Raw genomic sequence first — 45,962 nt, forward strand, 5'->3', positions numbered from 1 at the left:
CCGGAGCGGGCGACGTTGGCGCGCCCGTCCGTCAGCACGATGATGACCGGCGTGCCGCCCGCCCGCCGCACGGCGAGCCCAAGACTCGCGGCGGCGTCGAGACCGGCGGCGAGCGGCGTGCCGCCGCCGCCGGGCAGGCCGGCGAGGGCGCGCTTGGCCCGCACCAGCGAGCGGGTCGGCGGCAGCACCACGTCGGCGGTCGCGCCGCGGAAGGCGATCAGCGCCACCCGATCGCGCCGGACATAGGCCTCGGCCAGGAGCAGCTCGACCGCGCCCTTGGCCTCCGCCAGGCGCTCCAGGGCCGAGGAGCCGGAGGCGTCGACGCAGACGATCGCCGTGGTTTCGCTGCGCTGCCGGAAGCGGCGGATGCGGATGTCCGTGGCCGTGACCACGATCCCGCGAGTCTCGTCCGGCCCGCGGCGCAGGCGCTGCCACGGGGCGGCGGCGCGCAGGGTCGCGACCAGGTCGAGCCGTCCCCGGCGCGGGTCGCCGGGCCGGTTGCCGACAGGCCGGCCCTTGCGCGCGGCGGCCGCCGACGCTCCCTTCCGCCCCGCCTGGGCGGCCCGCAGGGACGGGCCGCCGGCGAGGAGTCGGGCCAAAAGATCCTTTGGAATGGCGGCCTGGGCCGCCTCGAGCACCACCTCGTCGAGGCTCTGCTGCGGGTCGGGCGCGGGGCGGTCCCTCTCGTTCTCGGGCGCCTCGCTCCGGTCCGTCTCCGGCTCGGGACGCTCCGCCGGCTCCGGCTCCGGTTCCGGCGCGGCGTCGTCGGCCTGCGGCTCGGCGGTGGGCAGGCGCGTCGCCCGCGGCGCCAGGACGAGGCGGGCGGCCTCTTTCAGGGCATCGTCGTCGGGCTCGAGTCCATCGGCCGCGTGGCGGGCCGCCCGCAGGGCCAAAAGCGGGGCGCGGAGGGAGGCGATGCCGAGGGCCGCGGCGGTGCCGCAGAGGAGAGCGACGGGATCAGCCCCCGGGGTCGACAGGGCCCTCCCCCGCGTCCCGGCCGCGGCGCGTCCATCGCCCCCCTTGCCATCGCCCCCCTTGCCATCGCGCGCCGTGCGAGCGACCGCCTCCAAAACCTCGCCCGAAGCCCGGCTCGGGAACGCCTCGCCGACGCTCACCTCGGTCAGGTCGACCCGGAACGCCAGACGATCGGCCAAGGCCTCGGCCACGGTCTCGTCCTCGGCGCCCTCGTCCAGCAGCACGAGGCCGAAGCGGGCCGGAAGGCGGGCGGCCAGACCCTCGCGTTCGAGGGTGAGCGTCCCGGTGTCGAGGGCGCCCGCGAGGCGGGCGACGGTGCCGGGCTCCAGCCGCTCGGCCATGGGCACGATCAGGACACCCCCATCGACCTCCGCGAGCACGCCCCGCTGCGCCACCGGTCGGCCGGCGCGCAGGGTCGCGGGCAGATCGAGGCCGCCGATCAGGCGGTCGTCGCCGATGCCCGGGGGCAGGCGCCGCACCGGGCCGGCGAGCCGCGCCCGGAGGAGGTCGAGCCAGACATCGCGCACCGGGCCGGCGCCAGACCGCACCACGATCCCGCCGAGCCCGTGCGGATCGGCGGCGAAGAGCGTGAGGACGCGCAGGGCCTCGTCCCAGGCCGTCGTCGGAGCGGGTGCCGGGGACGGCTGGTTCAAAGCGGCCTCAGCGCCGGAACATCGGGTGTTCGACCCGATCGCCGGCCCGCATCCCGAGCTTGGCCGCCGTGCCGGCATTCAGCTCCAGCACCGCCAGAACCGGCTCGCCGGAGGACACGATCCGCGTCGAGAGCGGCTCGGTGTCCGGGGCGATACGGGCGATGGAACCGTCGGAGCGGATGAACACCATGTCGAGGGGGATGTAGGTGTTCTTCATCCACATGTTGACCGGAAGCGGACGCTCGAAGTCGAACAGCATCCCGTGGTCGGGCGCCATGGAGCGGCGGTACATCAGGCCGCGCGCGCGCCCGGCATCGTCGCGCATGACCTCGACGTTGAAGGCGTGGCGTCCGCCCTTGCCGACGACGGCGAGCGGCTCGGTCGCGGATTGCGCCGCCGGGGCCGGCTCCTGGGCGTGCAGAACGCCCGGCGCGGCGAGCGCGAGGGCGGCGAGGCAGGCCGGGACGCGGAACGGGGCGAGCAGGGACTTCGGAAGGATCGTCGACAGAACGCGCACGGGAAGCACCGTCAGTGGGAAGCCGGAAGCGCCCCGTCGATGAGGCGGACTTCCGCCGCCATAGCACCCTTCGAGCCGTCGCCGTAGCGCACCAGCACCTGCTCCCCGGGCTTCAGCTCGGCGATGCCGTAGCGGCGCAGGGTCTCCATGTGCACGAAGATATCGGGCGTACCGTCGCCGCGGCTCAGGAAGCCGAAGCCGCGCAGGCGGTTGAACCATTTCACCACCGCCGTCTCCAGGCCGCTCGTTGGCGTCACGCTGACATGGGTGCGCGGCATCGGCAGTTCGGAGGGATGGGTCGCCGAGGCTTGATCGAGGGACAGGACCCGGAATGCCTGCCAGCCCCGGGCCCGCTGCACCGCCTCCACGACGATGCGCGCGCCCTCGCTTGCGGCCTGATGGCCGTCGCGACGCAGGCAGGTGATGTGGAGCAGCACGTCGGCGGAGCCGTCATCGGGCACGATGAAGCCGAAGCCCTTCGAGACGTCGAACCACTTGATGCGACCGGCGACCTCCAGGAGTTCCAGCGGCCGCTCGGTCTCCGCGTCGTGGTCCAGATCCCGGCCCTCGACGGCGCGGAGGCTCACCGGACTGATCCCGTGTTCATTCGACATGTAAGCAACCCGTGCCGAATCGCGCCGTGCAATTCCGGAGCTACGTTAACAAAGTCCCGATGCCCGGAAAGCCCGTTTGCCCGGCATTGAGACATCGTGAGCGAGCAATTTTCCGCGCCATGGCGCCGTTGCCGCACCCACCCCGCCGCCGGAGCGGGCAGAGCGCATCGAGGGCGGGCAGTCACGGCGAAACGGTGCCGTCTCGCCGCGGCCGGGCCGGGATGCTAGGGCCGCCGCCATGGCCGTCCCATCCCCCTCCGCTTCCCGGCCCACGACGGGCCGCCTCGACGCCCTCGACCTCGCCCGCGGGGCGGCCCTCGCCGCGATGGCCGCCTATCATTCCCTGTGGGATCTCGGCTTCCTGCAGCTGACACCGGAGAACTACGCCCTGACGCCGCCGGGCCGGCTCGCCGCGCACGGCATCGCCGGGTCGTTCCTGCTCCTCGTCGGGATCGGCCTCGTCCTCGCCCATCGCGGCGGCCTGCGCCCGCGCGCCGTCCTCGGGCGGTTCGCGCGGATCGGCGGCGCGGCGGCGCTCATCACCGTGGCCACCGCCTACGCCTTCCCGCAGAGCTACATCTTCTTCGGCATCCTGCACTGCATCGCCGTCGGGAGCCTGCTCGGACTGCCCTTCGTGTTCGCGCCCGTCGCGGTCACGGCACTGGCTGCCGTCGCAGTGCTGCTGGCGCCGAGCCTCGTCGCGCACCCCGTCCTCGACTTGCCGGCGCTGCTCTTCCTCGGCCTCGGCCGCACGGTGCCCGACACCAACGACTGGGTCCCGCTCTGTCCCTGGTTCGGCGTGATTCTGGCCGGGATCGCGCTGGCCCGACTCGGCCTGCCGGGGAGGATCGGCGAGCGGCTCGGCCGCTGGCGGGCGCAGGGCCGATTCCTGCGGGGGGCTTTGTTCGCCGGCCGCCACAGCCTCGCGATCTACCTGCTGCACCAGCCAATTCTGCTGGCGCTGTTCTCCGGCCTCGTGACGCTTTCCGGCCCGCATCCGGACGCGGGCGCCGCGCAGTTCCGGGCGAGCTATGCGGTGGATTGCACTCGCGCCGGCGGCGGGGCGGAATCCTGCCGCACAGCCGCCCGATGCACGCAGCATGCCCTGCGCCGCGAGGGGCTGTGGGGGCTCGGCGCGCCCTACAGCGCGGAGCAGCGGGCGCGGGCCCAGGGCCTGTCGCAGGCCTGCTACCAAGCCGCCGAGGGCACGGAGCCGCCCTCGGAACCGCCGTCGGAGCCTGCCCTCGGACGTTAGTCCTTGGCGCGCTCCACATAGGAGCCGTCCGACGTCATGATGACGACGCGGGTGCCCGTGGAGATGTGGGGCGGCACGCTCGTCTTCACGCCGTTCGACAGGATCGCCGGCTTGTAGGAGGACGAGGCGGTCTGGCCCTTGGTCACCGGCTCGGTCTCGACGATCTCGAGGGTCACGCGCTGGGGCAGCTCGACGGTGAGCGGAACGGCGTTGTAGATCGAGAGCATCACCGCCATGCCCTCCTGCAGGTAGGGGGCGGCGTCGCCGATCACGTCCTGCGGGACGGCGATCTGCTCATAGTTCTCGGGGTTCATGAAGTGATACCCCTCGCCGTCCTGATACAGGAAGGTGTGCTCGCGATCCTCGACGAAGGCGCGCTCCACCTGCTCGGTGGTGCGGTAGCGCTCGGAGATCTTCACGCCGTCGGTGATGCGGCGCATGTCGAGCTGCGTCACCGGGGTGCCCTTGCCGGGGTGGATGTTCTCCGCAGTCAGGATGACGTAGAGCTTGCCCTCCTTTTCGACGACGTTGCCCTTGCGAAGGGTACTGGCGATCACTTTCACGAGCGTGGACCTTGGCTTGACGAGAACGGCGGCTCCCCCCTGGCGTGACGGCCGGGCGAGCGGAATCATCCGCGAGGCCCTATCCTATCCGCGGCCCCGTTGCCAGCCGGAGGCTTTTCCCGCGTGAGCCCCGAGGCGTCGCCCTGGTGGCATCCGGCGGTCCATGCGGATCGCCGGCCCCTTCTCCAAACGCGCAACCGCATCACGGCGGAGCTGCGCGCGTGGTTTGCCGCGCGCGATTTCGTCGAGGTCGAGGCCGCCGCCCTCCAGGTGTCTCCGGGCAACGAGGCGCATCTCTCCGCCTTCGCCACGGAAGCCCTGCTCCCCGACGGTCGCCGCGAGCCGCTCTACCTCCACACCTCGCCGGAATTCGCCTGCAAGAAGCTGCTGGCGGCGGGCGAGCCGCGCCTGTTCAGCCTCGCCCGCGTCTTCCGCAACCGCGAGCGGGGCGCCCTGCACCATCCCGAGTTCACGATGCTCGAATGGTATCGGGCGGGGGAGACCTACGATGCCCTGATGGCCGATTGCGCCGCCCTGCTGGCCCTGGCCGCCGAGGCCGCGGGGGCCAAGCGGCTGACCTGGCGCGGGCGCGAGGCGGACCCCTTCGCCCCGTTCGAGCGGCTGACCCTGGCCGAGGCCTTCCGGCGCCATGCCGGGATCGACCTTCTCGCCTCGATCTCGGCGTCGGGCCAGACCGACCGGGACGCCCTCGCCCATGCCGTGACGACCAAGGGCCTGCGCGTGGCCGAGGACGACACCTGGGCCGACCTGTTCAGCCGGGTCCTCGTCGGGCTGATCGAGCCGCATCTGGGGAAGGATCGTCCGACCCTCTTGTGCGAATATCCGGTGAGCGAGGCCGCGCTCGCCCGCCCGGTCCCCGGCGATCCGCGCGTGGCCGAGCGCTTCGAGCTCTATGCCTGCGGCGTCGAGCTCGCCAACGCCTTCGGCGAGCTGACCGATCCGGTCGAGCAGCGCCGCCGGTTCGAGGCCGAGATGGCGGAGAAGCTCCGCGTCTACGGCGAGCGCTATCCCCTCGACGAGGATTTCCTCGATGCGCTGGCGATCATGCCCGAGGCGAGCGGCATCGCGCTGGGCTTCGACCGTCTGGTGATGCTGGCGACCGGCGCGCCCCGCATCGACGACGTGATCTGGACGCCCGTCGCCCGTGGGGCGCGGCGGTGAGCGAGGACCGGATGGCGGACCGCGCCGACGGGCGCGCCTGGGAGGCCGAGCCCCGCGAGGAGGCCCCGTCCCCCGTCGCGGAGGCGGAGGCGCGCGCCGCGTCCGGTCCGCCGCGGGCCCCGAGCGGCGCCCTCCCCCTCAAATCACCCGCCGCCCTCGTCCGGGCCGGCCTGCTCGCGGCCGCCGATCTGCCCGCGCTGGAGCGCGTCGCCGCCCGCTACGCCGTCTCGGTCACCGCCGACATCGCCGAGCTGATCGACCCGACCGATCCCGGCGACCCGATCGCCCGCCAGTTCCTCCCGCGTGCCGAGGAGATCGAGACCGATCGGATCGAGCGCGCCGATCCGATCGGCGACGACGCCCACGCTCCCGTGCCGGGGCTCGTCCACCGCTATCCGGACCGGGTGCTGCTGAAGCCGCTCCATGTCTGCCCGGTCTATTGCCGGTTCTGCTTCCGGCGCGAGCGGGTCGGGCCCGATGGGCACGGGACCCTGAGCGAATCCGAACTCGCCGCCGCCTTCGCCTATATCGCGGACCATCCGGAGATCTGGGAGGTGGTGGTGACCGGGGGCGATCCCTTCGCCCTGTCGCCCCGCCGGCTCGGCCGCCTCGCCCGGGCGCTCGGCGCGATCCCGCACGTCAAGGTGCTGCGCTTCCACACCCGCGTGCCGGTGGTGGACCCCGCCGCCGTCGACGACAGCCTCGTCGCCGCGCTCAAAACCTTCACCGGGGCGGTGTTCGTGGCGCTCCACGCCAACCATCCGCGCGAGTTCACCCCGGCCGCGCAGGCGGCGATCGCACGGCTGGTCGATGCCGGGATTCCGATGGTGAGCCAGAGCGTTCTGCTGCGCGGCGTCAACGACGACGCCGCGATCCTCGAGGCCCTGATGCGCCGCTTCGTCGAGAATCGGATCAAACCCTACTACCTGCATCACGGCGACCTCGCCCCCGGCACCGGCCACCTGCGCACGGCGCTCCCCGACGGTCAGGCGCTGATGCGGGGGCTTCGGGGGCGGCTCTCGGGCCTCGCCCAGCCGCTCTACGTGCTCGACATTCCCGGTGGTCACGGCAAGGTACCGGTGGGGCCCGGCTACCTTGCCGAATCGGACGGTTCGTGGCGCGTCACCGATCCGCAGGGCCATGTTCACGCCTATCCGCCGGAGACCGAGGAATGACGCGCAGAGTGTGGGGCCGGACCAGTTCGGGCAACGTCCAGAAGGTGATCTGGGCGCTGGGGGAACTGGCGCTGCCCTACGAGCACATCGAGGCGGGCGGCGCCCATGGCATCGTCGGCGAAGCGCGCTACCGTGCCCTGAACCCGAACGGGCTTGTGCCGACCCTCGAGGAGGACGGCTTCGTCCTGTGGGAGTCGAACGCGATCCTGCGCTACCTCGCCCAGGCCCATTCCCAGGCCCATGGCGGCGCGCTCGCGCTCCCCGACGACGCCCGGGCCCGGGCCCGGATCGACCAATGGCTCGACTGGCAGGCCACCGCCTTCACGCCGGCGATGCGCGACGCCTTTCTTCAGCTGGTGCGCCTCCCGGCCGAGAAGCGCGACGCCCGGGTGATCGAGGCCTCGCGGGCGGCGGGCGAGCGCTGTGCCGCCCTGCTCGACCAGCACCTCGCCGGGTCGCCCTTCGTGGCGGGCGAGCAGTTCAGCATCGCCGACATCGCGGTGGGCTGCGCGGGCCAGCGCTGGCGAGTGCTTCCCATGGAGACCGAGGAGCGCCCCCACATGTCCCGCTGGCTCGACCGGCTGGCGCAACGACCGGCGGGTTCGCCCGTTCTGGCTCTGCCCCTGACCTGAGCGGCGCGGACGATCGCGAAGGCCTGGCGTGCCGCAACAGGCCGAGATCGAAGCAACGCCCGAGGGCGGAGGTCGAACCGTGACGGACGCCGCGCCACAACCTGGAAAGACGATGTTCTTCCCGCTCTCCAAGCTGCTCTTCTTCGTGATCACGCCGTCGAACTTCCTGATCCTCCTGGGGCTGTTCGGCTGCCTGCTGCTCTTCACGGAGGTGGGACGCGGGGTCGGGCGTCTCCTGGTGGTCGTCGGCTTCCTGGGCCTCTTGGTGGCGGGGCTCTCGCCGCTCTCGTCCTGGGTGCTGATGCCGCTCGAGAACCGCTTCCCGGCCTTCCCCGACGACGGGACCCGGGTCGACGGCGTCATCGTCCTCGGCGGGGCGGTCGAGGCCGATACCTCCATCGGGCGCGGCCAGATCAGCGTCAACGATGCCGGCGAGCGGGAGATCGCCCTGGCCGATCTCGCGCGGCGCTTTCCTGAGGCGCGGCTCGTCTTTTCCGGGGGCACCGGCAGCTTCCGCGAGCATGCGGTCTCGGAGGCCGAGATCATCAGCCGCTTCGCGGACACCCTCGGCGTGCCGCGCAACCGCCTGATCCTGGAGCAGCAATCCCGCAACACCTACGAGAACGCGGCCTTCTCCGCGCGCATGGTCCAGCCGAAGCCAGACGAACGCTGGCTTCTCGTCACCTCGGCCTGGCACATGCCGCGGGCGATGGGATGCTTCCGGAAGGCCGGCTTTCCCGTCGTCGCCTATCCGGTCGATTACCGAACCAGCGGACCGCGCGATGCCGTCCGCTTCACCACCTTCGCCTCGGATGGTCTGTCGGAGTTCGACATCGGCGTGAAGGAATGGATCGGGATGGTCGCCTATCGCTACGCCGGTTACACCGACGCGGTGCTGCCGGCGCCCTGACGGCTCACGCGACCGGGCCGAGCCGGTAGATCCCCCGGAAATCGTCCGGGTCGGCGACGGGCTTGCCCTTGCGCAGGATCTGCAGCTGCCCGGCCTTCGTCAGGCGCACGGCGACGCGCCGCACCGGCTGCATCAACGGCCCCCAAAGGTCGGGATGCGAGCCGCCGAGGGCGCGAGCGACCTCGGATGGGCAGCAGGTCTTGCCCGGCCCCCGCTCGGTGACGAGACGCAGCATCGTCTCCTCGATCTCGGCCTCACTGGCCATCATGATCCTCCTCGGCGAGCAGAGCGGCGCGAATGTCGGAGAAGAACTGACGCCGCCACATCACGCAGACCGCGGCGGCGGTGGCGGCCATCATCACCGGCGCGCTCACGAACCAGCCCAGATAGGCCAGAGCGAACAGGAAGGCGCGCTGGCCCTTGGCGAAGTGCTTGCCGGCCGCGACGTTCATCGAGGCCACCCGCTCGGACGCGCGCCGCATGGCCTCGGGCGAGGCGCCGGAGCCCTTGGGCGGCACCGCACCGATCAGGATGGCGCCGTAGTTGAACAGCCGGTAGGCCCAGGCGAACTTGAAGAAAGCATAGACGAACACCACCGCGAGCCCCGCCACCTTGATCTCCCAGGTCGCCCGGGTGGTGGTCGAGCCGAACGGCAATTCCGAGAACAGGTTCAGCACGTCGTCGCCCGAGCGCGACAGGGTCAGCACCGAGCCGAGGGCGATCAGCGAGGTCGAGGCGAAGAAGGCGGTACCGTTCTGGAGCGAGGCGTTGATCGTCGTGTCGACGACCCGGTTGTCGCGGCCGATCATCTCGGTCGCCCATTTGCGGCGCTGCCGGTTCATGATCTGGCTGAGGCTCAGGCGCTGGCCCTGCCGGTTCACGGCGAAGCTGTAGATCGCCCAGGCCGCCACGAAGAAGGTGAGCGCGGCGAGATCGACCGGCGAGAAGGCGCGCAGATCCCACATCATTCAAGCCGCCGCGCCGATGCCGTTCCGTGACATGACCGGCGGCTACAGGCACGGGGCCCTCTGGGCAAGCCCTCGCGGGGCGGGCCGCCCCCTCGCCGAAGAAGGGGCAGGCTCGGCAAGGCCGACGGGCCCTGGCGCCGCTCTACGTCCGGATCTCGAAGCCCGCCCCGGCGAAGGGCTCGGCGGGCTCGACCGCGACCGCGTCCACCCGCGCCGCGAAGGGGCCGCGGTGGCACTCGGCCAGCAGGGCATCGACGGCGGCGACGGGGCCGGCGAACAGGGCCTCGACGGTCCGGTCGGGCCGGTTCCGGACCCAGCCGGACACGCCATGCGCCCGCGCGCGCTTGCGCGTCCAGGCGCGGTAGGCCACGCCCTGCACGCGTCCCGACATCACGGCCCGGACCGTCTTCACGTCAGCGCTCAACGATCGACCTCCCGCCCTCGCCGTTTCCCCGAGCCGGGACCGTTAGCACGGCCCCCCGTCCCGGTCAGGCCGGGGCGCGGCGCTGCCAGCCGCGGATCTCCTGGAGATAGAGGCCGGGCAGCTGCGCGGCCTGTCCGGCGGCGATCACGGCCTCGAGATAGCCCGGCCGCGGCATGCCGGGGGGTGGACTGCGACCGAGATAGATCAGCGCGCGCTTCACCCCGGCCTCGGTGACCACCGGCTGGTGCGCCTTCACGTAGAGCCCGCCGGCCACGCCCTCGTAGCGGTCAAGGGCCGGCACGTCGGAGAGCGCCAGCTCCCACACGACGCCCCAGACCGTGGCGCCGGGCGCGCGGATCACGGAGGCCCAGCCCTCCCGCATGATGACGAAGCGGTGCCGCATCAGCCGCCCGCGCCCGATCAGCCGCGAGGCCGGGCAGCGCTGGGCCATGGCGGCGGCGTCCATGTTGGCGCCGTAGGCGAAGTAGAGCGGCATGCGTTCGAGACGGTGACGGGCGCTGCGGGACGGTCCGGGCTTCGCGGGCGCTCCGACGCGCCCGATCGCCCCTCATGGGCCGAAGCGGAGGCCAGGACGCGACGGCCGCAGCCGCCGAGGGCCCCGCGTCGAAGCCGGACGCCGGGTGCCGGATCGGCGTGTCGAGAGCGCGGTTCGCGGACCTTTCGGCCCGCTCACTCGAACTCCATGATGACCGCGTCGACCGCGAGGCTGTCGCCTTCCTTGGCAGCGATCTTGGCGACCTTGCCGTCCCGCTCGGCCCGCAGGACGTTCTCCATCTTCATCGCCTCGACGATGGCGAGCGCCTCGCCGTTCTTCACCTCCTGGCCCTCGGCGACCATGATCTGCTTGACCAGACCCGGCATCGGGCAGAGCAGCTGCTTGCCGGAGCCGGCATTCTCCTTGACCGGCATCAGGGCGGCCAACTCCGCCTCGCGGCGGGTGAAGACGCGGGCCTCGGCTGCGGCGCCCGCATGCTGCAGGAACACGCCGTTGAGCAGCGGGCGCACCTGAATCGCGACGGAGTCGGCGCCGACGGTGCCGGACCAGACCGGCTCGCCCGGCCGCCAATCGCTGCGCACCGGCACCACGGCGCCGTCCTCGCCGGTCACGTGCAGATCGTTGCCCACCGTGTCGACGGTCACATCGAAGCGCTGACCGGACAAAACCACCACGCGCTCGCGCTCGAACGAGAGCAGGCTCGGGTCGCGCATCTGGCCGGAGATGCCGCGCTTGCGGACGTTGAGCTTGTGATCGATCGCCGCCGCCACCGCCGCCAGCCGCAGCGCGATCGTGCCCACGGGCTCGGGGGCGGAGAAGCCCTCCGGGAACTCCTCCTTGATGAAGCCCGTCGAGAGCCGTCCCTCGCGCCAGCGCGGATGGGCCATCAGGGTGGCGAGGAAGGGGATGTTGTGGCGGATGCCGTCGATGGCGAAGGCGTCGAGCGCCTGGGCCTGGGACTCGATCGCCTGGAGGCGGGTCGGCGCCCAGGTCACGAGCTTGGCGATCATCGGATCATAGTGGATCGCGATCTCGCCGCCCTCCTCCACGCCGGTGTCGTTGCGGACGATCGCCTCGCCGAACTGGCCCTCCTCCGGCGGCTGGTAGACCGTGAGCCGGCCGATCGAGGGCAGGAAGTTGCGGGTCGGGTCCTCGGCGTAGACGCGGCTCTCCACCGCCCAGCCGTTGAGTTTCACGTCGGACTGCCCGAGTGGCAACGCCTCGCCCGCGGCGACCCGGATCATCAGCTCGACGAGATCGAGCCCGGTGATCATCTCGGTGACCGGGTGCTCCACCTGGAGGCGGGTGTTCATCTCGAGGAAGTAGAAGGACTTGTCCTGGCCGGCGACGAACTCGACGGTGCCGGCGGAATCGTAGTTCACGGCCTTGGCGAGGGCGACCGCCTGCTCGCCCATCTTGCGCCGGGTCTCCTCGTCGAGGAGCGGCGACGGCGCCTCCTCGATGACCTTCTGGTTGCGGCGCTGGATCGAGCATTCGCGCTCGCCCAGGTAGATCACGTTTCCGTGCTTGTCGCCGATCACCTGGATCTCGATGTGGCGCGGATCGGTGATGAATTTCTCGACGAAGACGCGGTCGTCGCCGAAGGAGGACGAGGCCTCGGACTTGGCGCGGGCGAAGCCCTCGGCGACCTCGTCGGCCGATTCGGCGATGCGCATGCCCTTGCCGCCGCCGCCGGCGGAGGCCTTGATCATCACCGGATAGCCGATCTCGTCGGCGATCTTGACTGCATGCTCCGGGCTCTCGATCACGCCGAGGAAGCCGGGCACGGTCGAGACCTCGGCCGCCGCGGCCGCCTTCTTCGACTCGATCTTGTCGCCCATCGCGGCGATGGCGCCGGGATTAGGACCGATGAAGACGATGCCGGCTTCCGCCAGCGCCCTCGGAAACGCCTCGCGCTCGGAGAGGAAGCCGTAGCCCGGATGGACGGCCTGGGCACCGGTCTGCTTGCAGGCCTCGATGATCTTCTCGATCACGAGGTAGGACTGCGCGGCGGAGGCCGGTCCGATATGGACGGCCTCGTCGGCCATGGCGACGTGGACGGCGTCACGGTCGGCGTCAGAATAGACGGCCACCGTCTTGATGCCCATCTTCCGGGCCGTCTTGATCACACGGCAGGCGATCTCGCCCCGGTTGGCAATCAGGATTTTCTCGAACATTGCAGCCGCTTCTTCTTGGGGAGCCGTCCTGGCCCACCCCTCCCGAAGGCAGGCCCGATCTCATCCCGATAAAGCAGTTGCCCGAAGAGCGGAAGCTGCGCCGTCCCGCTCGAGGCCTCGGTCGTGCAGTGTATTCATCATGCAGCCAGCGGCATCGGGCGGGCGCGCGCGGCTTCGGGCTGGCGGACCCAGCGATTGGCCTCGAGGGCGAAGGCGATCAGCGCCTCGTCGCTGGCGGTGGCCTCGCGCACGATCTCGCGGGCGATGCGGCTGCCGGTCGAGGTCGGACCCTTGCGCCCGGCGATGGAGGCGGCGAGCCAGGTGGCGGTCTCGCGGGTGATCCGGCCGGTCGGGCGCTCGCCATAGACCGAGAAGTTCACGACCTCGGCGGTCAGCAGGGCGGCGAAGCCCTCGTGCTGGTCGGCCACGGCCCGGTCGAGGGCAAGGAGCAGGTCGGCCTCGTCGCGGCCCATGAGGCCGTCGGGCAGGATCTCGCGAGCGAGCGTGGCGACATCCGCCTCGGTGATGCGACCCGCGGCGACGACCCGATCGCAGAACAGCTGAAGAGCAATGTTGGTCATGGTTCCGATGCCTCCCCGGCCAGTTGTCGCCGGTGTTCGTCCCTGTGTGTCCTGACATTACGGGCCGGGATCATCGGAAGAGGTTAATGGCAGAATCTGAACCCGTGTTCAGGTAAATGCCTGATCACGAAGGAGCCTTTCAAGAATCTTGCAGCATTGCAGTCAGACTTTGTTCACCGCACCACAACCTTGGTCCCGACCGGGACGCGCTCGTAGAGGTCCATCACGTCCTCGTTGAGCATGCGGATGCAGCCCGACGACACCGCCTGCCCGATCAGCTCCGGCTCGTTGGTGCCGTGGATGCGAAACAGCGTGTCCTTCCGGTTCTGCGCGAGGTAGAGTGCGCGGGCGCCGATGGGGCTGAAGGGGCCGCCCTCGAGCCGCGGCGGCAGGTCGGGCCGGCGGCCGATCATCTCCGGCGGCGGGTTCCAGTCCGGCCATTCGAGCTTGCGGTCGATCTCCGCGCGGCCGGTCCAGGCCATGCCGGCCTTGCCCACCGAGACGGGATAGCGCAGCGCCTTGCCGCCCGGCTGCACGAGGTAGAGCCGCCGTTCGCCCGCATCGACGATCACGGTGCCGACCGGCTCCTTCGTGGCGAAGTCGACGGTGCTGCGGGTGAGCGCCGGATCGACCTTGGCCTGGGGCGCGAGCTTCATCCAGGCGGCGTCCCGCTCCGGGCCCGGCGGCAGGGCCGGGACCGCGGCGGGTGCGCCCGCGGCGGGCGGCAGGGCTGCGAGCTGGGTCGGCGGCGCCTGCTGGGCCGTCGGCGTGTTGCAGGCGGTGAGCGGCGCGAGGCCCGCGACGAGGAAGAGAGCGGACGAGAGGCGCATCGGGCTTGCATCCGGCCCGCGCGCGGGCGAGGCGGGCGGGAGCGTTGACAGATGATGGCCAAGCTTAGGCCCGATCCGATGGCCCGCGTAGACGACGCGCGGGCGCGTGATCGCAATTGCCGGCCTTGTTGCCCGGCGGCTACAAGGGAGTCCGGGCAAACGCCGAGAAGCGCCCCGGAGGAACCGTCCTGAGCACCCTGTACGTCACCCATCCGAGCGCGCTCGAACACGCGACCCCACCCGGCCATCCCGAGCGGCCCGCCCGCATGCAGGCGGTGGAGCGCGCTCTGGAGAACGAGCGATTCGCCGCCCTGGTCCGCGCCCACGCGCCGAAGGCCGAGGCCTCGGTCGCCGAACTCGTCCACCCGGCCGCCTTCGTCGAGGCGATCGTGGAGGCCTCGCCCACGGAAGGTCTGCTCCAGATCGATTCCGACACGCTGATGTCGCCGGGCACGCTCAACACCTGCCTGCACGCCATCGGCGGCTCGAATCACGCGGTGGACGCGGTGATGAAGGGCGAATGCGCCAACGCCTTCGTCGCCATGCGCCCCCCGGGCCACCATGCCGAGATCTCCCGTGCCATGGGGTTCTGCCTGTTCAACCACGCCGCCATCGCGGTGCGTCACGCCCAGAAGGCGTTCGGTGCGGAGCGGGTGGCGCTGGTCGACTGGGACGTCCACCACGGCAACGGCTCGCAGGACATCTTCTGGTCCGACAAGAGCGTGCTCTACGCCTCGACCCACCAGATGCCGCTCTTCCCCGGCTCCGGCGCAACGAGCGAGCGGGGCGACCACGACACCATCGTCAACGTGCCCCTGCGCGCCTTCGACGACGGGGCGGTGTTCCGGGAGGCGTTCGAGGCCCGCATCCTGCCCCGGCTCGAGGCCTTCAAGCCGGACCTCATCGTGATCTCGGCGGGGTTCGACGCCCACAAGCTCGACCCGCTCGGCAACGTGCAGCTCGAGGAGGCCGATTTCGGCTGGGCGACGCGCCGCCTGATGGAGGTCGCCGACCGGCACGCGGGCGGTCGGATCGTGTCGATCCTGGAGGGCGGCTACAGCCTCGACGGCCTCGGCCGCTCCGTCGCCGCCCATATGGACGCGCTGATGGGGCGGTGATTCGGCGCCCGCGACGCGCGGACGGGATTGCCCGACCGCGCGATCGCACCCGCCGTCACGAAGCGCGCGCATCGGCCCGAGAGGGGGCGCCCATCGTCCGGCGAGGTTCGCGGCCGGTGAGCGTTTCGGTATGGACCTGTGCGACCGCCTGTGTGCTGAGAGAAGCCTGTCGAACGCATCCGGAGGCCGCCGAGGCCGACCCCGCTCGATCAGCCCGGAGGCATCTCGGATTCGTGTTTGCGAAGCCGAGTTGGCGCAGGGGCGAACAGCTTGCTCGGCCCTTGGGAGCCCGCCTAAAATCGCGCGCCGAGCGGCTCCGGTGCCGGACGCCCCGGCCTGTCGGGCGTAGACATCATGTCGGCCGAAAAGGGCCTTCCGCACTTCTTCCTCAAGACGTCGGGCTTGCCGCCCGGAGAGGCCTTCGAGCAATGGCGCACCCTCTTGGCGCCGATGTACGCGGTGAGTCCGGCAACGCCCTCCGCCCCACTGCCTTCCGGCACCAACATCGCGTACCAGATCGGCGACCTCGTCACCCAGCGCTCGCTGCTCTCGACCCAGCGGCTCCAGCGTGACAGCAAGCGCGTCGAGGCCGGCCCCGACCAATACATGGTCCAATTGTACCGATCCGGCCGCTTCCAGGGCACCGTCGCGGGCAAACCGGTCTCGGCCTCGCGCGGCACCGTGACCTTCATCCCCCGCCGTTCCCCGCTCGACGGAACGCTCGACCGAGCCGATGTGATCGGCATCGCCGTACCGAGCTTCCGCCTCCATGGGCTGCCGATCGAGGGACACGGCCTGCGCTTCGATACGGCCCGCAACCGGCTGCTGGCCGCGCGCCTCTTGGACGTCTACCGTCGGTTGCCGACCACCCGGGCCCACGAGGCCCCTGCGCTCGCAGATGAATTCGTGGCCTTCCTGCGCCGCCTGCTCGATGGCTCGAAGGCGACGGACGTGCTGGACGGCCACGAGCTCGACGGCGGCCTGATGGCGCTGGCCAGGATGATCGTGCAGGCGAACCTGTCGCGGCCCGATCTTTCGCCCGAGTTCATCGCGGGGCAGATGCAGGTTTCGCGCGCCACCCTCTACCGGTTGTTCGAACCGGAGGGCGGCGTGATGCACTTCGTGCAAGGCGAGCGCCTGGAGGCGGTGCGCGACGCTCTTGCCGATCCCCTCGAGACACGCACCCTCAGCCGATTGGCCGAGGTGTTCGGCTTCAGCAGTATCTCGCAACTCAGCCGCAGCTTCCGCCACCGCTACGGCGTCCCGCCCCAGGCTTGGCGGGGCGAGCGTCGCGTAGTCCAGCGGATCAGCGGTCAGGGGACGGTGCAGCACGTGTGGAAATGGCTGCGCGAAGCGTGATCGCCGCATCGTCCGGCGGATCGGATGTCGACCCTATCGGCCCGCGAGGATCAGGGTGATCAGCACGGCGGCCACGCAGACGAACATGACGCTGCCCAGGACGAGCTCGGAGAAGGCGTTGGCCGAGACATAGGTCCCGGCGACCCTGCCGAGGGTGGGAATTACGCCGTGGCGGCCGCCCGCGCCCGGATGACCGCAGGACGGGCAGGCCACTGCCGTCTCGGAGACGCGGTGGTCGCAGGCGGGACAGGAAACAAGGGCCATGCGGTGCTCCCTTCCGAAGGGCGGCGCGCCGGCCGCCTCCTGGGACCTGGGAGCGGCCGCGCTTGGCCGCAAGGGGGGCTTGAGGAGAGCGGAAGGGGTCACCCTTCCAGCGGCTCCTCGCCGGCCAGCTCGATGCCGAAGCCCGAAAGGCCGACATAGGAGCGTGACGAGGACGACAGGTTGCGGATCGAGACCACGCCGAGATCGCGCAGGATCTGCGCGCCGAGCCCCACTTCACGCCACTGGCGCACCCGCTGGGCCTCGGCTCCCTCGTCGGCGTAGCGATTGAGCGGCACGCCCGCCGTGCCGTCGCGGAGATAGACGAGGACGCCTCTCCCCTCCGCCGCGAAACGGCGCATCACGCCCTCGATCTGGCGCCCGCCCTCGATCACGTCGGCGACCACGTTGGAGCGGTGCAGGCGCACCAGCAGGTTGCGCCCGTCGCCGATGTTTCCGTGGACGAAGGCGAATTGCTGGATCGGCTCGAACGGCGTGACGTAGGCGTAGCCCGTCATCGGGCCGAACTCGGTCTTGACCGGGAAGGTGCCGACCCGCTCGACCAGCCGGTCCCGGGCTTGGCGGTAGGCGATCAGGTCGGCCACCGAGACCCGCTTGAGGCCATGGTGCTCCGAGAACGCGTCGATCTGCGGCCCCTTCATCACGGTGCCGTCGTCGTTGGCGAGTTCGCAGATGACGCCGACGGCGGGAAGGCCGGCGAGCTTGCACAGATCGACCGCGGCCTCGGTGTGCCCCGAGCGCATGAGCACGCCGCCGTCGCGGGCGATCAGCGGGAAGACGTGGCCGGGGCGGACGAAATCGTTGGCGCCCATGTTGCCGTTGGCCAGCGCGCGGACGGTGTTGCAGCGCTGCTCGGCGGAGATGCCGGTGGTGAGCCCGTGGCGCACGTCCACCGTCACCGTGAAGGCGGTGCCGAGGGGAGCGTCGTTCGAGGCCACCATGGGGTCGAGATGGAGGCGGCGCGCCTCGGCGAGCGTGATCGGCGCGCAGACGATGCCGCAGGTGTTGCGGATGATGAAGGCCATCTTCTCCGGCGTGCAGAGCGAGGCGGCGACGACGAGATCGCCCTCGTTCTCGCGATCGTCGTCGTCGGTGACGACCACGATCTCGCCGCGGGCGAAGGCCTCGATGGCCTCGGTGACGCTGCAATGGGGCACTGGCTTCGTCTCGTTCGTGTCCGAGGGTGGATCAGGCGCGCTCGCCGACCTGCCCGCGATGACGCAGATAATGATCGGCCAGCACGCATGCCATCATCGCCTCGGCGACGGGAACGGCGCGGATGCCGACGCAGGGGTCGTGGCGGCCCTTGGTGATCAGGTCGATGTCCTGGCCGTCGCGCGTCACGCTCTGGCGCGGCGTCAGGATCGAGGAGGTCGGCTTCACGGCAAAGCGCACCACCACCGGCTCGCCGGACGAGATTCCGCCCAGGATGCCGCCGGCATGGTTGGCGAGGAAGCGCGGGCGCCCGCCATTGCCGGCGCGCATTTCGTCGGCGTTGTCCTCGCCGCGCAAGGCCGCTGCCGCGAAGCCGTCGCCGATCTCGACGCCCTTGACCGCGTTGATCGACATCATGGCGGCGGCGAGATCGGCGTCGAGCTTGCCGTAGACCGGCGCCCCGAGGCCCGGGGGCACGCCCTCCGCCACCACCTCGATCACGGCACCGACCGACGAGCCGTCTTTTCGGATGGCGTCGAGGTAGGTTTCATAGAGCGCCGCGGCCTCTGGGTCGGGGCAGAAGAACGGGTTTCGCCCGACCTCGTCCCAGTCCCAGCGGGAGCGGTCGATGGCATGCGGGCCCATCTGCACGAGGGCCGCCCGGATGGTGATGCCGGGGATGACCTTGCGGGCGATGGCGCCGGCCGCGACGCGGGCCGCGGTCTCGCGCGCGGAGGAGCGACCGCCGCCGCGATAATCGCGGAAACCGTATTTGGCGTCGTAGGTGTAGTCGGCGTGGCCCGGCCGGTAGCTGTCGCGGATCTCCGAATAATCCTTCGAGCGCTGGTCGGTGTTCTCGATCATCAGGGCGATCGGCGTCCCGGTGGTGAGCGGGCGCCCGCCGGTGCGGTCGTCGCCGAACACGCCCGACAGGATCTTCACCTGATCCGGCTCGCGGCGCTGCGTGGTGAAGCGCGACTGGCCGGGTTTGCGCCGGTCGAGCTCGGCCTGGATGTCGTCCGCGTCCAGCGGCAGTCCGGGCGGGCAGCCGTCCACCACGCAGCCGAGCGCGACGCCGTGGCTCTCGCCGAAGGTGGTAACGCGGAACAGGTGGCCGAAGCTGTTGTGGGACATGGCGCGCGTGCCTTAGCGCGGGATGCCGTGGGGCACAAATTCGTCGCCCATCAGCCCGCCCCGCGCCTTCAGCGCCCGGTATGCGGCCACGCCGTGAGCGAGATCGGACCAGAGGCGTCGCTCGTCGGCGAGGTCGGCGAGCCCGTAGGTGAGGCCCAGGATGTGGGCGGCCTCGTAGCCCTCGGGCAATTCGCCCGCGCTGCCGAGGGTGATCTCGGCCACCGGCAGCGCCTCCGCGAAATCGGTCAGACGCGCCCGTACGGCCGCGCCGCTCGTGCGCAGATGGGCAGCGGCCCGCGGTCCATGCGCGCGAATCGCCGCCACCGTCCCCTGTACCAGCGACAGGTGCACCGCCTCGCGATGGGCCGGGAAGAGGTAGACGAGGTAGTAGCCCCGCGTCGCGCTGGTGGTGACCGCGGGGTCGAAGGCGGCCAGCCAGGGCACGGCGGCCCAGCGGGTGCCGCGCCCGGGACTGCCCTTGACGAGGTAGGGTCCGCCAAGGGGGGCCAGCGCGGCGCGCAACTCGTCCGCCGCGCCCTTCCGGATCACATGGGCGAGCGGGTGCCCGGCCGGTGGATCGAGCCGGGCGAGCGGGTACTCTCGGATGATACGGCGCAGGGCATGGCCAAGGCTCAAGAACGGCGCCTCACGAACGGACGCTCACGGGCGATGCAGCACCCCGCCCGGCGCCGGGGCGGAGACCCCGGTGGTACTCGGGAAGGTGATCGGCAGCCCCTCGACCGAGCGCAGCGCCAGATAGGCGAAGGCCTGCGCCTCGAGGAAGTCGGCGGACCAGCCGAGCGCGTCGGCGTTTACGATCTCGGTGTCGAGCAGGTCCTGGAGCATCGCCACCAGGGTCCGGTTCCGTGCCCCGCCGCCGGCCACGATCCAGCGGGTCGGGCGCTCGGAGGCATGGTCGAGGCTCGCCCGGATGGCGCGGGCCGCGAAGGCGGTCAGCGTCGCGGCGCCGTCGGCGGTGCCGAGATGGCCGGCGAGCTTGTGCGAGAACCAGTGGCGGTCCAGCGATTTCGGCGGCACCGCCTCGAAATACGGGTGCCGGAGCAGCCACGCGACCAGCGCCTCGTCCACCCTCCCCTGCGCCGCGCGGGTGCCGTCGCGGTCGAAGGGCGCGCCCTCACGCTCCTTCATCCAGTCGTTGACCGGCGCATTGCCGGGGCCGGTGTCGAAGGCCAGCATCCCGCCCCCCGAATCGATCAGCGTCACGTTGGCGACGCCGCCGATGTTGAGGACCGCGAGCGGCCCGGCATAGCCGGCCGCCTCGGCGAGCGCCCGATGGAACACCGGCACCAGCGGCGCGCCCTGGCCGCCGCGGGCCACGTCCTCGGCGCGGAGATCGGCGACCACCGGGATGCCGAGGCGCTGCGCCAGGGCCGCCCCGTCCCCGATCTGCACCGTCAGCCCCTCGCGCGGACGGTGCAAAACGGTCTGGCCATGGAAGCCGACCACGTCGATCTCATTGGGCGTCAGCCCGTTCTGTGCAAGGAACGCCTCGATTGCCTCGGCATGGGCGCGGGTCAGGAAGGCCTCCGCCTCGGGCAGGCAGCCGGGCCGGTCGGTTCGCGCCGTCACCGCCTCGGCGTCGCGCAGGGCCCGCGTCAGGAGCGCCCGCTCGTCTTCCGCATAGCCGCGATAGCCCGTCGGCCCGAGCGCCGCGACGCGGTCATTGCCGCTGCGCAGGACGCGCAGGCGGGTCCCGTCGCTCTCGATCAGGGCCACGTCGATCCCGTCGAGCGAGGTGCCGCTCATCAGCCCGATCGCCCGCCGCGTCGTCATGTGCCGCTGTCCCCGTGCGTTTCCGAGATCGGTTTGCTAAGAGCCGGCCCATCCCTTCGGCCCGATCCGAGCTAGCACGGGCTCCGCGCGCCTGTCGCGCCGCCCCACCTTCGAGACCGCCATGACCGCCGAGAGCTTCGCGCCGCAATCCGATTTCCTGAGGGTGCTGACCGAGCGCGGCTACATCCATCAGGCCTCCGACATCGAGGGCATCGACGCGGCGGCGCGCGAGGGGCGGCTCACGGCCTATGTCGGCTATGACTGCACCGCGGCCTCGCTCCATGTCGGCCACCTGCTCTCGATCATGATGCTGCACTGGCTGCAAGCGACCGGTGGCCGGCCGATCGCGCTCATGGGCGGCGGCACCACCCGCGTCGGCGACCCGTCGGGCCGCGACGAGGCGCGCAAGATCCTGACGCTGGAGCAGATCGAGGCCAACAAGGACGGCATCCGCAAGACCTTCGACCGGTTCCTGACCTTCGGCGCGGACGAAGCCGACGCGATCATGGTCGACAACGCCGAGTGGCTGACGAAGCTCAACTACATCGACATGCTGCGCGATGTCGGCCGCCATTTCTCCGTCAACCGGATGATGTCGATGGACAGCGTCCGGCTGCGGCTGGAGCGCGATCAGGAGCTGTCGTTCCTGGAGTTCAACTACATGATCCTCCAGTCCTACGACTTCGCCGAACTCAGCCGCCGCTACGGCTGCCGCCTGCAGATGGGCGGGTCCGATCAGTGGGGCAACATCGTCAACGGGATCGATCTCGGCCGCCGCATGGGCACGCCCCAGCTCTACGGGCTGACCTGCCCGCTGCTGACCACGGCCTCGGGCGCCAAGATGGGCAAGACCGCTGCCGGCGCCGTGTGGCTCGATGCCGGGATGCTGCCGCCCTACGATTACTGGCAGTTCTGGCGCAACACCGAGGATGCCGACGTGGCGCGTTTCCTCAAGCTGTTCACGCTGCTGCCGATGAACGAGATCGCGCGGCTCTCCGCCCTGCAGGGTGCCGAGATCAACGAAGCCAAAACGGTCCTCGCCACCGAGGCGACCCGTCTGATGCACGGCGCCGAGGCCGCGCAGAGCGCTGCCGAGACCGCGCGGAAGACCTTCGTCGAGGGGACGCTGGCCGATTCGCTGCCGACCGTCACGGTGCCGCGGGCGGTGCTGGAGGCCGGGCTCGGCGTGCTCACCGCCTTCGGGCCGGACTACGCCAAGCTCGTGCCGTCCACGAGCGAGGCCCGCCGCCAGATCAAGGGCGGCGGCCTGCGGGTCAACGACGTCCAGCTCACCGACGAGAAGGCGGTGCTGGGGCCGAGCGATGCGACGGCCGAGGGCGTGATCAAGCTCTCGTTCGGCCGCAAGAAGCACGTGCTGCTCCGGCCGGCGTAGCGGCCCCCCCCCGCGCTCCCTCTGAAGCGAGCCGGGAGCGGGCCCCGTCATCCCGGGGCCGCTCACCGGACAACGGGTCCGGGCCGTGAGCCTGGACCCTTATGGGGCCGCTCTCAGAACACCTGCTCGGGACGCGGCGCGCCTGGGCGTCCGGCCGCCGCATCCGCCTTGTCGGCGGCCCGCTTGTCGAGGGCGCGATCCACGACCTTGGCGAGCCCGACCATGATCTTGTCGAGCACGTAATCCTTGGGCGTGTAGACCGCGGTCACCCCCATATTCTTGAGCACCAGCTCGTCCTCCGGCGAGATGATGCCGCCGACGACGACCGGCACGTGGTCGAGGCCGGCCTCGCGCAGCTTCGCCTTCACCTCGCGCACCAGCGGCACGTGGCTGCCCGAGAGGATCGACAGGCCGATGACGTGGGCGCCCCGCTCCGCCGCCTTGGCGACGATCTCGCTCGGGGTCTGGCGGATCCCGTCATAGGTCACGTCGAAGCCGACATCCCGGGCGCGCAGGGCGATCTGCTCGGCGCCGTTGGAATGGCCGTCGAGGCCCGGCTTGCCGACCACGAGCTTCGGGGTCTCGCCGAGGCGCTCGCCGAGATCGGCGATGAGGAGCTTGGCCTCCTCGGCCGCCCCGGAGGAGGCGGTCTGGAGCGTCACGCCGGTGGGCGCGCGATACTCGCCGAACACCTCGCGCAGGCGCCCGCCCCACTCGCCCGTGGTCACGCCGGCCTTCGCGGCGGCCACCGAGGGCGGCATGATGTTGGCCCCCGAGCGGGCCGCCGCCTCCAGCGCGTCGAGGGCCGTGGCCACCGCCCGCTCGTCGCGCTTGGCGCGCCATTCGCGGATGCGGGCCTCGGCCTCCATTTCGACGGTCTCGGAGACCGTGAAGATCGCCCCCTCCCCGGCGGTCAGCGGCGAGGGCTCGCCCTGCTCCCACTTGTTGACGCCGACGACGATCTGCTCGCCGCGCTCGATGGCGGCGATGCGCTTGGCGTTCGATTCCACCAGCGCCCGCTTCAGCTCGCCCGCCTCGACGGCGGTGACCGCGCCGCCGAGTTCGGCGATGCGCGCCAGTTCGGCCCGGGTCTGCTCCTTGAGCGCCTCGACGCGGGCCTCGATCACCTTGGACCCGTCGAAGATGTCGTCGTATTCGAGCAGGTCCGTCTCGAAGGCGAGGATCTGCTGCATCCGCATCGACCATTGCTGGTCCCAGGGCCGCGGCAGGCCGAGCGCCTCGTTCCAGGCCGGCAGCTGCACCGCGCGGGCGCGGGCCCGCTTCGACAGCGTCACCGCCAGCATCTCGATGAGGATGCGGTGAACGTTGTTCTCGGGCTGCTGCTCGGTCAGTCCGAGGCTGTTGACCTGCACGCCGTAGCGGAAGATGCGCTTCTTAGCGTCGGTGATGCCGTAGCGTTCCTGCGCGATCTCGTCCCACAGCTCGGCGAAGGCCCGCATCTTGCAGATTTCGGTGATGAACCGCATCCCGGCGTTCACGAAGAACGAGATGCGGCTGAACACGTCGGAGAAGCCCGCCTCGTCGAAATCGGGGTCGTCGCGCACCGTGTCGAGCACCGCGATGGCGATGGCCAGCGCGTAGGACAGCTCCTGAACCGGCGTCGCGCCCGCCTCCTGCAGGTGGTAGGAGCAGACGTTCATCGGGTTCCACTTCGGGACTTCCTTGGTCGTGAACAGGATCACGTCCTTGGTGAGCCGGAGCGAGGGCGCGGGCGGGAACACGTAGGTCCCACGCGAGAGATATTCCTTGATGATGTCGTTCTGGGTGGTGCCCTGGAGCGCCGACAACGGGGCGCCCTGCTCCTCGGCCACCGCGAGATAGAGCGACAGCAGCCACGGCGCCGTGGCGTTGATCGTCATCGAGGTGTTCATCTGCGCCAGCGGAATCTGGTCGAACAGGGTCCGCATGTCGCCGAGATGCGCCACCGAGACGCCGACCTTGCCGACCTCGCCGCGGGCGAGCTCGTGGTCGGGATCGTAGCCGGTCTGGGTCGGCAGATCGAAGGCGACCGACAGGCCGGTCTGCCCCTTGGCGAGGTTGCCGCGATAGAGCTTGTTCGATTCCGCCGCGTTCGAGTGGCCGGCATAGGTCCGGATCAGCCAGGGCTTGTCGCGCTTGACCTCGGCGACGTTCGCGTTTCCGCTCATCCCCTCGACTCCGTATGACGTTACTTGTTTTCCGCGCGGGGGCGCGGGCTTCGCGGCACCGTAGCGAAGCCGTCGCGGCTCGTCATCTGGAAGAAAGGGCGAGGATCCGGGATGGCGCTTTGAGAAAAACCTGACGCGCCGGCCAAGGGAATTTCGCGGCCGGACCGTCCGACCGGAGGCCGGAGCCGACCCCGCGGGCGCGGGGCCGTCTCCGGTCGGACCCGCTCAGCGCGCGCCGCCGCAGACCCGCATCCGGCCGGCCCCCCCGTTGCTGTTGTGGCTCTTCGCGTGGCCGATCGAGCCGGTCATGTCCTGGGTCGGATTGCCGCCCGGGCGCTTCACGACGACGTCACAGCGGCTCGAACCGTGGCTCCAGCCCGGGAACGGGATCGTCGGCAGGCCGGCGGAACTGGGGGAGGTCCGAACGCCGACCGGCTGGAGATCGGGCCCGATGCTCGACCAGTGCGGCGCGGGGCGCTTGGCCGCCGCGGCGGCGGCACGACGCTCCTGTCCCGGCCCTGGACGGGACGCGGCCGGCAGGACGCTGGTGGCGATCAAAGCGAGGGTCAGCGAGAGACTGAGGACGACGCGCTGCAAGACGATGCTCCTGAAGGTGGCAGATACTGATGAAACGCGCGACAACCGCCCAATAATTCGTCAGTATTTCCGGCCACGTGCTCCAGCGCACAAGCCTTGGTTCGACGTTTAATCCCGTCATTTTCTGAGATTTTTGTCGGAACATCCGTACGGAACGCGTCCGGCGTTGCTTGCGGCGGCACGGGCCGGGCCGGCGCCATGGGGTCGGCGCGCTGTCCCGGCGCGCCGCACCGCCACGACGAACCTCAAGGGTCGCCGCGGGCCAGGGCGGCGGCGATCGGTTCGCCGGCGTTTTCCGGCGTGGCAAGATTCCGCCACAGCGTCCCGTGATGGCGGCCCAATCTCGCGCGCCCGGCCGCCGTGCCATCACCTCAAGTAAATTTTGTATTCAAAGATTTTGTCGCGAAGCGGCGCAGGTTTTTTGTGCGGGTGGTTCGGGCAGTCGCCTTTTAGGCCACTTGGAAGGCCTGAAACATCATGCTTATAGCGTCAGCCAAGTTCGCGCGGCGTGTCCGGGCGGACCACTGATATGAGAGGGAGAGCCACGATGGCTGCAAGCGCAGCGCCGGCCTGGAGCGGCCAGACGGCGGAAGCCAAGGACCTTTACGAGCTCGGCGAGATCCCGCCGCTCGGCCACGTGCCGGCCAAGATGTATGCCTGGGCGATCCGCCGCGAGCGGCACGGGCCGCCGGAGCAGTCGCACCAGCTCGAAGTGCTGCCGGTGTGGGATATCGGCGATGACGAGGTGCTCGTCTACGTCATGGCCGCGGGCGTGAACTACAACGGCGTCTGGGCCGGCCTGGGCGAGCCGATCTCGCCGTTCGACGTGCACAAGGGCGAGTACCACATCGCCGGGTCCGACGCCTCCGGCATCGTCTGGAAGGTCGGCGCCAAGGTGAAGCGCTGGAAGGTCGGCGACGAGGTCATCGTCCACTGCAACCGCGACGACGGCGACGACGAGGAGTGCAACGGCGGCGACCCGATGTTCTCGCCCTCGCAGCGCATCTGGGGTTACGAGACGGGCGACGGCTCCTTCGCGCAGTTCTGCCGGGTGCAGTCGCGCCAGCTGATGAAGCGGCCCCAGCACCTCACCTGGGAAGAGGCGGCCTGCTACACCCTCACCCTCGCCACCGCCTACCGCATGCTGTTCGGCCACGCGCCGCACACCGTGCGTCCGGGCCAGAACGTGCTGGTCTGGGGCGCCTCCGGTGGTCTCGGCGTGTTCGCGGTCCAGCTCTGCGCGGCCTCGGGCGCCAACGCCATCGCGGTGATCTCCGACGAGTCGAAGCGCGACTACGTGATGAGCCTGGGCGCCAAGGGCGTCATCAACCGCAAGGACTTCGATTGCTGGGGCCAGCTGCCGAAGGTCAACTCGCCGGAATACAACACCTGGCTCAAGGAAGCCCGGAAGTTCGGCAAGGCGATCTGGGACATCACCGGCAAGGGCAACGATGTCGACATCGTGTTCGAGCATCCGGGCGAGTCGACCTTCCCGGTCTCGACCCTGGTGGCCAAGCGCGGCGGCATGATCGTGTTCTGCGCCGGCACCACCGGCTTCAACATCACCTTCGACGCCCGCTACGTCTGGATGCGCCAGAAGCGTATCCAGGGCTCGCATTTCGCCCACCTCAAACAGGCCTCGGCCGCCAACCAGTTCGTGATCGACCGGCGCATCGACCCCTGCATGAGCGAGGTCCTGCCCTGGGACAAGATCCCGGCCGCCCACACCAAGATGTGGAAGAACCAGCACCCGCCGGGCAACATGGCGGTGCTCGTCAATGCCACCCGGGCGGGCCTGCGCACCGTCGAGGACGTGATCGAGGCCGGCACGCTGAAGGCGATGCCGTAACGGCGACGCCCTCCATCCGGCTCCGTTGACCCTGAGCCTGTGCCGTTTCCGCGGGAACGGCACAGGCTTTTTCGTGGGTGCGGGTCAGCGCCGCTTCGGCTCGTCCTGGCGCAGATGGCGCTCGTAGCTGTCCTGCTTGTCGCTGTGTTCCTTGATCATGTCGGCATAGGCCGCCCGCATCTCGGGCGACACCGCCACGCTCTTCCCCTTGGAGGGCTTGCGCTTGGGCGCCTTCTTGAAGGTGTCGGATGTATCGGCCATGTCGTGCAGGAACCCCCATCGCGGAGCGACGGCCGGGACGGCAACGGGGAGGCCGGTCGGGCGGGCCGCGTCCACACGCCTTCCGGCACGGCGGCCCCGCTGCTAGAACGCGCCGGACATCGGTACGGGACCAGCATAGCCCGTCCGCGCGACGGTTTCGAGAAGTGCCATGGAAAAGTTCACGACCCTGGAGGGCGTCGCCGCGCCCATGCGGATCATCAACGTCGACACCGACCGGATCATCCCGAAACAGTATCTCAAGACGATCAAGCGCACCGGCCTCGGCCAGGGGCTCTTCTCCGAGATGCGCTACAACGACGACGGCTCGGAGAATCCCGAGTTCATCCTCAACCAGCCGGCCTACCGCAACGCCAAGGTTCTCGTGGTCGGCGACAATTTCGGCTGCGGCTCCTCCCGCGAGCACGCCCCCTGGGCGCTGGCCGATTTCGGCATCCGCTGCGTGATCTCGACGAGCTTCGCCGACATCTTCTTCAACAACTGCGCCAAGAACGGCATCCTGGCGATCATCGTCTCGCCCGAGGATCTCGAGAAGCTGTTCCAGGACGCCGAGCGCGGCGCCAACGCGACGCTCACGATCGATCTCGCCGCCCAGACCATCAAGGGGCCGGATGGCGGCACGCTACATTTCGACATCGACGAGGGCCGCAAGCACAGCCTGCTCAACGGCCTCGACGAGATCGGCCTGACGCTCGCCGACAAGGCGCCGTCGATCGCGGCCTACGAGGCCCGCCTCGCCGAGCGCCAATGGGCCTGACCCGCCCCGCTTGGTCCAGAACGACGAACCCCCGGGGCGCTCGCGCGGCCCGGGGGCTTTTCTTTCATCGGATGACGCGGGCCGGCGCCGCAGGGCGCCGGCCTCGTTCTTTCAGCGCGCCGCCAGCTTCTTCGGCAGCTTGAAGGCCCAGAAGCTGCCGCCCTGGTTGATGCCCGCGGTGGACTTGGCCACCTCGCCGCCCCAGAGCGGGACCGCGCCGCCCCAGCCGGCCGCGACGCCGATCCACTGCTCGCCGTCCTGCTCCCAGCTGATCGGCGAGGAGACCACACCGGTGCCGACCTGGAACTTCCAGACTTCCTCGCCGGTCTTGGCGTCGAAGGCCTTCAGGAAGCCCTCGGGCGTGCCGGTGAAGACGAGGTTCCCGCCCGTGGTCAGGACGCCGCCCCAGAGCGGGGCCTTGTTCTTGTAGTTCCACACCACCTTGCCGGTGGCCGGGTCGATCGCCTTCAGCGAGCCGATATGGTCTTCGAAGATCGGCTTGATGGTGAAGCCGGCGCCGAGATAGGCGGCGCCCTTCTTGTAGTTCACCGGCTCGTTCCAGATATCCATGCCCCACTCGTTCGAGGGCACGTAGAACAGCTTGGTGTCGGGGCTGTAGCCGATCGGCATCCAGTTCTTGCCGCCGAGGAAGCTCGGCACGGCGAAGACGGACTTGCCCTTCTTGCCGTCCTCCGACTTCGACGGGTCGCCGGGGCGGAAGGCGTCGTCGTAGATCGGGCGGCCGTTCGGATCGATGCCCTTGGCCCAGCTGATCTTCTCGACGAACGGCGCGGCCGAGATGAACTTCCCGTTGGTCCGGTCGAGGACGTAGAAGAAGCCATTGCGGTCGGCGGTGGCGCCGGCCTTCACGGTCTTGCCGTCCTTCTGGAGATCGAACGGCACGAACTCGTTCACGCCGTCGAAGTCCCAGCCGTCATGCGGCGTGGTCTGGAAGCCCCACACGATCTCGCCGTTGTCCGGGTTCAGCGCGATGCGCGAGGCCGACCACTTGTTGTCGCCGGGGCGCAGCGCCGAGTTCCACGGACCCGGATTGCCGGTGCCGAAGTAGAGCAGGTTGGTCTCGGCGTCGTAGGTGCCGCCGAGCCAGGTGGCGCCGCCGCCGTATTTCCACATGTCGCCGGGCCAGGTCTCGTTGAGCTGGCCGGTCATGGTCGAGGGCTTGCCGTTCAGCTCGCCTATATGGCCCTCGATGACGGGGCGCTTCCAGAGAACCTCGCCGGTCTCCGCGTCGCGGGCCTCGACCCGGCCGACGATGCCGAACTCGCCGCCCGACACGCCGGTGATGATCTTGCCGTTCACGATCAGCGGCGCGGCGGTGTAGCTGTAGCCGGCCTTGAAGTCGTCGATGTCTTTGCGCCACACGACCTTGCCGGTCTTGGCGTCGAGCGCGACGAGCTTGGCGTCGAGCGTGCCGAAATAGACCTTGTCCTTGTAGAGCGCGGCGCCGCGGTTCACCACGTCGCAGCAGGGCAGGATGCCCTCCGGCAGGCGGGCATTGTACTCCCACAGCTTCTCGCCGGTGCGCGAATCGAGCGCGTAGAGGCGCGAATACGAGCCGGTGACGTAGAGGACGCCGTCCTTGACCAGCGCTTGGCTCTCCTGGCCGCGCTGCTTCTCGCCGCCGAAGGAGAACGAGTAGGCCGGGACCAGCCCCTGGATCGTCTCCTTGTTGATGGCCTTGAGCGGGGTGTAGCGCTGGGCCTGGAGGCCGAGGCCGTAGGTGACGACGTCGTCGGTGGTCTTGGCGTCGTTGAGGATCGCCTCGTTGCTGACGGCGCCGGCGAGCTTCTCGCTCTTGGTCTCGCTCTTGCTCTCGCTTTTGGCGTCGGGCGCCGCGAGGGCCTGCGAAGCGCCCGCGAGGAGCGCCGCCGCCCCCACGGCCGCGAGGAACCGGTCACGCACCTTCATCGGGAAATCCTCCTCATGGTTTGTTCGGCGGCCGGCGGACCTTGTGGCGTCGCGTCCGTTGTGGCGGCAGCCTCGACGGGCACGCTAGCCTTGCGCGAGCGCCGTCGTTATTGGCCATAAGTCCAAGATAAGATTTTTGGGTCGCCGCTTCGCGTATAGATTTTGACGTTCTCGCGGCGAATGCAGTGTGACGTGTGAGAGAGAAACTGAGAAAACTCCAGCGCGCGCGGCGCTGGAGTTTTTTGTCCACGAACACGCTTCGCCCGGTGATCCGGGCCTGCTCAGAACCCGTTCGGCGGGCGGAAACCCACCCCATGCCGCGCGCAGATCGCCGCGAGCCGCCCATCCGCGATCAGGGCGGCCAGACCCTCGCCGACCGCGTAGCCGAGATCGCGCGAATCGGAGCGCACGGCGCCGCCGAGCTCCCAACTCGTCTTGACGAGGCCGCCGAACGCGATCTCCACGATGGGACAGCGCTCGGACCCGGCCCCGGCGGCGTGAAGCGCAGCCTCGATCGAGGGCCGCGTGCCGGCCAGGATCGCGGCTTCGCCGCGCAGGAAGGCCTGGGCGGCCTCGTCGAACGTGCGGAAGTGCGTGAGGTTGTTCCGGTAGCGACCGCTCTCCGCCATCAGGATCTGGAGATCGGAGGCGCTGGCGCCCTCCACCGCGACCGCGTGGTCGCCGATATCGGGGAAGCTCTCGAAGGCCTCCATCCGGTCTCGGGCCCAGGCGAAGGCGAGGCGCTGCTCGAAATAGGGACGCACGAGGAAGACCTGCTCGTTGCGCATTCCCAGCAGCCTGTCGTGGGGCACGTGCAGCATCAGGTCGGCGAGCGGGCTGCCGGCGAGGTCGCCCCGCCACAGGTTCAGGCGGAAATCGCCGTCGACGTTCTCGCCGGCATCGACGAGACGCAAGTCGAGCCGCACCTTCAGGATCGTGGCGAGGGCCTCCGCGACATCCACATCGATGCCGACCGGGCGGCCGTCGCGCATCTCCGAGAACGGGGCGTTCTCGGCATAGAGCGCGACGCGCAGGGTCCCCTCCCCCGTCACCGTGTCGAGCGGGCGCGCGGCGGCTGTGCGGGCAGCCAGCACGGGCAGGCCGGCGAGCCCCGCCAGGGTGTGGCGCCGGGTGAGGACGGGCGACACGGCTACTCTTCGTGCTTGGCTTCGATGTAGGTGCGGATCGCCCACAGGGCCTCCTGGGACAGCACGCCCTCGAAGGCCGGCATCTTGGTCATGCCGTTGATGATCGCGCCGTGGCGCACCCGCTCGACGAAGTATTCGTCGCCTTCCTTGCCGGTCGGCAGGTAGCGCAGATCCGGGGCGAGGCCGCCGGAGACGACCTGAAGACCGTGGCAGCGGGCGCAGTTCTGGTTGTAGCCGGAATCGCCGATCGCCACCGCCTTGGCGTTGCCGCGATAGGGATTCTCGCCGCGCCACTCGCTCCCGAGGCCGTCGAGTCCGCCGGTATCGACCGGCTGGGGCTGCACGTCGCCATGGGCGAGCGCGCCGCCAGCCAAAGCGCAGGCGAGCAACAGGCCGCCCACGAGCCGGAACCGTCGCGTCATGTCCGTATCACTCCCTTGCCGGTCCCGTTGCGCGTATGGCGCCGGGCCGTTCGTTGTCCGGGAGGCGAGCGAAAGATGGCCCGCCACTCCGCGATGGTGGAGCGATCGTATCAAGCGGGGGCGCGCCGCCCCATTGTGCTTTGGTACGGAACGGGCCCGGTCGATGTGAGACCTTGGTCCAATATCGGCCGCAGCCCAGACCTGCCTATCCTTTCCCAAAATTCGGGGTGGAACCGTTCAGGGCAGGATGTCGACACGCGCCGACTTCTCCGACGGCGGACGCAAGGGGAGCCGGGCGACGCGCGACGCGTTCCGGGCCCTCGTCGCGGCCGGCCTCTGGCTCTGGGCCGGCGCCGCGTTGGCGGCGCCCGCGGGCGCCCCGCTCACGATCCATTACCTGGAGCGCCGGATCGAGCGGCCGACGCCCCTCAACAACGAGCCGCGGGTGCCCGAGGACGAGGGTCTGCGCGGGGCCGAGCTCGGCCTGCGCGACGGCAACGCCACCGGCCGCTTCGTCGGGCTGACCTTCGCCCTCAAGCCGACGGTGGTGGCGCCCGGCGCCGACTTGCTCGCGGCGCTGGCCGCGCTGGTCAGAGAGAATGGCGGGCCGCCCCGCTTCCTCGTCGTGAATGCCCCGGCGGACGACCTCCTGGCGGTCGCCGACGCGCCCGAGGCGCGGGAGGCAGTGCTGCTGAATGTCGGCGCCCCGGACACGCGCCTGCGCGACCGCGACTGCCGCGCCCGCCTGCTGCACGTATCGCCCTCGCGAGACATGCTGACCGACGCCCTGGTCCAGCTCCTCGTCCACAAGCGCTGGGGCCGCCTGCTGCTGGTGTCCGGGCCCGGCCCGGACGACGCCCTCTATGCCGAGGCCCTGCGCCGGAGCGCCAGGAAGTTCGGGGCGCGGATCCTCGCCGAGGCGACCTTCGACGCCCGCGGCGCCGACCTGCGCGATTCGGCCCTCAAGGAGTTCGTCCTCCTCACCCGCGGCCCCGACCACGATGCGGTCGCGGTGGCGGACGAACGCGGGGAGTTCGGGGGAAACCTCGTCTACAACACCGCCGCGCCCCGGCCGGTCGTCGGCACCCACGGGCTCACGCCCGCCGCCTGGGGCCGTCCGGTCGAGGCCTGGGCGGCGGTGCAGCTCCAGGGCCGCTTCGCCAAGCTCGCCGGTCGCCCGATGGGCCCGGTCGACTGGGCCGGATGGATGGCCGTGCACGCGGTGACGGAGGCGGCCACGCAGCTCACCTCGAGCGACCCGGCCGCCATCCGCGACCGGCTCTTGTCCAAGAAATTCGAGGTCGGCGGCTTCAAGGGTCGGGCCCTGAGCTTCCGCCCCTGGAACGGCCAGCTGCGCCAGCCGGTCTTCGTGCTCTGGCCCGGCGCCGTGGTGGCCGCCGCGCCGGTCGAGGGCTTCCTGCACCGGCGCACCGAACTCGACACTCTGGGGCTCGACGAGCCCGAGAGCGCCTGCCGCGCCTTCGGAGGCCACGGATGATTGTTTTTCGGATTTTGCTCGGCGCCACGCTGCTGATGCCGCTCCGTGCCGAAGCCCGCGAGATCTATGTCTCGAACGAGCGCGACAACACCGTGTCGGTGATCGATGCCGCGACCTGGGAGGTCGCCCGCACCTTCCCCGTGGGCCGGCGCCCGCGCGGCCTCACCTTCTCGCGGGACGGCAAGCGGCTCTTCGTCTGCGCCAGCGATTCCGACGCGGTGCAGGTGATCGATCCCGACACCGGAAAGCTCCTGCACGACCTGCCCTCCGGCGAGGACCCGGAACAGTTCGCCCTCGCCCCGGATGGGAAGACGCTGTTCATCGCCAACGAGAACAACGCCACCACCACGGTGGTCGATGCCGACAGCCGCAAGGTCCTCGCCCAGGTCGATGTCGGCATCGAGCCCGAGGGCATGGCGGTGAGCCCGGACGGCACGCTCGCCGTGACGACCTCCGAGACCACCAACATGGTCCACTGGATCGACACGGCCACGCTGCAGGCGGTCGATGCCACCCTGGTCGGCCAGCGCCCGCGCCACGCCGAGTTCACCCGCGACGGCCGGCGGCTCTGGGTCTCCTCCGAGATCGGCGGCACGGTGGCGGTGATCGACGTGGCGAGCCGCCGGATCGTCGAGACCATCGGCTTCGAGATCCGCGGAATCTCCTCCGATCGCATCCAGCCCGTCGGCATCGCCCTGTCGGAGGACGGACGCACCGCCTTCGTGGCGCTCGGCCCGTCCGACCGGGTCGCGGCGGTCGATACCGAGACCTTCAAGGTGAAGGCCTACATCCTGGTCGGGCGCCGGGTCTGGCACGTCGCCGTGCTCCCCGGCGGCGAGCGGCTGGTGACGACGAACGGCGTCTCCGGCGACGTCACGGTGATCGACGCGGCGAGCCTGAAGGCGATCCGCAGCATCAAGGTCGGACGCTATCCCTGGGGCGCGGCCGTGCGGCCGACCGAGATGGCGCGGGGCGTCGACGGCCGCTCGGCGGGAGCCGCCGAGTGATCCGTGACCCTGGGGAGGTCCCTCGCGACGGATTTTTTCTCCTCCGCGGGGAAGAGCGCTTGCGGAAATGGCGGTCCGCGTGGTGCGATTGGGCGACCGGGATCGCCGTCCTCGTCGCCCTCCTGCTGACACCCCTTCTCGCGCCTTTCCCGGCCTTCGCTGGCGGCCTCGACCGCGCGGGGCTCGAACGCCTCTTCCCCGCTCCCCTCGTCGTCGGGGAGCGCGACGGACACATCCCGGTCTGGCCGATCCTCAAGCAGGAGGCCGGGTCCTACGAGGTCTTCGCCTACGCCTTCGAGACCATCGACTTCGCCCGCATTCCCGGTTTCGGCGGGACCGCGCCAAACCTGCTGATCGCTCTGGGGCCGGACGGCACGTTTCGCGATGCCCGGGTGCTGTCCCATCACGAGCCGGTCTTTCTCGAGGGTCTGGGCTCGGAGCCGCTTTTCGCCTTCGTCGAGCAATATGTCGGCCTCTCGGCCAAGCAGCCGATCCGGGTCGGGCGGCCGAACGCCCGGGCCAGCGGGGCCGCGCCCGCCACCACCGTCGACGGCATCTCCATGGCGACCGCTTCGACGCGCGTGGTCAACGAGACGATGCTGGCCGCCTCGCTCGCCGTCGCCCGGGAGAAGCTCGGCTTCGGCGGCGCCCAGCTCGGCCTGCGGGTGGAGGCCCGCCCCGAGGGCGACCCGCTGCCGCTCGCCGCCTTAGAACGGCGCGGCTGGGTGACGGTCTGGCGCCCCTCGCAACGCGAGGCCGACGCGGCCTTCGCCGGGACCGGCCTCGACGACCCGGAGGCGGGCGAGCCCGACGCGCCCTTCGCCGCGCTGACGATCGCCTATCTCAACGTCCCCCCGATCGGGCGGACGGTGCTCGGCGAGGCGGCCTTCGCCCGGCTGATGCGCGAGATCGGCCCCGGCGGGCACGCCGTGATGGTGGTGAGCACGGGCCGCTGGAACCCGCTGCCGGAGGCCTTCGTGCTCGGCTCGGTGCCGGAGCGCCTCACCGTGCAGCAGGGCGGCCTGACCGTGAACCTGCGGGACGCGGCCTGGGAGCGGGGCGATCTCGCCCCGGGCCTGCCCGCGGGCCCCTGGACGATCCTCAGGATCGCCCCGGAGGCGGGCTTCGATCCCGCCTCGCCCTGGACCCTCGCGATGAAGGTCACCCGCGAGCGCGGGCAGATCTTTCCGGACAAGGTGTCCCGCGATCTCTCGACCGAGTATCGGCTGCCGCCGGAGCTGTTCCTGCGCGAGATCCCGGAGGCCGGGCCCGGCTGGACCGAGGCGTGGCGCGCCCGCGCCGGGGAACTCGGCATCATCGCCGCGGCCCTCGGGCTGCTGGTGCCGGTGCTCGTGCGCCAACGGGGGCTCGTCGCCCGAGAGGACGCCTTCTCGGCCTTCCGCCTCGGCTTCCTCGCCTTCACCCTCGGGGTCGTGGGCTGGTACGCCCAGGCGCAGCTCTCGATCGTCACCCTCGTCGGCGTCACCCGCGCCCTCGTCCAGACCGGCGATCTCGGCTTCCTGCTCTACGATCCGCCCTCGCTTCTGATTTGGGCCTTCGTGCTGGTGACCCTCGTGGTCTGGGGTCGGGGGACCTTCTGCGGCTGGCTCTGCCCGTTCGGGGCGCTGCAGGAACTCGCCGCCTGGCTCGCGCGCCCCCTGCGCCTGCGCCAGATCACCGTCCCGCCGCGCCTCGACCGGGCGTTGCGTGGCGTGAAGTATGGGGCGCTCGCGGCGATTCTCCTTTCCGCCGCCCTCGCCTCCCCCCTCGCCGACAGCGTGGCGGAGGTCGAGCCGTTCAAGACGGCGATCACCCTGTACTTTGTCCGAAGCCTGCCCTTCCTCGGCTACGCGGCCGGGCTGATCCTCCTGAACCTTTTCCTCTACAAGGGATTCTGCCGCTACCTGTGCCCGCTCGGGGCGAGCCTCGCCCTCGCCGGACGCCTGCGGCTGCTCGACTGGATTCCGCGGCGGGCCGAATGCGGCTCGCCCTGCCAGCTCTGCCGGGTGCGCTGCCGCTATGGGGCGATCGAACCCTCCGGGCGGATCGACTACGCCGAGTGCTTCCAGTGCATGGAGTGCGTGACGATCATCCATGATCCGCACCAATGCGTGCCGCAGGTGCTGGCACAGAAGCGCGGACGCCGGGCCGCCCGTCGCCCCGTGGCCGCCGAATGAGCGGGCCGAGGCTGCGACCCCGGGCCGAGCGGCGGCGGGTGCTCTTCGGGGGATTCGGCGCTCTGGCAGCGCTCGCCGCGGGGCCGGCGGCGTTCCGGGGCCTGGCCCGAGCGCGGGGCCGGCGCAGCGCGACCCGGGCCGGACTCGCGCTGGGCACGACCGTCGCGCTCACCCTCGTGAGCGACCGGCCGGAGGTTGTCGAGGCCGCCTTCCGCGACGCCTTCGCGGCGATCCGCGCCGTCGAGGCGGCGGGCAGCCTGTTCCGACCGGACAGCGCGCTGGCGCGCCTCAATCGCGACGGGCGACTCGAGGCCCCCGATCCGCTCCTGCGGACGATGCTGGGCTTCGGCCTCAGCCTGGCGCAGGCCAGCGGTGGGGCCTTCGATCCGACGGTCCAGCCGCTCTGGACGCTCTGGGCCGCAGCGAGCGCCCGCGGCGCGCGGCCGGACCCGCGCGCCCTCGCACAGGCGGTGGAGCGTGTCGATTGGCGCGGTGTCGTTCTCGAGGAGGATGGCGTCCGCCTCGCCCGCCCCGGCATGGGCGTGACTCTCAACGGGCTGATCCAGGGTTTCGCCGCCGATCAGGCGATGGCGGCGCTCGCCCGGCACGGCATCGCCGACGCCTTCGTCGATACCGGCGAGTTCGGCGCGAGCGGCCGGCATGCCGACGGACGACCCTGGCGGCTCGGCCTCCCGTCGCGGAACCCCGCCGAGGATGTCGCACGGGATCACAGGCAGGAACGGCCGCGGACTCTTGCGGCCGTCATCGACCCCTTCGCCGGGTTCGCGGCGACCTCCGGAGACGACGCCACCGTCTTCTCGCCCGACCGGCGCGATCACCACATCTTCGATCCTGTGACCGGGCGCTCGCCGACCGCGCTCTCGGCCGTGACCGTGATGGCCCCGAGCGGCCTTCTCGCCGATGGCCTTTCCACCGCGGCCTTCGTCATGGGGGAGGAGGCCGGCGCCGGGCTCGTGGCGGGGTTTCCCGATTGCTCCGTGCGCTTCACGCCCAAGGTCTGATACGGGCTCCGCTTGATCAAAGCGGAGCCCGGATCAGGCAAGCCCGCGCGGCGTTTGAGCGACGCCCAAATCCGCCATCCCGAAGGGATCAACCGGATTTGGTCTGATCCGACCTCGTCAGGGCATCCTCAGGCGCAGCGCGCCGGTCGATCCTCGCCGCCGCCCGCCCATCGCTCGACCGCCGCCAGCAGTGCCTCCCGCTTGAACGGCTTGCCGACATGGCCCTGCATGCCGACCGCGAGGTACTCCGCCATCTGATGCGGCAGGACGTTGGCCGTCATCGCGACGATCGGCACCGCGGCCGCCGCCCCGCCCAGCGCGCGGATGCGGCGCGTGGCCGTCATGCCGTCCATGCCCGGCATCTGGATATCCATCAGGACGAGATCGTAGGGGGTCGCCGTCACGGCCTGGATCGCCTCGGCCCCGCTGGAGGCGACATCGACGATGTGTCCGCCGAGCGCCAGGACGGCGCGGCCCATCTCCTGGTTCAGGAACACGTCCTCGACGAGCAGCACGCGGCAGGCCCGGCGTCGCGGGGGCGACGCCGGCGCGGCCGCAGGCACCGCCGCCGTGGCGGCCACCGGCAGGGGAACCAGGACCCGGAAGGTCGAGCCCTGACCCGGCTCGCTCTCTATCTCGATCGTGCCGCCCATCAGCCCGATCAAGCGCTTCGAGATGGCGAGGCCAAGCCCGGTCCCACCGAATTCCCGCCCGATCGTGCCGTCCACCTGGCTGAAGCGCTCGAACAGGAGATGCCGCTTGGCGGCCGGGATGCCGATGCCGGTGTCGCGCACGGCGAGGCTCAGCGCGGCGACGGGCCCGGCGGCGTCCTCCGCCGCGAGCGTGAGCGTGACCCCGCCCCGTCGCGTGAACTTCACGGCGTTGTTGAGCAGGTTGAGCAGCACTTGGCGCAGGCGGTCGCGATCGCCGACGACGGTCTCCGGCAGATCGGCCGCCATCTCGAGGGCGAGGTAGAGACCCTTCTGGGCCGCGCCGGCCCGGACGATCTCGGTCGCCTCCTCCACCAGGGCCAGCAGCGGGAAGGGAACCGGCGCGAGTTCGATTTGGCCCGCCTCGACCCGCGAGAAGTCCAGGATGTCGTTGACGATGGTGAGAAGCGCCGAGCCCGCCGAGCGAACCCGCTCGGCATGCAGGCGCGAGGGGTGACCGAGGGTCGGATCGTCGAGCAGGAGGTCGGTATAGCCGAGCAGGCCGCTCAGCGGCGTTCGGATCTCGTGGCTCATGGTGGCCAGGAATTCGGATTTCGCCCGGCTCGCCGCCTCGGCCTGGATCCGCGCCGCCTCGAGCTCCTGGGTGCGCTCGGAAACCCGATCGGCCTGCGCTTCGTAGAGGCGCAGATGCGCGACGATCACCGTCGCGAGATCCCTAAGCCGGGCCCGCTCCTCGGCGCCGAACCGGCGCGGCTCGTGATCCATGAGGCACAGGGTGCCGACTCGAAGGCCCGGCCGCAGGGTGAGGGCTGCCCCGGCGTAGAAGCGGATATGCGGCTCTCCCGTGACCAGCGGGTTTTGGGCGAAGAGCGGATCGGCCTGGGTGTCCTCGATGACGAGGCCGTCCTCGGAGAGGATCGCGTGGGCGCAGAAGGCCACCGCCCGGGGGGCGCCCGCGGCCTCGATCCCGCACTTCGCCTTGAACCAGACCTCCTCCGCATCGATCAGGGTGACGGTCGCGACCGGCACATCGAACAGGGCCGTCGCGGTGCGGCAGACCGCATTGAAATGCGGCTCCGGTTCGGTCCCGAGAATGCAGAGCCCCCGGAGATAGGCGAGCCGCTCCGGTTCGTTCGGGGGAAGGGGGACCATGTCGACGTGCCTCGTAGGCTTTCCTCCCCAGGGAGCGCCCGCAGCCGACACTCTCCTGCCGACGCGACAGGTTCTCACCCTTGCGTTGAAGCCGTTCTAAGGCCGCTTACGCGCCTCATAAATCGCGGCTTCCGGAAAGGTCCTTCGCACCCTGCGTCAGGTCGCTGCAGCAACCGCGGCTTGATGCGCGAGAACGCTGGCAGCAGGTTCGAGGTTTGGCGCGATCGGAAAGGGGCTGACCGATGGATGTTTCCGACTGGCTGCCCCTCCTGGCCTTCCTGGCGCCGATTCCGCCGATCCGGCCGGAGCCGTCGCGGCGCGTCCCGGACTGGTTTCCGGCCTTCATCATGGGAGCGACCGTGTTCCTCATGGTCGCTCCCATGATCGCGATCTGGGGCTTTCACCGTCCGGAGAAGCCGTTCCGCGCCGCCTGCGAGGCGTCCGGTGGGCAGGTCGTGCCGGCCTCTTTGGCGGGGGATGGGAAGCCGCGCTGCCGCCACCGGTGAGCGGTACGGACGCGGGACGCAGTCTTCACGGCGTCGAAACGCACATCGCCCCCGCCAAGCCCATGACGGCGCGGCGAGGGCGACCTTTTTTGGGTAGCGACGGGCTCCGGGTCCAGGACCCGGTCTCACACCCGGCATCCGGCGGGCGAAAGCCGACCCGCCGTCGCGGGAGTTACATGCCGAACTGCACCTGTCGGCTGTTGCCCTGCTTGAGATTGCGGAAGCGCGCCATCGCCCAGAGGGGGAAGAACTTCGGGTAGCCGTGGTAGCGGAGGTAGAACACCCGCGGGAAGCCGGTCGCGGTGTAGCGCTCCTCGTTCCACAGGCCGTCCTGCTCCTGCGTGCGCAGCAGGTAGTTGACGCCGCGGGCCACCGCCGGATCGTCCACCTCGCCCACCGCCATGAGGGCGAGCAGGGCCCAGGCGGTCTGAGAGGCGGTCGAGTAGCCGGGCTCGAATTCCGGATTAAGCTTGTAGGACGAGGCGTCCTCGCCCCAGCCGCCATCCGGGTTCTGGATCCGGATCAGCCAGGCCACGGCCTTGCGGATCTCCGGCGAGTCCGGATCGACGCCCGCCGCGTTCAGCGCACAGAGCACCGACCACGTGCCGTAGATGAAGTTCATGCCCCAGCGGCCGTACCAGCTCCCGTCCTTCTCCTGGTCGTTCAGCAGGTAGGTGACGCCGCGGTCGAGGGCCCGGCTGGTGGCGCGGGTCTCGCCGAGCTGGGACAGCATCGAGACGACGCGGGCGGTCACGTCGGCCGTCGGCGGATCGAGCAGCGCGCCGTGATCCGAGAACGGGATGTGATTGAGGTAATGGTGGTTGTTGTCGGCGTCGAAGGCCGCCCAGCCGCCATCGGCGCTCTGGAGACCCTCGACCCATTCCCGGGCGCGGGCGATGGCGGTCGAGTAGTCCGGCATGCCGCTCACCAGCCCGTGCTGGCGCATGGCGCGGTCCATCGCCATCACGACGACGGCGGTGTCGTCGAGGTCGGGATAATGCGGATTGGCGTACTGGAACGCCCAGCCGCCCGGGCGCACGTTCGGCTTGGTCGCCGCCCAGTCGCCCTTGATGTCGAGGATCTGCAGGGGCTTCAGCCAGTCGAGGCCGGCGCGGGCATTGGCCTCGGCCTGCGCGCCGCCGGTCTCCAGCATGGCGTGGCTGGTCAGCGCCGTGTCCCAGACCGGCGAGAGGCAGGGCTGGACATAGGCCTCGTGGTCCTTCTCGGCCACGAGCTTCTCGATCGCCTCCAGGGCGATCTTCACCTGCGGGTGGTCGGACGGGTAGCCCAAAACCTCGTACATGATCACCGAATTGACCATGGCCGGGAAGATCGCGCCGAGCCCGTCCTCGCCGTTCAGGCGCTCGGACACCCAGGCCACCGCCTTGTCGATAGCGCGCTTGCGCGGCGTCTTGGGGAAATGGTCCTGCGTCTTCTGGAGCACCCGGTCGATGGCGCCGAAGATCGGCGTCCAGGGCCAGGTCGCATGGGGCGAGGCCGCCCAGGTCAGCACCGATTCGGGGGGCGTCACGAACAGTTCGGCCACGCCGATCCCGCGCGGGTTCTTCGCCCGCGGCTTCTTGGCCTGGATCACGAACAGCGGCACCATGGTGCAGCGCGCCCAATAGGACACCTTGTCGAGGTGGAACGGGAACCACTTCGGCAGGTGCATGACCTCGACCGGCATCACCGGCACCGCCGTCCACGGCACTTCGCCGTAGAGCGCGAGCTGGATGCGGGTGAAGACGTTGGCGTTCGCCGCCCCGCCCCGCTGGAGGATCGCCTTGCGGGCCGCGCGCATATGCGGCGCCTCGATGTCGTCGCCGATCATCTTGAGGGCGAAATAGGCCTTCACCGTCGCGCTGATGTCGAACGGGCCGTCATGCACCAGCGCCCAGCCGCCATGCGCCTTGGATTGCGTGCGGCGCAGGTAATTGCCGATCTTCGCCTCGAGCCCGGGGCGCGGCGCGCTCCCGCGGAACTGGTGGAACAGGATGTATTCGGAGGGGATCGTCGCGTCCGCCTCCAACTCGAAGCAGATGTGACCATCGGCCTGCGTCATCGCCGTGAGCGCGCGGGCAGCATCCTGCACGCCGCGCTCCACGTCGGCGAGAGAGACGTCGCGCGTCTTCGGACGGTGCAACTGCTCGATCTTGCCTGCGGCCTCGCGCATCGCCGTCGCCTCTTCGGACTGTCGTGATGCCGTCGTCATTGCTTCAAGCAACTCCCTGTGCCTGTGCCCGCCCGCACATCCCGCTCCGGGATAGTGCCTGCGCGGCGTTGGTGCCCGAGCGGATCGCCCCCTCGATGGTCGAGGGCAGACCCGTTTCCGTCCAGTCTCCCGCCAGAACGAGGTTCGAGAAGCGCGTTGCAACGCCGGGACGTCGCGCAGCCTCCGCCGGCGTGGCGGCGAAGGTCGCACGCTTCTCCTTGACGATCTGCCAGCTAGGCAATTCTCGTGCAAGGCCGTTGAGTTCCGCGATCTCGTTCCAGATCCGCCGCGCCAGATCCTCCCGCCCCGCATCGAGCAGATGGTCGGCCGCGCTGATGGTCACGGAGAACCGGTCCGGATAGGCGAACAGCCATTCGCTGAGGCCGCCGACGACGCCGAGCAGCAGGGGCGCGGTCTCGGGCGGGCGGACCGCGAAATGTGCGTTGACGATCGAGCGGAACGCCTGCGGCGCCGGTGTGCCGGGCAGCACCTCGGCGGCGACCCAGGGCGGCAGGGCCAGCACCACGGCGTCGTCCGGACCGATCGCGGTCGGCTCGTCGGTGAAGTCGAGGCGCTCGATTCGGTCGGGGCCGAGGGCGAGGCCGCGCAGACGGCGTCCGTAGCGGATCTCCGCGCCGCGCTCGGCGAGGAAGCGCAGCGCCGGATCGACGAAGGCCGCCGAGAGGCCCTCCACCGCCACGAGCGGCCGGCAGGCGCGCCCCCCCGCGCCGAGGGTCTCGCGCAGGATCGTGGCGGCGAGGCCCACGTCGCTCTCCCGCGGGTCGGTGTTGAGCGCAGCGACCAGAACCGGGTGCCAGAGCCGCTCGTAGAGCGGACCCTCGCAGGACATCCGCTCGCCGATCGTGCCGCTCCGGCCCGGCGGATTGCCGGAGGCCGCCATCATCAGGGAGAGCGGGGCGAGGTAGTCGCGGGCGCGCGTCCCGGGAACGCGGCGGCCGGCCGCGAGAACCCACCACGGCAGGCGTCCGGCATTGGGTCGCAGGGTCCAGCGCTCGCCCGTGCGCAGATCCGCGAAGGGGAAGGCCGCCTCGTCCGGGCCGCTCAGGGCATCGGACGGCGCACCGACCCGCTGCAGGAAATCCAGGGAGGCGTGGTTGCCCGACAGGAGCAGGTGGTTGCCGTTGTCGATCGTCAGCCCGAGGGCCGGATCGTAGTAGGAGCGGCAGCGCCCGCCCGCCTGCTTGGCCGCCTCGTGCAGCACCACGCGACTCCCGGACTCGGCGAGCGAGACCGCAGCCGAGAGGCCGGCGAGGCCGGCGCCGACGACGTGCACCGTTCCCGTCATCACAGGATTCCGTGGCGGAGGGCGACGCGGAGGAGAGCGAGCTTGCCGGGCTTGACCCGCGCCCGCGGCGGCGCCCATCCGCGCCGCACCACGGCGTCGAGGTAGAGCCGGTAGGCCGCCGCCATCAGTCGGGCCGCCTTGGTGGCACGGCGCGGGCTGCGCTCGATGATCGCCCAGGACTGGCGGTAATGCGCCTCGGCTTCCGCCGCGACCGCCGCGCAGACCTCGCCGAGGCGGGGATGGGCCAGCGCGCTCTCCGGCGTCGGGGTCATCAGGCCGATCCGGTGGAACTTCTCCATCGGCAGGTAGAGGCGCCCGCGGGCCGCGTCCTCGTCGATGTCGCGCAGGATGTTGGTGAGCTGGAGCGCCCGCCCCTGGTGCCACGCGAGCCGGATGCCCGCCTCCTCCGGCATGCCGAAGATGCGCACCGAGAGCCGCCCGACGGCGCTCGCGACCCGGTCGCAGTAGAGATCCAGCGTCGCCTCGCTCGGCGCGACGATGTCCTCGGCCGCGTCCATCGCCATGCCGTCGATGACGGCGATGAAATCCTCCCGCTTCAGACCGAAGCGGCGCACCGGCTCGACCAGCGGGCGCACCCGGGGCGGCGGATCGCCCGCGTAGAGCGCGTCGATATCCGCGCGCCAGCCGTCGAGCTCGGCCGCCCGCAGATCGCGGGGGCCGCCGTCATCGGCCACGTCGTCGACCGACCGGCAGAAGGCGTAGACGGCGTACATCGCCTCGCGCCGCTCCTTCGGGAGCAGCCGCATGGCCGTATAGAAGGACGAGCCCGCCGCCGGCAGTGCGGGCGCCCCCTCCTCCGCCGTCAGCGGAGCCGCGGTCGCGCTCATGGATGGGCTCTCCGAGGGGTTTTGGCCCGGAACGGGCGGCGCACCAGCGTCGCCGCGATGCCGCCGAGGGCGGTCAGGGCGAAGCCGGCCTTGCCATGATGAACCTTTTCCGACAACGGATCGCGGGTCAGCAGGCCCCGGGTCAGCACGACCGCCAGGCGATGGATCGCAGCGATTTCCAGGCTCAGGCGGAGATCGTCGATGAGACCCGGCAGCGGCGCGCCTTCCTCCAGCAGGGCGAGCGTCCGCTCGGCGAGTTCGCGGATCACGGCGCGCAGCGCCGGCGTCGCCTGAGCGGCGCCCAGCATCGCCACGTCGGCGCCGTGCCGCTCCATCACGTCCAAGGGAAGGTAGACCCGATCGAGATCGCGGAAATCCTTGCCGCAATCCTGGAGATGGTTGAGCACCTGGAGCGCGGCGCAGATCGCGTCGGAGGTCGGGTAGACCCGCGCCGGGTCCTCGCCGTGCACGTCGAGAACGAAGCGTCCGACCGGCATGGCCGAGTAGCGGCAATAGTGGAGCAGCTCGTCCCAATCGGCGTAGCGGGACTTGCGTGCGTCCATGCGGAAGGCGTCGAGCAGTTCGAGCGCGTGCGTCGGCGGCTGGCCATGGGCGGCCAGTTCCCGCTTCAACGGCTCGACCGAGGGGTCGGAGCCGCCCTTGCCGGTCAGGGCGTCGGCCAGCGCGTCGAGCATCGCGATCTTGCGCTCGGGGCTCAGGCCGGCATGGTCGGCGACGTCGTCGCCCGCCCGCACGTAGTTGTAGAACGCGAGGATCGCGCCGCGGTAGCGGGGATGGATCAGGTGCGAGGCGACGGGGAAGTTCTCGTCGTGCTGGCCCTTGCCGGTGCGGGCGTCGGTCGCGGTCTGAAGCGCGGCGCTCATGCCATGTACCCCGACTTCCGGAACCATGCGATCGCGTCGCTCAGCCCCTCGCGATAGGGTCGCGCGGAATAGCCGAGCTCCGCCCGTGCCTTGGCATCGGAGAAGAACATCCGGTACTTCGACATGCGCACGCCGTCGATCGTGGCGAGCGGCGCCTTTCCGGTCACCCGGGCGATCTGCTCGGAGAGGAAGGCGATCGGGTAGATCACCGCGTAGGGCAGCCGCGTCGTCGGCGCCTTGCGGCCGACGATCCCGGCGATGTCGGCGAGCATCGTCGCCAGCATCACGTCCTCGCCGCCCAGGATGTAATGCTCGCCGATCCGGCCCTTGCGCAGCGCCAGCAGGTGGCCGGCGGCGACGTCGTCGACATGAGCGAGGTTGAGGCCGGTATCGACGAAAGCCGGAATCTTGCCGCGTGCGGCGTCGAGGATGATGCGCCCGGTCGGCGTCGGCTTCACGTCGCGCGGGCCGATCGGCGTCGAGGGGTTGACGATGACGGCGGGCAGCCGGTCGCGGGCCACCATCTCGTCGACGACCCGCTCGGCCACGACCTTGCTGCGCTTGTAGGCGCCGATCGCGGTCTCGGGGGTCAGCGGCCGGGTCTCGTCGGCAGGCGTGCCGTCGTCGTGCGGCTTGATGGTCGCGACGCTCGACGTATAGACGACCCGCTCGACGCCGGCCTTGAGCGCCTCCTCCATGAGGATGCGGGTGCCGTCCCGGTTCGTGCGGACGATCTCCTCCATGTCGGGCGCCCAGAGCCGGTAGTCCGCCGCGGCATGGATCAGGTAGCGTTGGCCGCGCAGGGCGGAGGCGACCGCCGCGCGGTCGCGCATGTCGGCCTCGACGATCTCGACATCGGGCCAGATCAGGTTGGTACGGGGCGAGGAGGCGCGCACGGAGACCCGCACCGTGAATCCGGCGGCGCGGAACACGTCCACCAGGGCGGCCCCCAGGAAGCCGCTGGCGCCGGTGATCAGCACCGGCCCCGCTGTGAGCGGGCCGCTTGATGTCGGCTCTGTCATCGTGCTCGCGTGATCGGTCGGAAACCCTCGCCCGCCGGCACCCGGGGGCGAACGGAAGCGCCGCTTCCGCCCTGCCCCGATTCCGGGCAGCGGCGGCGCGGTGCTTGTCTCATCGATGACGCGGTGCGGCAAGCGCCGCCCGCGTGGTAAGGTTGACTCAGGCGAGGCGCAGGCGGCCGCTCCGGCTGCCCTTCTTCTGCTCGGGCAGCGCACCGCGGACGGTCTTGAGGATGCCCTCGGCGTCGAGGCCGGCCTGGGCGTACATGATCTCCGGCTTGTCGTGGTCCTGGTAGAGGTCCG

43 protein-coding genes are annotated in these 45,962 nt (G+C 70.6%); 15 read left to right on the forward strand and 28 right to left on the reverse strand.

All coding sequences use genetic code 11. The features are described from left to right. The 3 genes from LW587_RS15660 to LW587_RS15670 form a co-directional block, all read right to left on the reverse strand. The coding region (locus tag LW587_RS15660) for a magnesium chelatase subunit D (protein WP_232630521.1) at positions 1-1,628 on the reverse strand (1,628 nt) is incomplete at its 3' end. A 7-nt stretch (positions 1,629-1,635) separates the two neighbouring features. Continuing rightward, positions 1,636-2,160, reverse strand: a complete 525-nt coding sequence (locus LW587_RS15665; RefSeq protein ID WP_442919155.1) for a DUF192 domain-containing protein — start codon at positions 2,158-2,160, stop codon at positions 1,636-1,638. Continuing rightward, a complete protein-coding gene (locus LW587_RS15670; RefSeq protein WP_232630522.1) occupies positions 2,157-2,759 on the reverse strand; it encodes a cold-shock protein in 603 nt (200 codons plus the stop codon). Before LW587_RS15670 ends, LW587_RS15665 begins: the two co-directional genes overlap by 4 nt. A gap of 238 nt (positions 2,760-2,997) precedes the next feature. Between LW587_RS15670 and LW587_RS15675 the strand changes: the two genes are divergently transcribed. Beyond that, positions 2,998-4,014 (forward strand): heparan-alpha-glucosaminide N-acetyltransferase, encoded by a 1,017-nt coding sequence (locus LW587_RS15675; protein ID WP_232630523.1) that lies wholly within the window; start codon positions 2,998-3,000, stop codon positions 4,012-4,014. Here the strand turns inward: LW587_RS15675 and efp are convergent. Continuing rightward, complete coding sequence (gene efp / locus LW587_RS15680; RefSeq protein WP_232630524.1) at positions 4,011-4,577, reverse strand: elongation factor P; 567 nt, start codon at positions 4,575-4,577, stop codon at positions 4,011-4,013. The two genes, LW587_RS15675 and efp, sit on opposite strands and share 4 nt — an antisense overlap. A 123-nt stretch (positions 4,578-4,700) precedes the next feature. On the opposite strand from efp, the gene epmA reads away from it, so the two are divergent. From epmA to LW587_RS15700, 4 genes are all read left to right on the forward strand, one after another. Then, positions 4,701-5,759 carry an EF-P lysine aminoacylase EpmA gene (epmA, locus tag LW587_RS15685; protein ID WP_232630525.1) on the forward strand — a complete coding sequence of 353 codons (1,059 nt, stop codon included), beginning with the start codon at positions 4,701-4,703 and terminating at the stop codon, positions 5,757-5,759. Between the two features lie 11 nt (positions 5,760-5,770). After that, a complete protein-coding gene (locus LW587_RS15690; RefSeq protein WP_232630526.1) occupies positions 5,771-6,934 on the forward strand; it encodes a lysine-2,3-aminomutase-like protein in 1,164 nt (387 codons plus the stop codon). After that, positions 6,931-7,566, forward strand: a complete 636-nt coding sequence (locus LW587_RS15695; protein ID WP_232630527.1) for a glutathione S-transferase family protein — start codon at positions 6,931-6,933, stop codon at positions 7,564-7,566. The genes LW587_RS15690 and LW587_RS15695 overlap by 4 nt, the downstream gene beginning before the upstream one ends. 112 nt (positions 7,567-7,678) lie before the next feature. Then, positions 7,679-8,476: a YdcF family protein gene (locus LW587_RS15700; protein WP_232630561.1), complete on the forward strand. Its 798-nt coding sequence runs from the start codon at positions 7,679-7,681 to the stop codon at positions 8,474-8,476. A gap of 4 nt (positions 8,477-8,480) precedes the next feature. Here the strand turns inward: LW587_RS15700 and LW587_RS15705 are convergent, their stop codons facing one another. From LW587_RS15705 to LW587_RS15735, 7 genes are all read right to left on the reverse strand, one after another. Next, positions 8,481-8,741, reverse strand: a complete 261-nt coding sequence (locus tag LW587_RS15705; RefSeq protein WP_232630528.1) for a DUF3253 domain-containing protein — start codon at positions 8,739-8,741, stop codon at positions 8,481-8,483. Next, the gene (locus LW587_RS15710; protein ID WP_232630562.1) at positions 8,731-9,441 is read right to left on the reverse strand and encodes a DUF599 domain-containing protein; all 711 of its coding nucleotides are present in this window, start codon (positions 9,439-9,441) and stop codon (positions 8,731-8,733) included. The genes LW587_RS15705 and LW587_RS15710 overlap by 11 nt, the downstream gene beginning before the upstream one ends. Before the next feature lie 145 nt (positions 9,442-9,586). After that, positions 9,587-9,868, reverse strand: coding sequence for an acylphosphatase (locus LW587_RS15715; RefSeq protein ID WP_232630529.1), 282 nt, complete (start codon positions 9,866-9,868; stop codon positions 9,587-9,589). A 64-nt stretch (positions 9,869-9,932) separates the two neighbouring features. Continuing rightward, on the reverse strand, positions 9,933-10,364 hold the full coding sequence (locus LW587_RS15720; protein ID WP_232630530.1) for a gamma-glutamylcyclotransferase family protein: 432 nt from the start codon (positions 10,362-10,364) through the stop codon (positions 9,933-9,935). Between the two features lie 194 nt (positions 10,365-10,558). Further along, entirely contained in the window at positions 10,559-12,562 is a 2,004-nt protein-coding gene (locus tag LW587_RS15725; protein WP_232630531.1) for an acetyl-CoA carboxylase biotin carboxylase subunit, read from the reverse strand. Positions 12,563-12,699: 137 nt separating this feature from the next. Beyond that, entirely contained in the window at positions 12,700-13,143 is a 444-nt protein-coding gene (locus tag LW587_RS15730) for a hypothetical protein (RefSeq protein ID WP_232630532.1), read from the reverse strand. Between the two features lie 173 nt (positions 13,144-13,316). After that, entirely contained in the window at positions 13,317-13,973 is a 657-nt protein-coding gene (locus LW587_RS15735) for a L,D-transpeptidase (protein WP_232630533.1), read from the reverse strand. Between the two features lie 188 nt (positions 13,974-14,161). On the opposite strand from LW587_RS15735, the gene LW587_RS15740 reads away from it, so the two are divergent. Together LW587_RS15740 and LW587_RS15745 are read left to right on the forward strand one after the other, a co-directional pair. Next, on the forward strand, positions 14,162-15,091 hold the full coding sequence (locus LW587_RS15740; protein WP_232630563.1) for a histone deacetylase family protein: 930 nt from the start codon (positions 14,162-14,164) through the stop codon (positions 15,089-15,091). Between the two features lie 354 nt (positions 15,092-15,445). Continuing rightward, positions 15,446-16,450, forward strand: a complete 1,005-nt coding sequence (locus LW587_RS15745) for a helix-turn-helix domain-containing protein (RefSeq protein WP_232630534.1) — start codon at positions 15,446-15,448, stop codon at positions 16,448-16,450. 33 nt (positions 16,451-16,483) lie between these two features. On the opposite strand, the gene LW587_RS15750 is transcribed toward LW587_RS15745, so the two are convergent. The 5 genes from LW587_RS15750 to LW587_RS15770 all read right to left on the reverse strand — a co-directional run bounded on the left by LW587_RS15750 (position 16,484) and on the right by LW587_RS15770 (position 20,815). After that, on the reverse strand, positions 16,484-16,714 hold the full coding sequence (locus LW587_RS15750) for a zinc ribbon domain-containing protein (RefSeq protein ID WP_232630535.1): 231 nt from the start codon (positions 16,712-16,714) through the stop codon (positions 16,484-16,486). Positions 16,715-16,812: 98 nt separating this feature from the next. Beyond that, positions 16,813-17,889 carry a 3,4-dihydroxy-2-butanone-4-phosphate synthase gene (gene ribB / locus LW587_RS15755; RefSeq protein WP_232630536.1) on the reverse strand — a complete coding sequence of 359 codons (1,077 nt, stop codon included), beginning with the start codon at positions 17,887-17,889 and terminating at the stop codon, positions 16,813-16,815. 31 nt (positions 17,890-17,920) lie between these two features. Then, a complete protein-coding gene (gene aroC, locus LW587_RS15760) occupies positions 17,921-19,021 on the reverse strand; it encodes a chorismate synthase (RefSeq protein WP_232630537.1) in 1,101 nt (366 codons plus the stop codon). Positions 19,022-19,033: 12 nt separating this feature from the next. Then, positions 19,034-19,657, reverse strand: coding sequence for a DUF3578 domain-containing protein (locus LW587_RS15765; protein ID WP_232630538.1), 624 nt, complete (start codon positions 19,655-19,657; stop codon positions 19,034-19,036). 24 nt (positions 19,658-19,681) lie between these two features. After that, positions 19,682-20,815 (reverse strand): anhydro-N-acetylmuramic acid kinase, encoded by a 1,134-nt coding sequence (locus LW587_RS15770; protein ID WP_232630539.1) that lies wholly within the window; start codon positions 20,813-20,815, stop codon positions 19,682-19,684. Positions 20,816-20,936: 121 nt separating this feature from the next. Between LW587_RS15770 and tyrS the strand changes: the two genes are divergently transcribed. Next, a complete protein-coding gene (gene tyrS, locus LW587_RS15775) occupies positions 20,937-22,208 on the forward strand; it encodes a tyrosine--tRNA ligase (protein ID WP_232630540.1) in 1,272 nt (423 codons plus the stop codon). Between the two features lie 113 nt (positions 22,209-22,321). Here tyrS and LW587_RS15780 read toward each other — a convergent pair whose 3' ends face one another. Both LW587_RS15780 and LW587_RS15785 read right to left on the reverse strand, forming a co-directional pair. Beyond that, complete coding sequence (locus LW587_RS15780) at positions 22,322-24,376, reverse strand: protein meaA (RefSeq protein WP_232630541.1); 2,055 nt, start codon at positions 24,374-24,376, stop codon at positions 22,322-22,324. A gap of 225 nt (positions 24,377-24,601) precedes the next feature. Further along, positions 24,602-24,973, reverse strand: a complete 372-nt coding sequence (locus tag LW587_RS15785) for a hypothetical protein (protein WP_232630542.1) — start codon at positions 24,971-24,973, stop codon at positions 24,602-24,604. 547 nt (positions 24,974-25,520) lie between these two features. Between LW587_RS15785 and ccrA the strand changes: the two genes are divergently transcribed. Further along, positions 25,521-26,822 (forward strand): crotonyl-CoA carboxylase/reductase, encoded by a 1,302-nt coding sequence (gene ccrA, locus LW587_RS15790; RefSeq protein ID WP_232630543.1) that lies wholly within the window; start codon positions 25,521-25,523, stop codon positions 26,820-26,822. A gap of 84 nt (positions 26,823-26,906) precedes the next feature. Here ccrA and LW587_RS15795 read toward each other — a convergent pair whose 3' ends face one another. Further along, the gene (locus tag LW587_RS15795) at positions 26,907-27,083 is read right to left on the reverse strand and encodes a hypothetical protein (protein ID WP_232630544.1); all 177 of its coding nucleotides are present in this window, start codon (positions 27,081-27,083) and stop codon (positions 26,907-26,909) included. A gap of 169 nt (positions 27,084-27,252) precedes the next feature. On the opposite strand from LW587_RS15795, the gene leuD reads away from it, so the two are divergent. Further along, positions 27,253-27,858: a 3-isopropylmalate dehydratase small subunit gene (leuD, locus tag LW587_RS15800; RefSeq protein WP_232630545.1), complete on the forward strand. Its 606-nt coding sequence runs from the start codon at positions 27,253-27,255 to the stop codon at positions 27,856-27,858. 111 nt (positions 27,859-27,969) lie between these two features. Here leuD and LW587_RS15805 read toward each other — a convergent pair whose 3' ends face one another. The 3 genes from LW587_RS15805 to pedF all read right to left on the reverse strand — a co-directional run bounded on the left by LW587_RS15805 (position 27,970) and on the right by pedF (position 31,357). Then, a complete protein-coding gene (locus LW587_RS15805; RefSeq protein ID WP_232630546.1) occupies positions 27,970-29,787 on the reverse strand; it encodes a PQQ-dependent methanol/ethanol family dehydrogenase in 1,818 nt (605 codons plus the stop codon). A gap of 281 nt (positions 29,788-30,068) precedes the next feature. Beyond that, on the reverse strand, positions 30,069-30,935 hold the full coding sequence (locus LW587_RS15810; protein ID WP_232630547.1) for a substrate-binding periplasmic protein: 867 nt from the start codon (positions 30,933-30,935) through the stop codon (positions 30,069-30,071). A gap of 2 nt (positions 30,936-30,937) precedes the next feature. Then, positions 30,938-31,357 (reverse strand): cytochrome c-550 PedF, encoded by a 420-nt coding sequence (pedF, locus tag LW587_RS15815; RefSeq protein WP_232630548.1) that lies wholly within the window; start codon positions 31,355-31,357, stop codon positions 30,938-30,940. Positions 31,358-31,604: 247 nt separating this feature from the next. Between pedF and LW587_RS15820 the strand changes: the two genes are divergently transcribed. From LW587_RS15820 to LW587_RS15835, 4 genes are read left to right on the forward strand one after another with little or no spacing between them, the layout of a single operon-like run. Continuing rightward, complete coding sequence (locus tag LW587_RS15820) at positions 31,605-32,855, forward strand: ABC transporter substrate-binding protein (RefSeq protein ID WP_232630549.1); 1,251 nt, start codon at positions 31,605-31,607, stop codon at positions 32,853-32,855. Then, on the forward strand, positions 32,852-33,862 hold the full coding sequence (locus LW587_RS15825; protein ID WP_232630550.1) for a YVTN family beta-propeller repeat protein: 1,011 nt from the start codon (positions 32,852-32,854) through the stop codon (positions 33,860-33,862). Before LW587_RS15820 ends, LW587_RS15825 begins: the two co-directional genes overlap by 4 nt. Before the next feature lie 59 nt (positions 33,863-33,921). Then, positions 33,922-36,039, forward strand: coding sequence for a 4Fe-4S binding protein (locus LW587_RS15830; protein ID WP_232630551.1), 2,118 nt, complete (start codon positions 33,922-33,924; stop codon positions 36,037-36,039). Beyond that, positions 36,036-37,061 carry an FAD:protein FMN transferase gene (locus tag LW587_RS15835; protein ID WP_232630552.1) on the forward strand — a complete coding sequence of 342 codons (1,026 nt, stop codon included), beginning with the start codon at positions 36,036-36,038 and terminating at the stop codon, positions 37,059-37,061. Before LW587_RS15830 ends, LW587_RS15835 begins: the two co-directional genes overlap by 4 nt. Before the next feature lie 128 nt (positions 37,062-37,189). Here the strand turns inward: LW587_RS15835 and LW587_RS15840 are convergent, their stop codons facing one another. Beyond that, the gene (locus LW587_RS15840) at positions 37,190-38,884 is read right to left on the reverse strand and encodes a GAF domain-containing hybrid sensor histidine kinase/response regulator (RefSeq protein ID WP_232630553.1); all 1,695 of its coding nucleotides are present in this window, start codon (positions 38,882-38,884) and stop codon (positions 37,190-37,192) included. Positions 38,885-39,126: 242 nt separating this feature from the next. Here LW587_RS15840 and LW587_RS15845 point away from each other — a divergent pair, with 242 nt between their 5' ends. Beyond that, entirely contained in the window at positions 39,127-39,390 is a 264-nt protein-coding gene (locus LW587_RS15845; RefSeq protein WP_232630554.1) for a hypothetical protein, read from the forward strand. Positions 39,391-39,562: 172 nt separating this feature from the next. On the opposite strand, the gene shc is transcribed toward LW587_RS15845, so the two are convergent. The 5 genes from shc to hpnA are packed head-to-tail and all read right to left on the reverse strand — an operon-like array spanning position 39,563 to position 45,662. Then, on the reverse strand, positions 39,563-41,563 hold the full coding sequence (shc, locus tag LW587_RS15850; protein ID WP_232630555.1) for a squalene--hopene cyclase: 2,001 nt from the start codon (positions 41,561-41,563) through the stop codon (positions 39,563-39,565). A gap of 43 nt (positions 41,564-41,606) precedes the next feature. Further along, positions 41,607-42,908, reverse strand: a complete 1,302-nt coding sequence (gene hpnE / locus LW587_RS15855; protein WP_232630556.1) for a hydroxysqualene dehydroxylase HpnE — start codon at positions 42,906-42,908, stop codon at positions 41,607-41,609. Beyond that, a complete protein-coding gene (hpnD, locus tag LW587_RS15860) occupies positions 42,908-43,756 on the reverse strand; it encodes a presqualene diphosphate synthase HpnD (RefSeq protein ID WP_232630557.1) in 849 nt (282 codons plus the stop codon). The genes hpnE and hpnD overlap by 1 nt, the downstream gene beginning before the upstream one ends. Continuing rightward, the gene (gene hpnC / locus LW587_RS15865) at positions 43,753-44,640 is read right to left on the reverse strand and encodes a squalene synthase HpnC (protein ID WP_232630558.1); all 888 of its coding nucleotides are present in this window, start codon (positions 44,638-44,640) and stop codon (positions 43,753-43,755) included. The genes hpnD and hpnC overlap by 4 nt, the downstream gene beginning before the upstream one ends. Beyond that, the gene (hpnA, locus tag LW587_RS15870; protein WP_232630559.1) at positions 44,637-45,662 is read right to left on the reverse strand and encodes a hopanoid-associated sugar epimerase; all 1,026 of its coding nucleotides are present in this window, start codon (positions 45,660-45,662) and stop codon (positions 44,637-44,639) included. Before hpnA ends, hpnC begins: the two co-directional genes overlap by 4 nt. Positions 45,663-45,962 lie beyond the last annotated feature (300 nt).

This window comes from Methylobacterium sp. Leaf118, assembly GCF_920984675.1.
In the GTDB taxonomy this organism is placed as follows: Bacteria; Pseudomonadota; Alphaproteobacteria; order Rhizobiales; family Beijerinckiaceae; genus Methylobacterium.

Excerpts from the sequence above, each read along its gene's own strand:
- LW587_RS15670 (WP_232630522.1), bottom strand. The coding sequence starts at position 2,759 with ATGTCGAATGAACACGGGATCAGTCCGGTGAGCCTCCGCGCCGTCGAG.
- LW587_RS15675 (WP_232630523.1), top strand. The coding sequence starts at position 2,998 with ATGGCCGTCCCATCCCCCTCCGCTTCCCGGCCCACGACGGGCCGCCTC.
- LW587_RS15690 (WP_232630526.1), top strand. The coding sequence starts at position 5,771 with ATGGCGGACCGCGCCGACGGGCGCGCCTGGGAGGCCGAGCCCCGCGAG.
- LW587_RS15695 (WP_232630527.1), top strand. The coding sequence starts at position 6,931 with ATGACGCGCAGAGTGTGGGGCCGGACCAGTTCGGGCAACGTCCAGAAG.
- LW587_RS15700 (WP_232630561.1), top strand. The coding sequence starts at position 7,679 with ATGTTCTTCCCGCTCTCCAAGCTGCTCTTCTTCGTGATCACGCCGTCG.
- LW587_RS15705 (WP_232630528.1), bottom strand. The coding sequence starts at position 8,741 with ATGGCCAGTGAGGCCGAGATCGAGGAGACGATGCTGCGTCTCGTCACC.
- LW587_RS15710 (WP_232630562.1), bottom strand. The coding sequence starts at position 9,441 with ATGTGGGATCTGCGCGCCTTCTCGCCGGTCGATCTCGCCGCGCTCACC.
- LW587_RS15720 (WP_232630530.1), bottom strand. The coding sequence starts at position 10,364 with ATGCCGCTCTACTTCGCCTACGGCGCCAACATGGACGCCGCCGCCATG.
- LW587_RS15725 (WP_232630531.1), bottom strand. The coding sequence starts at position 12,562 with ATGTTCGAGAAAATCCTGATTGCCAACCGGGGCGAGATCGCCTGCCGT.
- LW587_RS15730 (WP_232630532.1), bottom strand. The coding sequence starts at position 13,143 with ATGACCAACATTGCTCTTCAGCTGTTCTGCGATCGGGTCGTCGCCGCG.
- LW587_RS15735 (WP_232630533.1), bottom strand. The coding sequence starts at position 13,973 with ATGCGCCTCTCGTCCGCTCTCTTCCTCGTCGCGGGCCTCGCGCCGCTC.
- LW587_RS15745 (WP_232630534.1), top strand. The coding sequence starts at position 15,446 with ATGTCGGCCGAAAAGGGCCTTCCGCACTTCTTCCTCAAGACGTCGGGC.
- LW587_RS15750 (WP_232630535.1), bottom strand. The coding sequence starts at position 16,714 with ATGGCCCTTGTTTCCTGTCCCGCCTGCGACCACCGCGTCTCCGAGACG.
- aroC (WP_232630537.1), bottom strand. The coding sequence starts at position 19,021 with ATGTCCCACAACAGCTTCGGCCACCTGTTCCGCGTTACCACCTTCGGC.
- LW587_RS15770 (WP_232630539.1), bottom strand. The coding sequence starts at position 20,815 with ATGACGACGCGGCGGGCGATCGGGCTGATGAGCGGCACCTCGCTCGAC.
- tyrS (WP_232630540.1), top strand. The coding sequence starts at position 20,937 with ATGACCGCCGAGAGCTTCGCGCCGCAATCCGATTTCCTGAGGGTGCTG.
- LW587_RS15780 (WP_232630541.1), bottom strand. The coding sequence starts at position 24,376 with ATGAGCGGAAACGCGAACGTCGCCGAGGTCAAGCGCGACAAGCCCTGG.
- ccrA (WP_232630543.1), top strand. The coding sequence starts at position 25,521 with ATGGCTGCAAGCGCAGCGCCGGCCTGGAGCGGCCAGACGGCGGAAGCC.
- LW587_RS15795 (WP_232630544.1), bottom strand. The coding sequence starts at position 27,083 with ATGGCCGATACATCCGACACCTTCAAGAAGGCGCCCAAGCGCAAGCCC.
- leuD (WP_232630545.1), top strand. The coding sequence starts at position 27,253 with ATGGAAAAGTTCACGACCCTGGAGGGCGTCGCCGCGCCCATGCGGATC.
- LW587_RS15805 (WP_232630546.1), bottom strand. The coding sequence starts at position 29,787 with ATGAAGGTGCGTGACCGGTTCCTCGCGGCCGTGGGGGCGGCGGCGCTC.
- pedF (WP_232630548.1), bottom strand. The coding sequence starts at position 31,357 with ATGACGCGACGGTTCCGGCTCGTGGGCGGCCTGTTGCTCGCCTGCGCT.
- LW587_RS15820 (WP_232630549.1), top strand. The coding sequence starts at position 31,605 with ATGTCGACACGCGCCGACTTCTCCGACGGCGGACGCAAGGGGAGCCGG.
- LW587_RS15825 (WP_232630550.1), top strand. The coding sequence starts at position 32,852 with ATGATTGTTTTTCGGATTTTGCTCGGCGCCACGCTGCTGATGCCGCTC.
- LW587_RS15835 (WP_232630552.1), top strand. The coding sequence starts at position 36,036 with ATGAGCGGGCCGAGGCTGCGACCCCGGGCCGAGCGGCGGCGGGTGCTC.
- LW587_RS15840 (WP_232630553.1), bottom strand. The coding sequence starts at position 38,884 with ATGGTCCCCCTTCCCCCGAACGAACCGGAGCGGCTCGCCTATCTCCGG.
- LW587_RS15845 (WP_232630554.1), top strand. The coding sequence starts at position 39,127 with ATGGATGTTTCCGACTGGCTGCCCCTCCTGGCCTTCCTGGCGCCGATT.
- shc (WP_232630555.1), bottom strand. The coding sequence starts at position 41,563 with ATGCGCGAGGCCGCAGGCAAGATCGAGCAGTTGCACCGTCCGAAGACG.
- hpnE (WP_232630556.1), bottom strand. The coding sequence starts at position 42,908 with ATGACGGGAACGGTGCACGTCGTCGGCGCCGGCCTCGCCGGCCTCTCG.
- hpnD (WP_232630557.1), bottom strand. The coding sequence starts at position 43,756 with ATGAGCGCGACCGCGGCTCCGCTGACGGCGGAGGAGGGGGCGCCCGCA.
- hpnC (WP_232630558.1), bottom strand. The coding sequence starts at position 44,640 with ATGAGCGCCGCGCTTCAGACCGCGACCGACGCCCGCACCGGCAAGGGC.
- hpnA (WP_232630559.1), bottom strand. The coding sequence starts at position 45,662 with ATGACAGAGCCGACATCAAGCGGCCCGCTCACAGCGGGGCCGGTGCTG.